54 protein-coding genes (1 of these 54 only partly in view) are annotated in these 56685 nt (G+C 68.3%); 42 read left to right on the top strand and 12 right to left on the bottom strand.

Translation table 11 applies throughout. The features are described from left to right. The 3 genes from AC06FB_RS13140 to AC06FB_RS13130 all read left to right on the top strand — a co-directional run. On the top strand, positions 1-596 hold the 3' portion of the coding sequence (locus AC06FB_RS13140) for a glycosyltransferase family 2 protein (protein ID WP_065174256.1). 127 nt of this gene lie to the left of the window's left edge; 596 of the gene's 723 nt are visible here — the last part of the coding sequence; the start codon falls outside the window, past its left edge; it ends in the stop codon at positions 594-596. Beyond that, complete coding sequence (locus tag AC06FB_RS13135; protein WP_053517717.1) at positions 596-937, top strand: lipid-A-disaccharide synthase N-terminal domain-containing protein; 342 nt, start codon at positions 596-598, stop codon at positions 935-937. Before AC06FB_RS13140 ends, AC06FB_RS13135 begins: the two co-directional genes overlap by 1 nt. A 243-nt stretch (positions 938-1180) precedes the next feature. After that, the gene (locus tag AC06FB_RS13130) at positions 1181-2953 is read left to right on the top strand and encodes a DUF885 domain-containing protein (protein ID WP_263176498.1); all 1773 of its coding nucleotides are present in this window, start codon (positions 1181-1183) and stop codon (positions 2951-2953) included. A 130-nt stretch (positions 2954-3083) separates the two neighbouring features. On the opposite strand, the gene AC06FB_RS13125 is transcribed toward AC06FB_RS13130, so the two are convergent. From AC06FB_RS13125 to AC06FB_RS13100, 6 genes are all read right to left on the bottom strand, one after another. After that, positions 3084-3338: a BPSL0761 family protein gene (locus tag AC06FB_RS13125; RefSeq protein ID WP_128987622.1), complete on the bottom strand. Its 255-nt coding sequence runs from the start codon at positions 3336-3338 to the stop codon at positions 3084-3086. Positions 3339-3398: 60 nt separating this feature from the next. Then, entirely contained in the window at positions 3399-6626 is a 3228-nt protein-coding gene (locus tag AC06FB_RS13120) for an efflux RND transporter permease subunit (protein ID WP_461289265.1), read from the bottom strand. 10 nt (positions 6627-6636) lie between these two features. Further along, the gene (locus tag AC06FB_RS13115; RefSeq protein ID WP_461289266.1) at positions 6637-7842 is read right to left on the bottom strand and encodes an efflux RND transporter periplasmic adaptor subunit; all 1206 of its coding nucleotides are present in this window, start codon (positions 7840-7842) and stop codon (positions 6637-6639) included. Next, entirely contained in the window at positions 7839-9092 is a 1254-nt protein-coding gene (locus tag AC06FB_RS13110) for a TolC family protein (protein WP_053517721.1), read from the bottom strand. The genes AC06FB_RS13115 and AC06FB_RS13110 overlap by 4 nt, the downstream gene beginning before the upstream one ends. A 56-nt stretch (positions 9093-9148) precedes the next feature. Beyond that, a complete protein-coding gene (locus AC06FB_RS13105; protein ID WP_053517722.1) occupies positions 9149-9484 on the bottom strand; it encodes a hypothetical protein in 336 nt (111 codons plus the stop codon). 278 nt (positions 9485-9762) lie between these two features. Then, positions 9763-10152 carry a RidA family protein gene (locus tag AC06FB_RS13100; protein WP_053517723.1) on the bottom strand — a complete coding sequence of 130 codons (390 nt, stop codon included), beginning with the start codon at positions 10150-10152 and terminating at the stop codon, positions 9763-9765. A gap of 107 nt (positions 10153-10259) precedes the next feature. Between AC06FB_RS13100 and AC06FB_RS13095 the strand changes: the two genes are divergently transcribed. From AC06FB_RS13095 to AC06FB_RS13055, 9 genes are all read left to right on the top strand, one after another. After that, a complete protein-coding gene (locus AC06FB_RS13095; protein WP_053517725.1) occupies positions 10260-11153 on the top strand; it encodes a LysR family transcriptional regulator in 894 nt (297 codons plus the stop codon). Between the two features lie 242 nt (positions 11154-11395). Further along, positions 11396-11632, top strand: a complete 237-nt coding sequence (rpmB, locus tag AC06FB_RS13090; RefSeq protein WP_005411638.1) for a 50S ribosomal protein L28 — start codon at positions 11396-11398, stop codon at positions 11630-11632. 10 nt (positions 11633-11642) lie between these two features. Beyond that, positions 11643-11810, top strand: coding sequence for a 50S ribosomal protein L33 (gene rpmG, locus AC06FB_RS13085; RefSeq protein ID WP_169411268.1), 168 nt, complete (start codon positions 11643-11645; stop codon positions 11808-11810). 483 nt (positions 11811-12293) lie between these two features. Beyond that, complete coding sequence (locus AC06FB_RS13080) at positions 12294-12542, top strand: hypothetical protein (RefSeq protein ID WP_263176410.1); 249 nt, start codon at positions 12294-12296, stop codon at positions 12540-12542. 118 nt (positions 12543-12660) lie between these two features. After that, entirely contained in the window at positions 12661-14079 is a 1419-nt protein-coding gene (cls, locus tag AC06FB_RS13075; RefSeq protein ID WP_053519935.1) for a cardiolipin synthase, read from the top strand. Positions 14080-14148: 69 nt separating this feature from the next. After that, positions 14149-15570, top strand: coding sequence for an FAD/NAD(P)-binding protein (locus AC06FB_RS13070; RefSeq protein WP_461289267.1), 1422 nt, complete (start codon positions 14149-14151; stop codon positions 15568-15570). Between the two features lie 9 nt (positions 15571-15579). After that, positions 15580-17772, top strand: coding sequence for a DNA helicase II (gene uvrD, locus AC06FB_RS13065; protein ID WP_074900176.1), 2193 nt, complete (start codon positions 15580-15582; stop codon positions 17770-17772). A 117-nt stretch (positions 17773-17889) separates the two neighbouring features. Next, positions 17890-18444, top strand: a complete 555-nt coding sequence (locus tag AC06FB_RS13060; RefSeq protein WP_049433087.1) for a hypothetical protein — start codon at positions 17890-17892, stop codon at positions 18442-18444. Between the two features lie 162 nt (positions 18445-18606). Continuing rightward, on the top strand, positions 18607-19053 hold the full coding sequence (locus AC06FB_RS13055; RefSeq protein ID WP_049433086.1) for a universal stress protein: 447 nt from the start codon (positions 18607-18609) through the stop codon (positions 19051-19053). Between the two features lie 121 nt (positions 19054-19174). Here AC06FB_RS13055 and AC06FB_RS13050 read toward each other — a convergent pair whose 3' ends face one another. Further along, positions 19175-19459, bottom strand: coding sequence for a DUF2782 domain-containing protein (locus AC06FB_RS13050; protein WP_053519930.1), 285 nt, complete (start codon positions 19457-19459; stop codon positions 19175-19177). 99 nt (positions 19460-19558) lie between these two features. Here AC06FB_RS13050 and polA point away from each other — a divergent pair, with 99 nt between their 5' ends. Both polA and AC06FB_RS13040 read left to right on the top strand, forming a co-directional pair. Continuing rightward, entirely contained in the window at positions 19559-22333 is a 2775-nt protein-coding gene (gene polA, locus AC06FB_RS13045; RefSeq protein ID WP_322523107.1) for a DNA polymerase I, read from the top strand. A 326-nt stretch (positions 22334-22659) separates the two neighbouring features. Further along, positions 22660-23142: a DUF421 domain-containing protein gene (locus tag AC06FB_RS13040; protein WP_253119104.1), complete on the top strand. Its 483-nt coding sequence runs from the start codon at positions 22660-22662 to the stop codon at positions 23140-23142. A gap of 48 nt (positions 23143-23190) precedes the next feature. Here AC06FB_RS13040 and hemF read toward each other — a convergent pair whose 3' ends face one another. From hemF to AC06FB_RS13020, 4 genes are read right to left on the bottom strand one after another with little or no spacing between them, the layout of a single operon-like run. Continuing rightward, positions 23191-24087 carry an oxygen-dependent coproporphyrinogen oxidase gene (hemF, locus tag AC06FB_RS13035; RefSeq protein ID WP_053519927.1) on the bottom strand — a complete coding sequence of 299 codons (897 nt, stop codon included), beginning with the start codon at positions 24085-24087 and terminating at the stop codon, positions 23191-23193. A gap of 49 nt (positions 24088-24136) precedes the next feature. Continuing rightward, the gene (locus AC06FB_RS13030; protein WP_253119106.1) at positions 24137-24697 is read right to left on the bottom strand and encodes a hypothetical protein; all 561 of its coding nucleotides are present in this window, start codon (positions 24695-24697) and stop codon (positions 24137-24139) included. A 27-nt stretch (positions 24698-24724) separates the two neighbouring features. After that, positions 24725-25144 (bottom strand): NUDIX hydrolase, encoded by a 420-nt coding sequence (locus tag AC06FB_RS13025; protein ID WP_111187186.1) that lies wholly within the window; start codon positions 25142-25144, stop codon positions 24725-24727. Then, positions 25141-27507, bottom strand: coding sequence for a S9 family peptidase (locus AC06FB_RS13020; RefSeq protein WP_128987636.1), 2367 nt, complete (start codon positions 27505-27507; stop codon positions 25141-25143). The genes AC06FB_RS13025 and AC06FB_RS13020 overlap by 4 nt, the downstream gene beginning before the upstream one ends. A 167-nt stretch (positions 27508-27674) precedes the next feature. Here AC06FB_RS13020 and AC06FB_RS13015 point away from each other — a divergent pair, with 167 nt between their 5' ends. The 26 genes from AC06FB_RS13015 (at position 27675) to AC06FB_RS12890 (ending at position 52369) form a co-directional block, all read left to right on the top strand. Next, positions 27675-28004 (top strand): hypothetical protein, encoded by a 330-nt coding sequence (locus tag AC06FB_RS13015; RefSeq protein WP_053519923.1) that lies wholly within the window; start codon positions 27675-27677, stop codon positions 28002-28004. A 37-nt stretch (positions 28005-28041) separates the two neighbouring features. Beyond that, a complete protein-coding gene (locus AC06FB_RS13010; protein ID WP_053519922.1) occupies positions 28042-28683 on the top strand; it encodes an RNA polymerase sigma factor in 642 nt (213 codons plus the stop codon). Then, positions 28680-28895 (top strand): hypothetical protein, encoded by a 216-nt coding sequence (locus tag AC06FB_RS13005; protein WP_053519921.1) that lies wholly within the window; start codon positions 28680-28682, stop codon positions 28893-28895. Before AC06FB_RS13010 ends, AC06FB_RS13005 begins: the two co-directional genes overlap by 4 nt. A 216-nt stretch (positions 28896-29111) precedes the next feature. Beyond that, on the top strand, positions 29112-30509 hold the full coding sequence (locus AC06FB_RS13000) for a cytochrome ubiquinol oxidase subunit I (protein WP_053518068.1): 1398 nt from the start codon (positions 29112-29114) through the stop codon (positions 30507-30509). A 1-nt stretch (position 30510) separates the two neighbouring features. Continuing rightward, positions 30511-31524: a cytochrome d ubiquinol oxidase subunit II gene (gene cydB, locus AC06FB_RS12995; RefSeq protein ID WP_065174269.1), complete on the top strand. Its 1014-nt coding sequence runs from the start codon at positions 30511-30513 to the stop codon at positions 31522-31524. A gap of 214 nt (positions 31525-31738) precedes the next feature. Beyond that, on the top strand, positions 31739-32482 hold the full coding sequence (locus tag AC06FB_RS12990) for a beta-ketoacyl synthase chain length factor (RefSeq protein WP_263176394.1): 744 nt from the start codon (positions 31739-31741) through the stop codon (positions 32480-32482). Beyond that, positions 32475-33272, top strand: coding sequence for a lysophospholipid acyltransferase family protein (locus AC06FB_RS12985; protein ID WP_053518128.1), 798 nt, complete (start codon positions 32475-32477; stop codon positions 33270-33272). The genes AC06FB_RS12990 and AC06FB_RS12985 overlap by 8 nt, the downstream gene beginning before the upstream one ends. After that, positions 33259-33516: a phosphopantetheine-binding protein gene (locus AC06FB_RS12980; protein ID WP_053518072.1), complete on the top strand. Its 258-nt coding sequence runs from the start codon at positions 33259-33261 to the stop codon at positions 33514-33516. The genes AC06FB_RS12985 and AC06FB_RS12980 overlap by 14 nt, the downstream gene beginning before the upstream one ends. A gap of 17 nt (positions 33517-33533) precedes the next feature. After that, positions 33534-33791: an acyl carrier protein gene (locus AC06FB_RS12975; RefSeq protein WP_053518073.1), complete on the top strand. Its 258-nt coding sequence runs from the start codon at positions 33534-33536 to the stop codon at positions 33789-33791. A gap of 22 nt (positions 33792-33813) precedes the next feature. Beyond that, positions 33814-34365 (top strand): COG4648 family protein, encoded by a 552-nt coding sequence (locus AC06FB_RS12970; protein WP_053518075.1) that lies wholly within the window; start codon positions 33814-33816, stop codon positions 34363-34365. Continuing rightward, complete coding sequence (locus tag AC06FB_RS12965; RefSeq protein ID WP_478053764.1) at positions 34358-36043, top strand: ApeI family dehydratase; 1686 nt, start codon at positions 34358-34360, stop codon at positions 36041-36043. Before AC06FB_RS12970 ends, AC06FB_RS12965 begins: the two co-directional genes overlap by 8 nt. After that, the gene (locus AC06FB_RS12960) at positions 36033-36803 is read left to right on the top strand and encodes a glycosyltransferase family 2 protein (RefSeq protein ID WP_053518077.1); all 771 of its coding nucleotides are present in this window, start codon (positions 36033-36035) and stop codon (positions 36801-36803) included. The genes AC06FB_RS12965 and AC06FB_RS12960 overlap by 11 nt, the downstream gene beginning before the upstream one ends. Before the next feature lies 1 nt (position 36804). Further along, on the top strand, positions 36805-37746 hold the full coding sequence (locus tag AC06FB_RS12955) for an LpxL/LpxP family acyltransferase (RefSeq protein ID WP_180876472.1): 942 nt from the start codon (positions 36805-36807) through the stop codon (positions 37744-37746). Then, positions 37736-39286: an HAL/PAL/TAL family ammonia-lyase gene (locus tag AC06FB_RS12950; protein ID WP_065181425.1), complete on the top strand. Its 1551-nt coding sequence runs from the start codon at positions 37736-37738 to the stop codon at positions 39284-39286. The genes AC06FB_RS12955 and AC06FB_RS12950 overlap by 11 nt, the downstream gene beginning before the upstream one ends. Continuing rightward, positions 39279-39695 carry an acyl-CoA thioesterase gene (locus AC06FB_RS12945; protein WP_414488004.1) on the top strand — a complete coding sequence of 139 codons (417 nt, stop codon included), beginning with the start codon at positions 39279-39281 and terminating at the stop codon, positions 39693-39695. Before AC06FB_RS12950 ends, AC06FB_RS12945 begins: the two co-directional genes overlap by 8 nt. Then, entirely contained in the window at positions 39692-40321 is a 630-nt protein-coding gene (locus tag AC06FB_RS12940) for an outer membrane lipoprotein carrier protein LolA (protein WP_065174273.1), read from the top strand. The genes AC06FB_RS12945 and AC06FB_RS12940 overlap by 4 nt, the downstream gene beginning before the upstream one ends. After that, positions 40314-42668: an MMPL family transporter gene (locus tag AC06FB_RS12935; RefSeq protein ID WP_128989961.1), complete on the top strand. Its 2355-nt coding sequence runs from the start codon at positions 40314-40316 to the stop codon at positions 42666-42668. The genes AC06FB_RS12940 and AC06FB_RS12935 overlap by 8 nt, the downstream gene beginning before the upstream one ends. Positions 42669-42720: 52 nt before the next feature. Further along, positions 42721-43971 carry an NAD(P)/FAD-dependent oxidoreductase gene (locus AC06FB_RS12930; protein WP_461289270.1) on the top strand — a complete coding sequence of 417 codons (1251 nt, stop codon included), beginning with the start codon at positions 42721-42723 and terminating at the stop codon, positions 43969-43971. Next, complete coding sequence (locus AC06FB_RS12925; RefSeq protein WP_227255475.1) at positions 43971-44516, top strand: DUF3261 domain-containing protein; 546 nt, start codon at positions 43971-43973, stop codon at positions 44514-44516. Before AC06FB_RS12930 ends, AC06FB_RS12925 begins: the two co-directional genes overlap by 1 nt. Further along, a complete protein-coding gene (locus AC06FB_RS12920) occupies positions 44513-45697 on the top strand; it encodes a beta-ketoacyl-[acyl-carrier-protein] synthase family protein (protein WP_277381199.1) in 1185 nt (394 codons plus the stop codon). The genes AC06FB_RS12925 and AC06FB_RS12920 overlap by 4 nt, the downstream gene beginning before the upstream one ends. Continuing rightward, a complete protein-coding gene (locus tag AC06FB_RS12915; protein ID WP_053518092.1) occupies positions 45694-46149 on the top strand; it encodes a hotdog family protein in 456 nt (151 codons plus the stop codon). Before AC06FB_RS12920 ends, AC06FB_RS12915 begins: the two co-directional genes overlap by 4 nt. After that, a complete protein-coding gene (locus AC06FB_RS12910; RefSeq protein WP_053518094.1) occupies positions 46146-46877 on the top strand; it encodes a 3-ketoacyl-ACP reductase FabG2 in 732 nt (243 codons plus the stop codon). Before AC06FB_RS12915 ends, AC06FB_RS12910 begins: the two co-directional genes overlap by 4 nt. Continuing rightward, complete coding sequence (locus AC06FB_RS12905; RefSeq protein WP_065174278.1) at positions 46877-48115, top strand: beta-ketoacyl-ACP synthase; 1239 nt, start codon at positions 46877-46879, stop codon at positions 48113-48115. Before AC06FB_RS12910 ends, AC06FB_RS12905 begins: the two co-directional genes overlap by 1 nt. 55 nt (positions 48116-48170) lie before the next feature. Continuing rightward, a complete protein-coding gene (locus AC06FB_RS12900; RefSeq protein WP_461289271.1) occupies positions 48171-48611 on the top strand; it encodes an excinuclease ATPase subunit in 441 nt (146 codons plus the stop codon). A 160-nt stretch (positions 48612-48771) separates the two neighbouring features. Further along, positions 48772-49032 (top strand): YcgL domain-containing protein, encoded by a 261-nt coding sequence (locus AC06FB_RS12895; protein WP_053518100.1) that lies wholly within the window; start codon positions 48772-48774, stop codon positions 49030-49032. Further along, complete coding sequence (locus AC06FB_RS12890; protein ID WP_461289272.1) at positions 49025-52369, top strand: ankyrin repeat domain-containing protein; 3345 nt, start codon at positions 49025-49027, stop codon at positions 52367-52369. Before AC06FB_RS12895 ends, AC06FB_RS12890 begins: the two co-directional genes overlap by 8 nt. A gap of 87 nt (positions 52370-52456) precedes the next feature. Here the strand turns inward: AC06FB_RS12890 and AC06FB_RS12885 are convergent, their stop codons facing one another. Further along, positions 52457-54244 carry a monovalent cation:proton antiporter-2 (CPA2) family protein gene (locus AC06FB_RS12885; protein ID WP_065181433.1) on the bottom strand — a complete coding sequence of 596 codons (1788 nt, stop codon included), beginning with the start codon at positions 54242-54244 and terminating at the stop codon, positions 52457-52459. A 317-nt stretch (positions 54245-54561) separates the two neighbouring features. Between AC06FB_RS12885 and mgtE the strand changes: the two genes are divergently transcribed. Next, positions 54562-55932: a magnesium transporter gene (gene mgtE, locus AC06FB_RS12880; RefSeq protein WP_053518107.1), complete on the top strand. Its 1371-nt coding sequence runs from the start codon at positions 54562-54564 to the stop codon at positions 55930-55932. Positions 55933-56030: 98 nt separating this feature from the next. Next, on the top strand, positions 56031-56685 hold a 655-nt coding region (locus AC06FB_RS12875; RefSeq protein WP_478053763.1), incomplete at its 3' end, for a CoA-binding protein.

Genomic DNA, 56685 nt, shown 5'->3' with positions numbered 1-56685 from the left:
ATCACTCCCGCGATGACAGCCTGGCGGTGCTGCAGGGCCTGAAAGCCACCACGCCGGAGCTGCGGGTGCTGCACCACGTCGAGCAGAGCGGGCAGAGCACAGCGGTGCGCACCGGTGTCAAGCATGCCCGTGCGCCGTGGATCGCCACCCTGGATGGTGATGGCCAGAACGATCCGGCCGACATCCCCAAGCTGCTGGCGGCCCGCGATGCTGCCGACGGGCAGGTGAAGCTGTTTGCCGGCTGGCGCGTCAACCGCCAGGACAGCGGCAGCAAGCGCTGGGCCAGTCGCTGGGCCAACCGCATCCGGGCGCGCATGCTGCGCGACGATACGCCCGACACCGGCTGCGGCATCAAGCTGTTCGAGCGCGAAGCCTTCCTCGACCTGCCGTATTTCGACCACATGCACCGCTATCTGCCGGCGCTGATGCAGCGTGCCGGTTGGAAGACCACCAGCGTGCCGGTCAACCATCGTCACCGTACCGCTGGCGTCTCCAAGTACAACAACCTCGGCCGTGCGCTGGTCGGCATCCGCGACCTGCGGGGCGTTGCCTGGCTGATCACCCGCAGCAGGCGTACCGCGGTGGAAGAACGATGATGGCGCTGCACTGGCTCGACCAGCCGCTGACCTGGTTGTTCTGGACCGGCCTGCATGTGACGGGCTGGAAGCTGATCGGCTATACCGGCGCACTGATGTTCGGCGGCCGCTGGCTGGTCCAGTTCATCGCCTCCCGGCGTGCCGGCAAGCCGGTCATCCCGCGCCTGTTCTGGTACATGAGCGTGATCGGCAGCCTGATGACGCTGAGCTACTTCCTGTTCTCGGCCAAGCAGGATTCGGTAGGTGTGCTGCAGAACCTGTTCCCGGCGTTCACCGCGCTGTACAGCCTGCACCTGGACATCCGCCATCGCGGCTGGAAGCGGGACAAAGCCAGCCATTGAGGCAGCGCCGGAGAGGTGTCCGTTCTCCGCGCTGCGCGCTCGCGGGGCATGGCCCCGCGCTACCGATCCAACCGTTGAGGCGGCACCTGGGCGGGATCGAACGCCGGTAGCGCCGGGCCATGCCCGGCGGAGGTGTCCGTTCTCCGCGCTACCGGTCCTGCAGCGCAGGCAGGACTTTTGAACCATGCCCCGGCTGTCCGGCGGTGCCATGATCGGCGTCTGCCTTCCCGGGAACCTGTGCTCGTGAAAACCCGTCTTGCCGTTGCCCTGCTCATCGCCCTGTCCGCTCCGGCTGCCGTCGTGGCGGCTCCGCCCGCGCTCGCGGCGTCCGCCCCTGCGACCACCGAATCGGCGGCCGATGCCGCCTTCCGCGCGCTGTACGAAAAGGAATGGAAGTGGCGCCAGGCCGGGGGCGGTGAAGCCAGCGAGGATGGCGACGCGCCGGCCAACGCCACGCGGCTGCCCGATGTGGGCGCGGCCGCGCAGCAGGCGCGCCTGAAGGTCTGGGACCAGACCCTGGCCGAGCTGAAGAAGATCGACCCGAAGACACTCAGCGCCGACAACCAGGTGAACTACGCGATCTACCGCGACCAGGTGTTCAACCTCGCCGAGGAGGTGCGTCTGCGGGCCTACGAGATGCCGTTCAACTCCGATTCCTCGTTCTGGTCCAATCTCTCGTTCATGGCCCGGCGCGAGATGAAGACCGCGCAGGACTTCCGTAACTACATCGCACGCCTGGACGATGTGCCGCGCTATTTCGACCAGCAGACCGAGAACATGCGCGCCGGACTCAAGCGGGGTTTCAGCGTGCCCCGCGCGGTGCTTGACGGGCGCGAGGTCTCCATCGCCACCGTCGCCGAGCTGAAGGACCCCACCGAGTCGCCGCTGTACGCGCCGTTCAAGAAGCTGCCGGCCAGCATTCCGGCGGCCGAGCAGGCGCAGCTGCAGGCGCAGGCCCGTGCGGCGATCAGCGGCAAGGTGGTGCCGGCCTTCCAGCAGCTGCGTACCTTCTTCGTCAATGAGTACGTCCCGCAGGCGCGTACCACCCTGGCGGCCGAAGCGATGCCGGAGGGCAAGGCGTTCTACAGGCAGCAGATCCACGAATACACCACGCTGGACCTGTCGCCGGATGAGATCCATCGCATCGGCCTGGGCGAAGTCGCGCGCATCCAGAAGGAGATGAACGACATCATCCAGCAGGTCGGCTTCAAGGGCAGCTTCGGCGAATTCCTGACCTTCCTGCGCACCGATCCGCAGTTCTACGCCAAGACCCCGAACGAGCTGCTGTATCGGGCGGCGTGGATCTCCAAGCGCATCGATGGTGTCATCGGCAAGTACATGACACTGCCGCGCGCGCGCTTCACCATCGTGCCGGTGCCGCCGGACATCGCGCCATTCTGGACCGCAGGCCGCGGTGGCATGGGCACCTATTGGCTCAACACCTACAACCTGCCGGCGCGGCCGCTGTACAACCTGCCAGCGCTGACCCTGCACGAGTCCGATCCCGGTCATGCCCTGCAGGGCGCGCTCGCCGCCGAACAGGGCGAACAGCCCGAGTTCCGCCGCAACGCCTACATCTCCGCCTACGGCGAAGGCTGGGGCCTGTACAGCGAGAAGCTGGGCGTGGAGATGGGCATCTATGAAACCCCCTACGAGGATTTCGGTCGCCTCACCTACGAGATGTGGCGCGCGGCACGCCTGGTGATCGATACCGGGGTGCACAGCAAGGGCTGGACCCGGGAACAGGCCATCGCCTACCTGCGTGACCATACCGCGCTGAGCGAGCACGAAGTGACCACCGAAGTGGATCGCTACATCTCCTGGCCGGGCCAGGCGTTGAGCTACAAGCTCGGCGAGATCGCCATCGTGCGCCTGCGCGCGCAGGCCGAGAAGGAGCTGGGCGACAAGTTCGACGTCAAGGGTTTCCATGACGCCGTGCTCAAGCAGGGGTCGGTGCCGCTGCCGGTACTGGAACAGCAGATCCAGGCCTATATCGCGCAGCGCAAGCAGGCCTGATCCGAAATGCCGCCGGGCATGGCCCGGCGCTACCGGAATGCGCGGTGGTAGCGCCGGGCCACGCCCGGCGAGCGCGAAGCGCGGCAGACGGGGCCGGGTTTCCTCCAGGAACCCCGGCCCCGCCGCGTCTTCATCGATGCGCACCGCGCGTGTAGCGATCCACCCATTCGCGCTCGAAGGCGTCGGCGATCAACGGCACCTTGAAGATCGCCGTATTGTTCTCCAGCTGCGCCATCATCCGGATCTCGCTGACCGTAGGGTAGTGACGCAGCAGGCGATGCGCTTCGGCCCGGATATCCATCGGCAGCCCGGCGTTGTCGGCCAGTTCGATCAGGAAGGCGCCGGCCTGGACCAGGTGGCGGGTGCGGTCCTGCGGTGTGGTCATGCAACGTCTCCTTGCAGGTGATCGACCCGGCAGGTACATCCCTGCCGGGCCAGAAGGGCCTCAGTGCGACGTGCCGGCCACGTTGGCCGGCCGAGGCCTGGCCACGCGCGCAGCGAAGGTCGGCAGCACCAGCAGGGTCAGCGCGGTCGCCGTGATCAGGCCACCGATCACCACCGTCGCCAGCGGTTTCTGCACCTCCGCACCGGAGCCACTGGCGATCGCCATCGGGATGAAGCCGACAATCGCCACCAGTGCCGTGGTCAGCACCGCGCGGATCCGGCTGGCGGCACCGTTGATTGCCGCCTGCAGGGGCAGGTCACCGGCATCGAGCCGCTCGCGGATGGCCTGCATCAACACCAGGCCGTTCAGCGTGGCCACGCCGGACACGGCGATGAAGCCGACCGCCGCCGATACCGAGAAGGGCATGCCACGCAGCAGCAGGGCGAGAATGCCGCCGACCAGCGCCAGCGGCACGCAGCTGAACACCAGCACGGCTTCCTTGCCACTGCGCAGGGCCATGAACAGCAGGCTGCCGATCAGCAGGAACACGACCGGTACCACCGTTGCCAGGCGCTTTTCCGCGCGCTGCAGGTTCTCGAACTGGCCACCCCAGGTGAGATAGGCGCCCGGCGGCAGCGCCACGTCGGCCACCGCTGCCTGCGCTTCGCCGACGAAGCCGCCCAGGTCGCGGCCGCGCACATTGGCCTGCACCACCACCCGGCGGCTGCCATTGTTGCGGCTGATCTGGTTCGGTCCCTCGCTGACCGTGATGCGGGCCACCGAGGACAGCGGAATGACCAGTCCGGCCGGTGTGGCAATCGGCAGCGATGACAGCTGGTCCGGATCGTTGCGTGCGGCATCGTCCAGCCGCACCACCACGTCGAAGCGTCGGTCGCCCTCGAAGATCTTGCCGGCCGCCGTGCCACCGATGCCGGTGGCCAGTGCATCGCTTACGTCCGCAGCGGTCAGCCCGTACTGCGCGGCGGCGACAGGGTCGATCTTCACGTTCAGGGTCGGCAGGCCGGAAATCTGCTCCACCCGCACGTCAGCCGCACCGTCCACCGCACGCAGCTTCAACGCGACCTGGTCGGCCACCTTCTGCAGCTGGCTGAAGTCATCGCCGAAGATCATCACCGCCAGGTCGGTGCGCACGCCGGAGATCAGCTCGTTGAAGCGCAGCTCGATCGGCTGGCTGAACTCGAAGCTGTTGCCCAGCTGCTGCCCGGCCAGCGCCTCGAAGCGCGCCACCAGCGCCTCCTTGTCCAGCGTCGGATCGGGCCACTCCTTGCGCGGCTTCAGCACGATCACGCTGTCGGAGATGTTGGTTGGCATCGGGTCGATCGCGGCTTCAGCGGTACCGGTGCGCGAAAACACGGTTTCCACTTCCGGTTGCCCGGCAATCGCCTTTTCCAGCGCCAGCTGCATCGCCAGCGACTGCTCCAGCGAGGTCGACGGTACGCGCAACGCCTGCATCGCCACATTGCCCTCATCCAGCGTCGGCATGAATTCGCGGCCCAGCAGCGAGAACGAACCGATGCCCATCACCACCATCATCACCGCGCCGGCCAGCACCGAGCGCGGGTGGTCCACCGCCTTGCGGATCACCGGTTCGATGCGTGCGCGCAGCACGCGGATCAGGCGTGTTTCGTGTTCGCCGTCATCGGCGTGCGCCCCGCTTTCCTTCAGCTTCGGCTCGCGCACCAGCAGCGCAGCCATGGCCGGCACGAAGGTGAAGGAGAACAGGAAGGCACCCACCAGAGCCAGCATGAACGTGGCGGCCATCGGATGAAACGTTTTTCCTTCCACGCCTTCCAGGGTCAGGATCGGCGCAAACACCAGCAGGATGATCAACTGGCCGAACGCCGCTGGACGCGCCATCTTCCGCGCCGACTCCGCCGCCACGCGCAGACGTTCCATCGCGGTCAGCGCACGGCCCAGTTCGGCGCGGCGCTGGCCCAGCATCAGCAGCGTCGACTCGATCACGATCACTGCACCGTCCACCAGGATGCCGAAATCCAGCGCACCCAGGCTCATCAGATTGCCGCTGATGCCGAAGCGGTTCATGCCGATCACGGCGAACAGGAACGACAGCGGAATCACCAGCGCGGTGATGGTTGCCGCGCGCAGGTTGCCCAGCAGCAGGAACAGCACCACCACCACCAGCAGCGCACCTTCGGTGAGGTTCTTTGCCACGGTTCTGATGGTGGAGTTCACCAGCACGCTGCGGTCCAGCACCGGCACGGCCACGATGTCGGCCGGCAACGACCTGTTGACCTGCTCCAGGCGCGCCGCTGCCGCCTGCGCGACGGTGCGGCTGTTGCCACCGGCGATCATCAAGGCGGTACCGAGCACGGCCTCGTGACCATTGCGGCTGGCCGCGCCCAGGCGCGGTGCACGGCTGAGATCGACATCGGCCACGTCGGCCACGCGCACCACCACGCCGTTGCGGGTCGCAACGGGGGCCTGCGCCAGATCATCAGTGGTCAGTGCCAGGCCGTCCGCACGTACCACCAGGCCTTCGCCGGCACGCTGCACGAAACCGGCACCCGCCTGCACGTTGGCGCGCTGCAGTGCCGTGACCAGGTCGGCCAGGCCCAGGCCATGCGCAGCCAGCCTGGCAGTGTCCGGGTGCACGCCGTACTCCTTCACGTACCCGCCGACCGTATCGACGCCAGCCAATCCTGGGCTGGAGCGCATCTGCGGCGCGATGATCCAGTCCTGCACCGTACGCAGGTAGGTGGCGCGTTCTTCCGGCGTGCGCAGCAGGCTGCCCTCCGGCGTCCGGTAGACCTCGCCGGCCTGCCAGCCCGCATCCCCCGGTCTGGCCAGCCGGGCGGGATCGAACGGGGTGAAGTCCACCGTCCACATCAGCACCTCGCCCAGGCCGGTGGTGACCGGCGACAGCAGCGGCGATGCGCCATCGGGCAGATCTTCCGCCGCTTCACGCATGCGCTCGGCCACCTGCTGGCGGGCGAAGTAGATGTCGGTCGCGTCGGTGAAGATCGCGGTGACCTGGGAGAAGCCGTTGCGCGACAGCGAACGGGTGGTGGTCAGGCCGGGAATGCCGGCCAGCGCGGTTTCCAGCGGGTAGGTCACCTGCCGCTCGATCTGTTCCGGTGTCAGCGCAGGTGCCACCGTGTTGATCTGCACCTGGCGGTTGGTGATGTCCGGCACGGCGTCGATCGGCAGCTTGCCCAGCTGGAACAGGCCCCAGGCCGCGATCAGCGCCGCCAGGAACACCACCAGCCAGCGGAAGCGCACCGCTGATTCAATGATGAGCTTGAACATGGTCGCCTCCTCAGTGGCCGTGCTCGGCTTCGCCCTTGGCCAGTTCGGCCTTGAGCAGGAAGGCATTGGTGCCGACGATGCGCTCGTTGCCGCTCAGTCCACCGAGGATCTCGATGCGATCACCGGCACGACGGCCGGCCAGCACCGGCTGTGCCTTGAAACCGCCTTCCACGGCGACGAACACGGCGCTGCTGCCGTCGACGTTCTGCACGGCATCGGCTGGCACGCTCAGTGCACCGTCCCGGCCTTCGGTGACCACCCTGGCCGACACCGGCGAACCGGCCGGCGGCAAGGCCGCCTCCACCGGCGTCGCGCGGATGACCGCCACGCCGCCCTGCTGGCGCACGTCGGCCGCAGAGCCGGTGACCGTGGCGGTGAAGCTGCCGCCCGGCACCGTGACGTCCAGCGTCATTCCCGGGGTGACCTGCGCGGCCAGCGCAGGCGGTGCGGTGAACACCAGTTCGTTCATCGCCGGATCGGCGACATCGGCCACCGCGCTGCCTGCGGCGACCACGCCGCCTGGAGTGACCTGGACGTTGCCGACGATGCCGGTCACCGGGCTGGTGATGCGCACGCGGCCACTGGCATCGGGCGCACCGTTGGCCGCGGCCTGCGCCTGTGCGGCAGTCGCCTGCGCCTGTGCGGCCAGCGAACGGGCGCGCGATGCTTCCAGCTCCTGGCGGGCGACCACGCCCTGTTCGACCAGCGCCTTGTCGCGGCCGTAGGCCAGGCGTGCCGCCTCGGCTTCGGCCGATGCGGCCAGAGCGTTGGCGCGGAACACGGCGGCTTCGCCGCTGACCACGATCACCAGGGCCTGGTTCTGCTTCACCGCTGTGCCTGGTGCCACCAGCACACGTTCGACGCGACCGCTCACGGTGGACGCCACCGAGGCACGTGCGCCCACCGATGGTTCGACACGGCCCGACAGGCGGGTGGAGCCGCCACCACCGCGTCCGACGGCCACCACTTCGATACCGGACGCCTTGATCTGTTCCGGCGTCAGCTGCACCACGCCTTCGTCGGCGTCGGCCGGTGCCTTGGTAGCCTCGGCCTTGGCGTCCGGGCTGTCGGCTGCGTGCCCGTGGCCGTCATCGCTGCCGGCTTTGGCTGCAGTGGCATCGGCTGTTTCCGGTGTCTGTGCGTTGCCGGCGCAGCCGGCGAGGAGAACGGCCAGCACGACGCCGCCAAGCAGGGGAAAGGAACGGGACAGTGTCATGGGGCCTCCATAAAGGGTGCGCGCCCCTCGAGGCGGGCAAGATCGATTTCCGCGGCGACGCGCGACAGGCGTGCATCCACCGCGGTGCCGCGGGCGGCAATGAGCGCGCTGCGCGTGCTGCGCAGTTCCAGCTGCGAGATGCGTCCGGCATCGAAGCCGACGCGGGCCAGCCGATAGGCTTCCTCGGCCGCCACCACGCTTTCATCGGCGGCGCGGGTGCGGCTGCTGGCAGCCTTCAGCCCGGCAATGGCCGACAGCCGTCCGGCCTCGCTGTCGCGGCGTTGCTGGTCCAGGCGGGCTTCGGCCGCGCGCTGGTCGGCACTGGCGGCACGGATGCCGCCCCGGTTGCGGTCGAACAACGGCACGGTCAGGCTGACGCCGAGCGTGTAAGCGCGTTCGCCGCCTTCGCGGAAGCGGGTCTGTCCGGCGGTCAGGCTCAGGTCGGGCAGCGCCCGCTTGCGCTCGACGTCCACCAGCCGGCCGGCCGCATCGGCTTCGGCTTCGGCGATACGCACCGCGAGTGCGGCATCGGTGGCGCCGCGTGGCAGCGGAGGTGCGCGGTCGAGCAGGCTGCTGTCGATCGACTGCACCGGCGAATCCAGCAGCGCCGCGCCGGCCAGGCGCGCCAGCGCGGCGTCGCGGAAGGCCTGCGCCTCGTCCAGCGCGGCGCTGGCATTGGCCACCTCGCTCTGCGCCTGCACCGCACGCAGTTGCGGTTCACGCCCTTGCCTGACCATGGCATTGACGGCCTTGGCATCGTCGCGGGTCAGGGCCAGCGCCTCTTCGGCCAGGGTGTAGCGGCGCAATGCGCTCTCTGCCTGTGCGTAGGCCGCGGCCAGCTGGCCGGCAACATCACTGCGGCTTTGCGCGCCACGCAGATTGGCGGCCTGGGCCTCGGCACGGGCGGCACGTACGCGCGCGCCGCGCTGGCCCCAGACCTCCAGCGGCTGGGACAGGCTGAGCACACTGTCGGCCTTGCCCATGCCGCCGTAGGAGCCGGTGCCCCACGCGTTCTCGGCCGACCAGGAAAGGGAAGGATTGGGCAGCGCACGGGCCTGGTCGGCGCGGGCGTCGGCAGCCTCGGCCAGCGCCGAGCCCACACGGGCGCCGGGCAGCTGGTCCAGTCGTTCAAGCAGGGTGTCGTAGGAAGGAGCAGCTTGCGCCATCACCGATGCCGCCGGGGCCAGGCCCAGCAACACGGCGACGACCAGCCCGGCCGCACGCGGCGACCGTGGTGTCAGGATCGACATAGGGGGATTCCGGTTGTGAGTGAAACGGGAGCCCGCAGCAGCGGGACGCGCTCAGCTCACGCCCGGGGGGGACGCGTCAGTTCATCCTGGGCGACGGCGTAGGCCGTCGCATCGCCGGCCGTCATCCAGCGCGCCGGCAGCGGCGCATCGAAGGCGGCGAAGGTGTTCGCCGGCAGGCTGGAGGTGGAATGGTGGCAGTGGTTATGCGTGCAGGCACCGGTGTGCTTGCTGTCACTGTCGCCTGCGGTGTCATCGGCCGCCGACTCCACATGTGCCACGCTGGCATGCGGTTCCACCGCGCACGCCAGCGCGTCGGCCACCGGCACGACCACGAATGCCGCCATCAGCAGCATCAGCAGGTACGAGCGTAGGTGGCGGGCGATCCGGCGCATGGAGGGGAGGCTAGCAAGCGGTTTTCGCCGGATACAATATCAATGGCCACTTCGGGAATTCGTCGGAATCTCCCGTTCAGCTGGGCGGGCGCGGGGTCGGATCCCTTTCCTCCGGAAAGGGCTCTGACCCAACCCGCCGTTCGGGTGCGTCGCGCACATGTGCTCTGGTAGGTGTCGACCTTGGTCGACACGCTTTTCGCCGCTGGGGTCAGATCCCTTTTCTCTGGAAAGGGCTCTGATCCCATCGCATTGCCGGCCAGCGGCCGGCACTACCCGGGTCACGGCAGTTTCGCGATCACCTTGATCTCGAACTGGAAGCCGTACAGCCAGGTCACGCCGATACCGGTCAGGGTGGGGTGCGGCGCCTCGCCCCAGTACTCGGGCACGATCGCCCAGGCCTTCTCGAAGTTCTTCTCCGGATCGACCAGGAACACGGTCACGTCGATCACGTCATCGAACGTGCAGCCTGCGGCGGCCAGCACCGCATTGAGATTGTCGAAGGCGCGACGGACCTGCGCCTCGAAGTCCGGTTCGGGCGAGCCATCCTCGCGGCTGCCGACCTGCCCGGAGACGAACAGGAAGCCATTGGACCGGATCGCCGGAGAGTAGCGGTTGCGGTCATACAGGGCCTGGCGGCCAACGGGGAAAACGACATCGCGGTGTGACATGGGAAGGGCCTGATGGGAAGAACCGCCATCCTGCTCGCGATTGTTGTCTGGATATACCGCGATGATCGGACTAGATTGATCGCACAACCCAAACAATCGGATCGCCGATGGACCGCTTCGAGGCCATGCGCGCCTTTGCCCGTGTGGTGGAGACCGGCAGCTTCACCCGTGCCGCGACGACCCTGCAGATCAGTCGCACCACGGTGACCCAGCTGGTGCAGCAGCTAGAAGCGCACCTGCGTCTGCGCCTGCTCAACCGCACCACGCGGCGGGTCAGCGTCACCGCCGATGGTGCGGCCTACTACCCCCGCATTGCCCGCCTGCTGGCCGAGCTGGAAGAGGTCGAGGGTGGCCTGGGCGATGCCGCCGTGCAGCCGCGCGGCCGCCTGCGCATCGACGTGCCCGGGCCCTATGCGCGGCTGCGGCTGGTGCCGGCACTGCCGGACTTCCAGGCGCGCTACCCCGAGATCCAGCTGGACATCGGCGTCAGCGACCGCGAGGTCGACGTCATCGCCGACAACGTCGACTGCGTGATCCGTGGCGGCACCCCGGCCGACCCGGCCCTGGTGGCACGGCCGCTGGGCGAGCTGCCGATCGGCTTCCACGCCAGCCCGGACTACGTGCAGCGCTTTGGTCTGCCGGAGCATCCGCGCGCGCTGGAGGGACCGCAGCACCACATGGTTGGGCTGCTCAGCCCACGCAGCGGGCGGGCGCGGGTCTTCGCCGCGCGGCGCGGCGATGAGACCGTCCAGGTGCAGGGCCGCCATACGGTCGGCTTCGATGACGGCAATGCCTATCTCGCCGCCGGCCTGGCCGGGCTGGGCGTGGTCGCCCTGCCCAGCTACATGGCCGAGCCGCACGTGGCACGCGGTGAACTGCTGCCGCTGCTGCAGGCCTGGCAGCTGCCGTCGATGCCGATGCACATCATGTTTGCGCCGAACCGGCACATGAGCCAGCGCCTGCGGGTATTCATCGACTGGGTGGTGGAAGCGCTGGGGTGATGGACCCGCAGGGCCGAGCCCACGCCCGGCCGCTCCTGTGGGTAACTTGCGCAAGGCCTTGATTGCATGCATAATGCGCGGCTCGCTGTGTCCGGTTTCGTGCCGGGCGGCGCCCCCGGGAGCACGTCCCCGGCCGCCCAACGCCAGCGTAACCCTTTGATTCTCTTGACGTGTGGTGGGCAACCACCGAGGCCGCCGTCTCCCGGGCTACGGGCTGACAACAACTACTATCGAGGTGCGCAATGTCCCGCGTATGCCAGGTTTCCGGCAAGCGAGTGCAGACGGGTAACAACGTCTCGCACGCCAACAACAAGACCCGTCGTCGTTTCCTGCCGAATCTGCACGAGCGCCGTTTCTGGGTGGCCAGCGAGAACCGCTGGGTCAAGCTTCGTGTTTCCGCGCATGCACTGCGCACCATCGACAAGAACGGCATCGATTCCGTTCTGGCTGAGCTGCGTGCGCGCGGCGAAAAGGTCTGAGGAGTAAAGCATCATGGCAGGCAAGCGCGATAAGGTCCGTATGATTTCCTCGGCCGGTACCGGCCACTTCTACACCACGGACAAGAACAAGAAGAACACCCCGGGGAAGATGGAATTCCTGAAGTACGATCCGGTCGTGCGCAAGCACGTCCTGTACAAGGAAGGCAAGATCAAGTAATCCGCACGGATTGCTGGTCCCCGCGAAGAAACCCGCCCTTGTGGCGGGTTTTTTCTTGCCTGTCGTCTGGTCTGGTGGGTGTCGGCCCTTGGCCGGCACGGCCGTACTCCCTGCGCAGGCTGTCGCCTATGGCGCAGTGCGCGGAATCATGGGCCGAATGCGATAAGTGATTCTTCCTACCGGTTCCGGCAGTTCGCGCGGTTCAAATCGATTGGAACGACGGGCCCTGCCGCGCCCATGATGGCAAGCCGCTGCGGTTGCAGTGGCCGGGCTTGCAATCCCGTGAAGTCAATCATGAGTAGACTCGCCCGCCGTCGCCGGAGATCCCTCCGGCGACGGTTGGTGACCTATCCGCCTCTATGGCGGACGGTGCGTGGGGGCCTCGCGCCCGCCGGTTCGTTTGCTCATTGATTGCTTCCCGGTATTGCAACCACGCATCGTCCGCCACCTTCACCGGTGGCCAGATCCGTTGAAGGAGGCTGCATGAACACCCCATCACACCGGCAGGACCTGGAACTGGGCTGGCTGCGCCTGCAGCGCATGCTGGAAGGCATCGAGGGCATGGCGCTGCTGCTGTGCGACCACCACCTGGCACTGGCCAACGGCGCACCGCCGACGCTGCCGGAGGCACAGCTGGAGCGGGCGGCGCAGGCCATTGCCTGCATGGCGCTCAACGGCCGCCGCCACGCCGAATCGGTTCGCCAGCTGAGCGAGGTGCCGGTGCGGCATTGAGGCCCGCCCTCCCTTGTAGAGCCGAGCCCGTGCCCGGCTGCGCTGAGGCAGTCGAGCAAGCTCGACTCTACACACCCTGCTGGGCAGAATGGCCCATCACCTGCCGACGGACGACGCGATGCTGGTTGAGTGGTTGCTGGGATCGTATCTGCTGCTGATCGACTGGCTGATCCGGCTGGTCGCGCTGTGCTGGATTCCGACCCGCACCACGCCGGGCGCGGCCCGCAGCTGGCTGCTGCTGGTCGGTTTCGTGCCGCTGCTGGGCCTGCCGCTGTATCTGCTGTTCGGCCACCCGTGGCTGTCGCGCGAGCGCATCCGCCGCCAGGCCGAGGCCTCGCAGGTCATCCGCGAAGAGCAGGCGCTGCAGCGCCGCCTGCGCTGGAAGCCGGAACCGGATACGGCCAGTGCGGAAATCGTGCCGCTGGTGCAGCGACAGGGCGATTTCATGCCGGTGCACGGCAACGCCGTCGATCTGCTCACCGATTACGACGAATCGCTGCACACGCTCATCGCCGACATCGACCAGGCCGAAGACCGCGTGCACCTGCTGTACTACCTGATGTTCGACGATTCGGTGGGCGAGGCCATCGTCGAGGCGCTGCAGCGTGCCGCCGCCCGCGGCGTGCAGTGCAGGGTGCTGCTGGACGCGGTGGGCGCCAAGCGTGGCCTGCGCGCCTACCGCAAGCGCCTGCAGGCGCGCGATATCGAAGTGCGGGCGATGCTGCCCGGCGGGCTGCGCTGGCGCCGCAGCGGCCGCATGGACCTGCGCAACCATCGCAAGATTGCGGTGATCGACAACGAAGTGGGCTACATCGGTTCGCAGAACCTGGCACGGCCGGAGTTCGTGCCAGGCCATCCCAACCGCGAGCTGGTGGCGCGTGTGCGCGGCCCGGCGGTGGCACACCTGGAAGCCGTGTTCGCCAGCGACTGGTACATCGAGACCGGCCAGCGCCTGGACGTCATTGCCGACGTACCCGAGTGCAGCGACGATGTTGCCACCCAACTGCTGCCCAGCGGGCCGGCCTATCCGTACAGCAACGCGCGTGATGCCGTCGCCGCACTGATCCATCTGGCCCGCCGGCGGCTGGTGATGGTCACCCCGTACTTCGTGCCGGACGAAGCGACCCTGAGCGCGCTGCGCATCGCCGCGCTGTCCGGGGTGCAGGTGCAGCTGATCCTGTCGGCCAGCAACAACCAGCGGCTGACCGCCTGGGCGCAGGAGGCCTACTACGACGAGTTGCTGCGCTGTGGCGTGCGCATTGCCCTGTACGAGCCGCAGTTCCTGCACGCCAAGCACATGAGCGTGGATGAAGACATCGCGGTGCTCGGCTCGATCAACATGGATATCCGCTCGTTCGCGCTGAATGCCGAGATCGGCCTGGTCTGCTACGACCGCGTGCTGGTGACGCAGCTGTGTGCCATTGAAGACGATTACCTGCGCCAGTCGCGCCAGCTCGATCTGCAGCAGTGGCGCAAGCGTCCTGCCTGGCGCCGCAGCCGCGAAGGCATCGCACGCCTGGCCGACGCGTTGATGTGAACCGGTGCGCCGGAGCTCGAGCGGTCTCGATCATTGCGCACGCGGCGGCACTCCGGCCCGTCATGGCCGATGGCCTACAATCGGCACATGACTGATTCACCGTGTAATGGCGAACTGGACCTGGCGATCATCGGTGGTGGTGCGGCCGGGGTGCTGGTGGCGATCCAGGTGCTGCGCCAGGCCCGGTCGCCACTGGCGCTGGCCATCTTCGAACCCGCCTCGCAGCTGGCCCAGGGCATCGCCTATGCCACGCCGTGGCCGGAGCACCTGCTGAATGTGCCGGCGGCGAAAATGAGTGCGTTCGCCGAGCAGCCGGCTGACTTCCTCGATTACCTGATGGCCGTCAACGCCTACCCGGGCGAGACGCGCGAGGTGCTGGGCGAGCGTTATGTCGGCCGCCATCATTTCGCCGCGTACCTGCAGCAGCGTCTGCAGGAGGCGGTTGCGGCCAGCCCGGCGCAGCTGCAGGTGATCGCGCAGCCGGTGCGGGGCCTCGCTCCGGATGACTCCGGTTACCGCCTGCAGCTGGGCGATGGCCACACATGGCACGCCGCGCAGGGGGTGCTCGCCACCGGCAACAGCATGCGTCCGCTGCCGGTGGCCGGTGCCGATGGACTGCCTGCCGACACCGTGGTCGAAGCCTGGGACTACGACGGCGTGCGCGCGTTGGCAGGCGCGCACGCGCTGGCCATCGTCGGTTCCGGTCTGAGCATGGCTGATACGGTGCTGGCGCTGGTCGCGGCCGGTCACACCGGCCCGCTGCATGTGATTTCCCGTCACGGCCTGCTGCCGCTGCCGCACGCGCACGCGGGCCTGCCGGATTTCGACCCCGCCCCCCTGCTGCCGATGACGCTGCGCCAGCGCCTGCGCACGCTGCGCCGGCAGGTGCGCCGGGCCGAGGCGGATGGCCTGCCCTGGCAGGGCGTGATGGACCGCCTCCGTCCGCATGGGCAGGCGCTGTGGTGCAGCCTCGACGAGGCCGACCAGCGGCGGTTCCTGCGCCATGTGGTTCGCTACTGGGATGTACATCGCCATCGCATCGCCGAAGAGGTCGATGCACAGTTGCGCGCATTGCAGGCCAGCGGTCAGCTGCGCGTGCATCGCGCACGCCTGGATCGGGTCTGGCGTGAGGGCGATGCGCTGCAGCTGTCGGGCCACGATGTGGCCGGACACCCGCAGCAGTGGACGATCGGGGGTGTGATCAACGCCACCGGTGTGGAGACCCGCGCCACCGCGTTGCGCAATCCGTTGCTGCAGCAGCTTCAGGCCGATGGCCTGGCCCGTCCCGGGCCGCATGGGCTGGGCCTGGACAGCACGGTGCCCGGCGACCGCGTGCGCAGCGCCGGCGGCCAGCCGCAGGCGCGGCTGGGCGTACTTGGCAGCCTGCGCATCGGCAGCCTGTGGGAAAGCCTGGCGGTGCCTGAACTGCGCCAGCAGGCGCAGGCACTGGCCACCCAGGTGGTCGCAGGAGCCGCGACGGCGATGCCGTAAAATGGGGGCATGGATGTCTCCCACCTGCTTGATGGCCTGAACCCGGCCCAGCGCGAAGCCGTCTCCGCTCCCCCCGGCCACCACCTGGTGCTGGCCGGTGCCGGTTCCGGCAAGACCCGCGTACTTACCCACCGCATCGCCTGGCTGCATGAAGTCGAAGGCGTGCCGACCCATGGCATCTTCGCGGTGACCTTCACCAACAAGGCCGCCGGCGAGATGCGCCACCGCATCGACGCACAGCTGCCGCATGGCAGCCGTGGCATGTGGATCGGTACCTTCCACGGCCTGGCCAACCGCCTGCTGCGCCTGCACTGGCAGGACGCGAAGCTGCCCGAAGGTTTCCAGGTGATGGATTCGGACGACCAGCTGCGGCTGGTCAAGCGCGTGGTGCAGGCACTGGAGATCGACGACAGCAAGCATCCGCCCAAGCAGATCGCGTGGTGGATCAACGAACAGAAGGATGAAGGCCGCCGCCCGCAGCACATCCAGCCCGAGCCGCACGATGCGTGGCTGGAAACCATGCGCCAGGCCTACATCGAGTACCAGGCGCGCTGCGACCGTGCCGGCCTGGTCGACTTCGCCGAACTGCTGCTGCGCGCGCATGAGCTGCTGCGTGACAATCCCGGCCTGCTGGCGCACTACCGCGCCCGCTTCCGCGAGATCCTGGTGGACGAGTTCCAGGACACCAATGCCATCCAGTACGCCTTCGTGCGCGTGCTGGCGGGGGAGTCCGGCCATGTGTTCGTGGTCGGCGACGACGACCAGGCCATCTACGGCTGGCGCGGTGCCAAGGTGGAGAACGTGCAGGGCTTCCTGCGTGATTTCCCGGGCGCGCAGACCATCCGCCTGGAACAGAACTACCGCTCCACGGCCAACATCCTCGGTGCTGCCAACGCGGTGATCGCGCACAACCCCGATCGCATCGGCAAGCAGCTGTGGACCGACAGCGGTGACGGCGAGCCGATCGACCTGTACGCGGCGTACAACGAGATGGACGAGGCCCGCTACATCGTCGAACGTGCCCGCCAGTGGGTGCGCGATGGTGGCAGCTACACCGAAGTGGCCGTGCTCTACCGCAGCAATGCGCAGTCGCGTGCGCTGGAAGAAGCCCTGCTGAGCGAGCAGGTGCCGTACCGCGTGTACGGCGGCATGCGCTTCTTCGAACGCGCCGAGATCAAGGACGCGCTGGCCTACCTGCGCCTGCTCTCCAACCGCAACGACGATGCCGCCTTCGAGCGCGCGGTGAACACGCCGACCCGCGGCATCGGTGAACGCACTCTCGACGAAGTGCGGCGCGAAGCACGAGCGCAGGGCATTTCGCTGTGGGAAGCCACCATGCTGGTCACCCAGGGCAATGCGCTGGCCGCGCGTGCGCGCAACGCACTGGCGGGATTCCTGGTGCTGGTCAACGAACTGCAGGCGCAGACCCGGGACATGACCCTGGCCGAGCGCGTGGACCACGTGCTCTCGCGCTCGCAGCTGCGTGAGCACTGGAGCAAGGAAAGCCGCAATTCGCTCGACTCCGAATCGCGCACCGACAACCTCGACGAACTGGTCTCGGTCGCCTCGCGCTTCGTGCGGCGTGCCGATGACATCGAGGAAGTGGGCGAGGACATGGACGAGCTGGTGGCGTTCCTGGCCTACGCTGCGCTGGAGGCCGGCGAGGGCCAGGCGCAGGCCGGCGAGGACGGCGTGCAGCTGATGACCCTGCATTCGGCGAAGGGCCTGGAATTCCCCCTGGTGTTCCTGGCCGGCATGGAGGATGGCCTGTTCCCGAGCGCGCGTTCTCTGGAAGAAAGCGGCCGGCTGGAGGAAGAGCGGCGCCTGGCGTATGTGGGCATCACCCGGGCGCGGCAGAAGCTGGTGCTGTGCTACGCCGAATCACGCCGCATCCATGGCCAGGACAACTACAGCCTGCCTTCGCGATTCCTGCGTGAGATTCCACGCGGGCTGCTGCATGAAGTGCGGCCGAAGGTGCAGGTCTCGCGTCCCGCGTCGCTGGGCAGCAGCCGGGTGATGGGGCATGCCGCCATCGAGCTGCCGCCGATCAAGCTCGGCGCGCTGGTCAGCCATCCCAAGTTCGGCGAAGGCATGGTGACCGATTACGAAGGCAACGGCGCCCACGCCCGCGTGCAGGTCGAGTTCGCCGACGCCGGCAGCAAGTGGCTGGTGATGGCCTACGCCAACCTGACGGTGATCTGATTCCCGTCGGGGGGGCGGAGCCTTCCCGCAGGGAGGGCTCCGACCCCATCACGGGAACACCCAGCCGAGCATGGGCTCGGCTCTACAATAGGCGGCATCTCTTCCAGGAATGCCCCCATGACCGAGCCCACGCTGCATGTCACCGTGACCTTGAACGCCAGGCTGCAGCCTGAGCATCGCCACGAGCTGTTCGAGGATCCGCTCGACGCGCTGCTCCAGGCCGCCGAAGTGGGCGAAATCACCGGCGGCGGGACCGCCCTCTCCGATGACGGCGAGGTCGAGTACGGCGACATCGAGGTGGCGCTTCATGACGCGGCAGGTGTGCCGAAGTTGATCGATCTGCTGGAGCAGCTGGGTGCGCCGAAGGGATCGAAGGTGCAGGGCGCCGGGGACGGCGACCGCGGTTTCGGCGTCACCGAAGGCCTGGGCATCTATCTGGATGGCCAGAACCTGCCGGACGAGGTCTACGAACAATGCGATTCCAACCATGTGTTCGAACAGCTGTCCGAACGCATCGATGGCCTGGGCGAGATCTGCAGCTGGTGGCAGGGCCCGACCGAGACCGCGCTGTACATGTACGGCCAGTCGTTCGAGGCGATGCGTGATGCGATCGCCGGGTTCGTGGCCAGCTACCCGCTGTGCCAGAACGCACGCGTGGTGCAGATCGCCTGAGAGGGCCACCTGTAGAGCCGAGCCCACGCTCGGCTCATCCATCCGGAGCCGAGCATGGGCCCGGCTCTACAGGCGCCGGATTGATCCTGCTCAAAGCGCCACGTGCACATCGGGTGTGCAATGGTGGCGTTCCCATCCGGCGGATTGCCACGGAGCCCTACCATGTACACGCGCATCCTGATCGCCACCGACGGGTCCGAGCTGGCCGACAAGGGCCTGGCCAAGGGCCTGGAGCTGGCGAAGGACCTCAACGCCGAGGTCGACATCGTCACCGTTTCCGAGCCGTGGGCTGTCGGCATGTACGACGCCATGGGCTGGAGCGTGGGCTACATGAACAGCCCCGAGTACAAGGCCGATCGCGAGGAAGGCGCGCAGAAGGTACTGCAGCCTGCACTGGCCAAAGCCGCTGAGCAGGGCATCCAGGCCAACCCGGTGCATGTGCTGGACCGCTACGCGGCCGACGGCATCATCGAGACCGCTGCCGAGCGCAACAGCGACCTGATCGTGATGACCTCGCATGGCCGTCGTGGCGTGACCCGCGTGCTGCTGGGCAGCCAGACCGCCGAGGTGCTGGCACGCAGCACGCTTCCGGTGCTGGTCATCCGCTGAGGCACGTGTTCCCGGGGAGGGGACACCGACGCCGGCCGCAGGATGCGCGCCGGCGTCATCTTTTATGCAGCCGGGCTCGCTGGGGTCGGATCCTGCGGAAAGGGATCCGCCCCCTGTCACATCACCAGCTGTAGAGCTTCCAGTACACCGGCGAGACGCCGTCCTTGTCGGTGTCCATGCGGCCATCGCCGTTCTTGTCGTACATGTAGAACGGGGCACCCCGCGACGGCGTCACCTTGACCATGCGCAGCTGCCCGGCCACGCGGTACTCCTCGATGGTGTCGCCGTTGCTCATGGTGCGGCTGGAGACCTCGGCGCCCTTGACGTCGACCGGGGGCGCCCCGGCGCCACCCATGCTGGCGCAGCCGGCAAGCAGGAGCAGGGAGGCCAGCATCAGAGTCTTCATGGGCGGTGGTCCTTTGCCTGGAAAGAGATTCGATTATGCCCCATCGTCGGGCATGCGCCGTGTCGCCGCTGTGCAGGGACAGGCGCGTAGAATCGCTGCATGAGCAGATTAGTCCTGATCGACGGGTCCAGTTACCTGTACCGCGCGTTCCACGCGCTGCCGCCCCTGTCCAATGCACAGGGCGAGCCCACCGGCGCGCTGTTCGGCGTGGTCAACATGCTGCGCTCGACGCTGAAGGAGCGGCCGGCCTACGTCGCGTTCGTCGTCGATGCGCCCGGCAAGACCTTCCGTGATGACCTGTACGACCAGTACAAGGCCAACCGTCCCCCGATGCCCGACGAGCTGCGCAGCCAGGTCGAGCCGATGTGCCGCATCGTCGAAGCGCTGGGCATCAGCATCCTGCGCGTTCCGGGCGTGGAAGCCGACGATGTGATCGGCACGCTGGCCCTGCAGGGCCAGGCGCAGGACCTGAAGGTGACGATCTCCACCGGCGACAAGGACTTCGCCCAGCTGGTGCGGCCGGGCATCGAGCTGGTCAACACCATGACCGGCAGCCGCATGGATTCGGACGCGGCGGTGATGGAGAAGTTCGGTGTGCGCGCCGACCAGATCGTCGACCTGCTGGCGCTGATGGGCGACAGCGTCGACAACGTGCCGGGCGTGGAGAAGTGCGGGCCGAAGACCGCCGCCAAGTGGCTGGCGGAGTACCAGCACCTGGAGGGCGTGATGGCCGCCGCGCCGGCCATGAAGGGCAAGATCGGCGAGAACCTGCGTGCGGCGCTGGAGCGCCTGCCGCTGAACCGCGAACTGGTGACGATCCGCACCGACGTCGCACTGGAGGCCACCCCGACCACGCTGGCGCTGCGGGAACAGGACGTGCCGGCGCTGACCGAGCTGTACACGCGCTACGGGTTCACCCAGGCCCTGAAGGAACTGGGGGCGCCGCTGCCGGCACCGGCCGTGGCCAGCGAGGCGGCACCGAGCCTGCGTGGCACGGCGGCCGGCTTCGCCCGTGGCAGTGCGGAGGCACCGGCCGAGGGCACGCTGGATCCGGCACTGGCCGCGCCAGGTGAATACGAGACCGTGCTTACCAGCGAACAGCTGCAGGCCTGGGTGGAGCGGCTGCAGCAGGCCGACCTGATCAGCTTCGATACCGAAACCGACGCGCTGGATGCGATGCGCGCGCGCCTGGTCGGTGTCAGCCTGGCGGTCGAGCCGGGCAGGGCGGCCTACATCCCGGTGGGTCATGACTACCCCGGCGCACCGGCGCAGCTGCCGCTGCAGCAGGTGCTGGACGCGTTGCGCCCGGTACTGCAGGACCCGGCAAGGAAGAAGCTGGGCCAGCACGGCAAGTACGACCTGCATGTGCTGCGGCGCCACGGTGTCGAGGTGCAGGGTTACCACGACGACACCATGCTTGAGAGCTTCGTGCTCAATTCCACCGCCACCCGCCACGACATGGATTCGCTGGCCCTGCGTTACCTGGGCTACACCACCATCAAGTTCGAGGACGTGGCCGGCAAGGGCGCCAAGCAGATTCCGTTCTCGCAGGTGGGCATCGACGAGGCCAGCCGCTATGCGGCCGAGGACGCCGACATCACCCTGCGCCTGCACCGCGCGCTGCAACCGCAGCTGCTGGCCGAACCGGCCCTGGACAGCGTGTACCGCGACATCGAGATGCCACTGGTGCCGGTACTGGCCAGCATCGAGGCCAACGGTGTACGCATCGATGCCGACGAGCTGCGCCGGCAGAGCCAGGACCTGTCTTCGCGCATGCTGGCCGCGCAGCAGAAGGCCACCGAGCTGGCCGGGCGCAGTTTCAACCTGGATTCGCCGAAGCAGCTGCAGGCCGTGCTGTTCGACGAGCTGAAGCTGCCGGCGGTGGTGAAGACCCCGAAGGGCCAGCCCAGCACCAATGAAGAGGCGCTGGAGGCGATCGCCGACCAGCATGAGCTGCCGCGGGTGATCCTCGATTACCGTGGCCTGGCCAAGCTGCGCAGCACCTATACCGACAAGCTGCCGGAGATGGTCAACCCGGATACCGGCAGGGTGCACACCAGCTACCACCAGTCCGGCGCTGCCACCGGCCGCCTGTCCTCCTCCGACCCGAACCTGCAGAACATCCCGATCCGCACCGAAGATGGCCGCCGCATCCGCCGCGCCTTCGTCGCACCGGAAGGCTGCCAGCTGCTGGCCGCCGACTATTCACAGATCGAACTGCGGATCATGGCCCACCTGTCCGAAGACCCGGGCCTGGTGCGCGCCTTCGAGCAGGGCGCCGACGTGCACCGCGCCACCGCCGCAGAAGTGTTCGGCCGCACCCTGGACGAGGTGACGCCGAACGAGCGCCGCGCGGCCAAGGCGATCAATTTCGGCCTGATGTACGGCATGAGCGCCTTCGGCCTGGCCCGCAACCTGGGCATCGACCGGGGCCAGGCGCAGGATTATGTGGCGTTGTACTTCAGCCGTTACCCGGGCGTGCGTGACTTCATGGAGCGGATGCGCCAGCAGGCCCGTGACCAGGGCTATGTGGAGACGCTGTTCGGCCGCCGCCTGTATCTGAACGATATCCATGCACGCAACCAGGGCCTGCGTGCCGGTGCTGAACGCGCCGCGATCAACGCGCCGATGCAGGGCACCGCTGCCGACATCATCAAGCGCGCGATGGTGGATGTTGACCGCTGGCTGCGCGACAGCGGGGCCCCGGCGCGGATGATCCTGCAGGTGCACGATGAACTGGTGTTCGAAACCGAGACTGCGTTTGTCGAGGAGCTGCGGGAAAATGTGGTGCAGCGCATGTCGCAATCGGCACAGTTGCGCGTTCCTCTGGTGGTCGACACCGGCGTAGGTAACAACTGGGACGAGGCACACTGAGTCGCTTTCGGGCCTGAAACGACGTGAATTTGTTCATCTGGCCACAGTTTCTGACTCGGCCATGAATACTCGCCCCATTGCGGTTCATTAAATTGGCTCCCTTCACGAACCGTTAGTGTTCGGAGTGGTTCTATAGATCTCGACAGGCGCAATGCCTGTTGTGGATCTCTCCCATCCCCTGGAGCAGATCTCGGAACGGGGACTCCTCCCCAAGTGCCCGTTCCCCGGCCCCGTTGACCTCCCCCTGGTCAGCGGGGCTTTTTATTTGCGCCGCCGGCAGGCTGCCGGCTGCTAGGCTGGGCCACCGCCCAGCAGGGGAGCCCGCAATGCACGATCTGTTCGTACTGGCGATGCCGTGGTGGGAGTTCATCCTGCGCGCGGTGGTGGTCTACACCGTCGTGCTGGGCCTGGTGCGCCTCAGCGGCAAGCGCGCGCTGGGGCAGATCACCCCGTTCGACGTGCTGCTGATCGTGCTGCTGGGCAACGCGGTGCAGAACGCGCTGCTGGGCCAGGACACGTCCCTGGGCGGTGGCCTGCTGCTCGCCGCGACCCTGATCCTGCTCAACTACGGCGTGGGCTGGGTGACCACCCGCAACCGCCGCCTGGAGCGCCTGATCGAGGGGGAACCGGTGGTGATCGCCCGTGACGGCACCCTGTTGCGGGATGTTCTGCGCCGCGAACTGATCAGCCGGGCCGATTTCGATGCCGCCATGCGCCAGCAGGGCTGCCTGCGCATCGATGATGTGCAGGTGGCGCTGCTGGAAACCACCGGCCACATCACGATCATCGCCCGGCACACGGACGCGTAGGGCCGGCGGCATGTGTGCGGGGACGGCCACGCCGCCCCGCGAGATGCCTTAGAGCCAGTCGCGCGGGACCAGGTAATCGGCCAGCCGGGCTTCCGGACTGCCCGCCTCGGGGGTGAAGCCGTATTCCCAGCGCACCCGCGGCGGCAGGCTCATCAGGATGCTTTCGCTGCGGCCGCCGCTCTGCAGGCCGAACAGCGTGCCGCGGTCGTAGACCAGGTTGAATTCCACATATCGGCCCCGCCGGTACAGCTGGAATTCGCGCTCGCGCTCGCCATGGGCGATGTCCTTGCGCTGCTGCACGATCGGCAGATAGGCATCGAGGAAGCCGTCGCCGACCGCCCGCAGGTAGTCGAAGTCGCGTTCGAAATCGCCGTGCAGATCGTCGAAGAACAGGCCGCCGATGCCGCGCGTTTCGTTGCGGTGGCGCAGGAAGAAGTACTCGTCGCACCAGCGCTTGTGCGCGCTGTAGCGCTCTTCACCAAACGGCGCGCACAGGTCGTGGGCGACCTGGTGCCAATGGCGCACGTCCTCGTCGAAGGGATAGAAGGGGGTCAGATCGAAACCACCCCCGAACCAGCTGGCCACCACTTCGCCGTCGCGCTGCGCCTGGAAGAAGCGCACGTTGGCATGGGTGGTGGGCACATAGGGGTTGAGCGGGTGGAACACCAGCGATACGCCGGTGGCGCGCCAGGAGGCGCCGGCCAGCTCCGGGCGGTTGGCCGAGGCCGACGGCGGCAAGCGGCTGCCGGAGACATCCGAGAAGCCGATTCCGGCCTGTTCGAACACCGCGCCGTCGCGCAGCACGCGGGTACGGCCACCCCCGCCTTCAGCGCGCTGCCACAGGTCTTCCTGGAAGCGGGCCTGGCCGTCGGCCGCTTCGATCGCCGCACAGATGCGGTCCTGCAGGTCGGTCAGGTAGGCGCGCACGCGCTCGAATTCGTTCATGACGCGTACTTTACCGCAGTGCCTGCCGCACGCCGCGGGTGAGGGCAGGTCAGTGGAAGCAGGAGCGGATATCCGGCCGCAGCAGGCGCCAGGCCAGCCAGCCCTGCGCGACGAGCAGGGCGAAGGCGCCGCCGAACAAGGTCAGCGACATGAGGATGTGCTGGGTTCGCGCTTCGCGCAGTGTGTCTGGATCGACGATACGCCCGATGACGTCGGCGAGGACGCTGTCCAGCCACCCGGCGACGGCGAAGTTTGCCAGGGCCGAGAGCCACAGCAATGCCACGTAGCTCCACAGCCCCCAGCGACGTCGCCGGGCAAATCCCCAGCTGGAAAGCACGGCGGGGATCGCTGACAGCATCAGCCACAGGGTAGCGTCCACCGGCTTGCGCAGGATCCACAGCACGCTTGGCGGGAACTGCTGTTCAGTGGCCGACAGCAGCATCCACCGCCAGAACGGGCCGCCGGACAGCTGCCAGACCACCAGCGCCTGAATCGCCATGGCCACCACGAACGCTGCGCAGATCAGCAGCGACGCCAGGCCGAGCGGCCGCACGAAATCCTCCGGGTTGAGCGGCGTGGCAGGGCGGTGCCGGGGCGGTTGAAGCGACATCCGATGTCCTTGGCTGCAGTGGCGTCTTCAGCGGGTCGCCACCCGGGTGGCAACGGCCGGCAGGATATGGTGTTCGCTCAAGGGTGCCAAGCGCAGGCCATGGGGCGGGCGCAGCGGCACCCACGCCAGCTCGGCGATTTCCGCGCGTGCCTGCGGCGTGCCCTGTACCTGCACCCACCAGGCCTCGGCCTGTACGCGATGACCAGGCTCGTTCACCGCCCAGTCCTGGAAATGGCCCAGCGCCACGGTCGGGCCGGCGAGCAGGCGCACACCCAGCTCCTCGTCCAGTTCGCGGGCCAGCGTCTGCAGTGGCGTTTCGCCCGGTTCGGGCTTGCCTCCGGGCTGGATGAAGCGGTCGGCGCCGTGCTTGCGTACCACCAGCGCCCGGCCGTGGTCGTCGACGATGACCGCAGCCACGATGTGGATCGTGGCCGCGGCACTGCTCACTTCAGGTTCTGCTCGAACAGCTTGAGGATGCGCTTGTACTGGTCCAGCCAGGAGTCGGCGCGGACGTAGCCGTGGCGTTCCAGCGGGTACGGGGCGATCGACCAGTTGTCCTTGTGCAGCTCGATCAGGCGCTGGGTCAGGTTCACCGAGTCCTGGAAGAACACGTTGTCATCCATCATGCCGTGCGCGATCAGCAGGTTGTCCTGCAGGTTCTGCGCGTACTCGATCGGCGAGGACACCCGGTACGCCTCTGGATCGATGTCCGGCGTGTTGAGGATGTTGCTGGTATAGGCGTGGTTGTAGTTGTGCCAGTCCACCACCGGGCGCAGCGCGGCACCGGCCTTGAAGGTGCCCGGTGCGCGGAACAGCGCCATGAAGGTCATGAAGCCGCCGTAGGAGCCACCGTAGATGCCGGCGTGGTCACGGTCGCCCTGCTGGGTGTCCACCAGCCAGTCCAGGCCGTCCTTGTAGTCTTCCAGTTCCGGGTGGCCCATGTTGCGGTAGACGGCCGTGCGCCAGTCGCGGCCGTAGCCCTCGCTGCCGCGGTAGTCCATGTCCAGCACGATGTAGCCCTTCTGCACCAGCAGGTTGTGGAACATCTGCTCGCGGAAGTAGGCCGGGTAGCGCTGGTGCACGTTCTGCAGGTAGCCGGCACCGTGCACGAACATCACGATCGGGTACTTCCTGCCCGGCTCCTTGTGCTCGGGTTCGTAGTACTTGGCCCAGACCACGCCGGCGCCATGCCTGGACGGTACCGCCACCAGCTTCGGCTGGATCCACTGGCGCGCCTTGAAGTCGGCGCTGCGGGTATCGGTCAGCACGCGGGCCTGGCCGCCCGCGCTGGGCAGCACCGCCAGCTGCGGTGGCAGGTAGGCACCGGAGTAGCGCACCAGCAGCTGCTGGCCATCCGGCGACAGCGAGAAGTCTTCCACGCCGTTGAGGCTGGTCAGCTCGCGGACCTGACGGCTGCCGGTGTCGACCGCGCAGACTTCGTAATCGTGCGGGGCCTGCGGGTTGCACAGGAAGTAGAAGCCCTTGCCGTCGGCCGACAGCACGGGCGCGGAGGTCTCCCACTTGCCGCTGGTCAGCGCCTGCGGCCGGGCAGTGCCGGCCTGGGTGTACAGGTGCGAGAAGCCCGATTCCTCGGACAGCAGCCACAGCGTGCGGCCATCGGCCATCCAGCCGAAATCGTTGAAGCCCCAGTTGATCCACGCGTTGTCGGTCAGCCGGTGGCGGTTCTGCACGCGGCCGTCGCTGCCGATGCTGACGATCCAGCGGTCCTTGTTGTCGTTGGCGCGCAGCATCACCGCCGCCTGCTGGCCATCGGCGCTCCAGCGCATGCCGCCGCCCATGAAGTCGCTCATCACCTGCACGCTGCGTTCGCCCTTCAGCGCCTCCTTGCCGGCCTTGCGGCGCAGGTCGGCCAGCGGGTCGGTGGCGATGCCCGGCAGGCCGGACAGCGACAGCTTCTGCGCCTTGCCGCTGCGCACGTCCACGTACCACAGGGTGTGCGGCTCGTTGCCATTGCGACCGACGCGGGTGCGGGTGTCCTCGGTTTCCTCGTAACCGGATTCGGTCACGTACAGCGGCATCTTGCTGGTGCGGCCCTCGTCGAAGTCCTTCGGCGTGGTCACCACGATCAGGTGGCCCAGGTCCGGCGACAGCACGCTGTCGGCGATCTCCACGTCGGCGCCCAGGTATACCGGGCCCGGCGCGCGGGTCGGGTCGGCCTGGCGCCAGCGCTGGTCCTGGTCCTTCAATGCCTCGCGCTGCTCGCGGTCGCGACGCAGGGTTTCCAGGGTACGCAGCTGCTGGTCGCGCAGCAGGTCGTCCTTGGGCGCGCTGTTGGGGTCCTTGTCGGCCTTCAGGCTGGCAACCTGCTGCACGCCGCCGGCAGCGGTCCAGTGGAACCAGTTCTGGCCCACCCGCCAGATCACGCCGTTGTCGGCAGCGAAGTTCACCCCGCTGGCGCGCTCGTTGCTGCGCGTGAGCTGGGTGAGCGCGCCGCTGCGCAGGTCGCGCACGAACACGTCGCCGTTGCGGACGAAGGCGCTGCGGGTGCGGGTGCGGTCGTAGACCGGATCGGCCACGTCCAGGGTGCCGCGCTGGTCGTCAGCCACCTGGGCCGCAACACCACCGGCCACGGGCTGGCGGAAGGTGTCGCGCACCGGGCTGCCGTTGCGCTTGAGCTGGTACTCGACCTGCTGGCTGTTCCACGACCACCAGGCCTTCTCGACCGGCGGACCGATCCAGTCCGGATCCGCCATGGCCTGTTCGATGGTGATCGGCGTCGGCGCGGCATGGGCGGCCGGTGCGGCCAGCACGGCCGACAGCAGGAGGGACAGGGGCAGCACTCGGGACATGGGCGGACGGCACCAGAAAAGGAAACCGGGCAAGGGTAGCAGCCGTTCGCGCCGCAGGAGGGGGCCACAGGTCATGGCAGCGGGATCGGCAAAGCGGTGCAACCGGTGCCCGCCATCGCGCATCCATTCTCCTGAACCCGCATCATTCACCGCACAGGAGCACGACCATGCAGGAACTCATCCCGATCACCCTCTTCATCTGCATCGCCTACGCCATCCACGCCATCGCCGATGCGCGCGCGCGCAGCAAGCTGGTCGCACCGCACGTGCCCGAGGAGGTGATCCGCTCCCTGGCCGTGCTGGAGGAAGAGCGCCGCCGCCAGGGCGCGCTGCGCTGGGGCATCAGCCTGGTGTGCCTGGCCCTGGCCATGGGCCTGCTGGAAGTCCTGGGCGCCCGCGACCTCACCTTTGGCGCCGCTGCCGCCCTGGTGGGCAGTGCCGGCCTGGGCCAGCTGCTGGCCTGGCACTTCACCCGCCCCGCCGTGCGCAAGAGCTGAGCGCCGGCATGCCACACGCCCCGGGGGAGCGGTGCGCATGAGCCTGCTGGGCGAAGCCCTGTCCGCCCTGCGCGGCCGCCGCCGGCAGGACGCCGCGGCGGCCGCGGTCATCGAAGATGATGCGGCGCTGGTGCGGGCCATCATCGATGGCTCGCAACCGGCGTTCGCGCAGCTGGTGCAGGCCCATCAGCGCACGTGCGCGCATGTGATCGGGCGTATGGTGGGTGACCGCGATCAGGTCGCTGACCTGCTGCAGGAGACCTTCCTGGCGGTGTTCCGGCAACTGCACCGGTTCCGCTTCGAATCCTCGCTGCGGACCTGGATCTCACGGGTGGCCTACACCACCGCATTGCAGCACCTGCGTCGCCGGCGCCTGGAAGCGCAGTGGATGGTGGCGGTGGAGGTACCGGAGGATCTGGGCATCGGTGACGAGGGACCGGGCCCGGCCGAACTCAGCCAAGCGCTGCAGGCCGGCCGCCAGCTGGGTGCGGCGCTGGAGCGGTTGAGCCCGCCGCAGCGCCTGATCGTCGGCCTGCACTACCTGGAGGATTTCGACCTGGCAGAGATCGAGCAGGTGACCGGTCTTGCGCGCGGTACCATCAAGAGCCACCTGCACCGCGCGCGTCTGCTCCTGAAGCAGGAACTGACGCGGCATGCCACCGCCGGAGAACTGCTGTGAATCCACCGACCGATCCCCGCGATGCCGACGAGCGCGCGCTGGCGCAGGCGTTGCGTGAACAGGCACGGCAGGAACAGACCCCGGACGTGAGCGAGGCGTTGCAGACGCGTATTGCCAGTGAGTCGCGCGACAGTGGCGTGGGCTATGTGGTGGTGCAGGTGCTGCTGGTGGGCGCGCTGCTGGCGGCCGGTGCCTGGTACTTCTGGCCTTGAGGCTCTCGCCGGGCATGGCCCGGTGCTACCTGGGGATCAATGGGTAGCGCCGGGCCATGCCCGGCGGATCGGCGCCGGCAGGTCATGGGGCGCGGCCATGCCCGGCGGCTTCCCCTGCGACAGAGTGAAGCAGCGCGTCACCCGGTCGCATCCCGGCGTAACGAAATATTCCTAAAGTGGTCCGGTATCCCACCGGTCGCAGGCAGGAGGCGTCCCTTGGACGCGTTGTTGTTGTCCCGGATCCAGTTCGGATTCGTCATCAGTTTCCATGTGCTGTTCCCGGCCTTCACCATTGGCACGGCCAGCTGGCTGGCCTTCGTCGAATGGCGCTGGCTGCGTACCCGTCTCCCGGTCTGGCGGGAGCTGTACTTCTTCTGGCAGAAGATCTTCGCCGTATCGTTCGGCATGGGCGTGGTCAGCGGCATCGTCATGGCCTTCCAGTTCGGCACCCACTGGCCGCGCCTGAGCGAGGTGGCCGGTACCGTCATCGGCCCGCTGCTGACCTACGAGGTACTGACCGCGTTCTTCCTGGAAGCCAGCTTCCTGGGCGTGATGATGTTCGGCTGGGGCCGGGTTTCGCCGCGCCTGCATTTCCTGTCCACCTGCATGGTGGCGCTGGGCACGCTGTTCTCCACGTTCTGGATCCTGTCGTCCAACAGCTGGCTGCACACCCCGGCCGGCTACGAGATGGTCAATGGCATCGTGCATCCGGTGGACTGGTGGCAGGTGGTGTTCAACCCGTCGTTCCCGTACCGGCTGGCGCACATGGCGCTGGGCTCGTTCATCACCACCTGCTTCGTGATCGGCGGCGTGGGTGCGTGGTACCTGCGCAGGGGAACGCACGTGGAGGCGGGCCGACGCATGCTGATCGCGGCCGTGGCGTTTGCCGCGCTGACCGTGCCGGTGCAGATCTTCGTCGGCGACATGCATGGCCTGAACACCCTCAAGCACCAGCCGATGAAGATCGCGGCGGTGGAAGCGCACTGGCATGAATCCGGCGAAGGCGAGGGCGTGCCGCTGGTGGTATTCGCGCTGCCCAACGAAAAGGAAGAGCGCAACGACTTCGAAGTCGCCATTCCGAAGCTGGGCAGCGTGATCCTGACCCATTCGCTGGACGGCACCTTCGATCCGCTGACTTCGGTACCGGCCAGCGAACGGCCACCGGTGACGCCTGTGTTCTTCGCCTTCCGCATCATGGTTGGACTGGGCACGCTGATGCTGCTGCTGGCATGGGTGTCGGCGTTCCAGCTGTGGCGGAGGAAGCTGCTGGATTCGCCGTGGCTGCTGCGCGGCTGGAACTGGATGTTGCCGAGCGGCTTCATCGCGCTGCTCTCCGGCTGGTTCGTCACCGAGATGGGGCGGCAGCCGTGGGTGGTCTACGGCGTGCTGCGTACTGCCGATGCGGTCGGCCCGCAGAGCGCATGGATGACCGCGCTGTCGCTGGGGGTCTACGTCGTCGGCTACGCCTTCGTCTTCGGCTGGGGCATCTGGTACCTGGTGAAGATCCTGCGCCATGGACCGCAGCCCCACGACCAGGGGCCCTCGCTGGACCACGGCAGCCACACCCCGGCACGGCCGCTGTCCGCCGCCGACGAACCGCTGGAGGAGCGCTGACATGGACCTGGTGACCTGGCTGCCGGTGGCGTGGTTCGCGGTGATCGGCTTCGGCGTACTGATGTACGTGGTGCTGGACGGGTTCGTGCTGGGCATCGGCATCCTTGCGCCGTTCGCCGAGGACGAGGAGCAGCTCGACCTGATGATGAACACGGCTGCGCCCATCTGGGACGGCAACGAGACGTGGCTGGTGCTGGGCGGCGCCGGCCTGCTGGCGGCGTTCCCCAAGGCCTATGCAGTGCTGTTGTCGGCGCTGTATCTGCCGGTGCTGCTGCTGGTGGTGGCACTGGTGTTCCGCGGCGTGGCCTTCGAATTCCGTTTCAAGGCGCATCGCTCGCGGAGGCTGTGGAGCGTGGCGTTCGCGCTCGGCTCGCTGCTGGCCACGTTCGCCCAGGGCGTGATCCTGGGCGCGCTGGTGCAGGGGCTGCCCCTGGTGGACGGGGTCTACCACGGCGGTGCGTTTGCCTGGTTCAGCCCGTTTGCGATGCTCACCGGCGCGGCGCTGGTCGCCGGTTACGCATTGCTGGGCAGCACCTGGCTGATCCTGAAGACGGAAGGGCGCGTGCAGGCGCTGGCGCGGCAGCTGACACGGCCGCTGGTGGTGGCGGTGATCGCAGCGATGGGCCTGGTCAGCAGCTGGCTGCCGTTCCTGGACTCGCGGTTGATGGCGCGCTGGTTCAGTGACGGCAACTTCTGGTGGCTGTCACCGGTGCCGTTGCTGACCCTGGCGGTGGCCGCTGCGCTGTGGCGCAGCGCCACGCATCCACGCCGCGACCTGCCGCCGTTCCTGCTCAGCCTGGCGCTGTTCATTCTCGGCTTCCTGGGCCTGGTGCTGGGCATGTGGCCGTACCTGCTGCCGCCCTCGATGACGTTGTGGCAGGCAGCCGCACCGGCGTCCTCGCTCGGCTTCACCCTGGTCGGGCTGGTCATTCTGCTGCCGGTCATCCTCGGCTATACGGCGTGGTCGTACCGGGTATTCCGCGGCAAAGTGCAGGCCGGAGCCGGTTACCACTGAGCAATGGCGTGCGGGGCCACAGGTGCCGGCCCCGTGTTGTGCAATGTGAAACCTGCACACCCTGCGCAGGACGTGCTAGCGTGCGCTCCTTTCCGGCCGCCAGGGGGGCAGCCGGCGACGTCCTGGACGGACGCACGGCTGCAGGGACGGGGGGCCGCCGCGCGTCGCCATAATGGCTCGTGCCATCGTTCTCCTGATGAAGCACCATCGCTAGATGATCGAATTCTCCATCGTCGACTGGGCTGCCTGGGCACCTGGCCTGAGCGAGCGCAGCCAGTGGCTGAGCTGGGCTGACGCACCCTTCCTGCCACAGGGCGAGGGCACGCCGGCGCTGTCCGAGGTGCCCGCGATGCAGCGCCGCCGCATCGAGCGGCTGGGGCGGATGGCGATCCAGACGGCCTGCTGGTGCGAGGATGGCCAAGGGGCCGACAGCCAGGTACCGCTGGTGTTTGCCAGCCGCCATGGTGATGTGGCGCGCTCGATGGACCTGCTCGGGGCGCTGGTGAACGAGCAGCCCCTGTCGCCCACCGGATTCGGCCTGTCGGTCCATAACGCGATCGCTGCGCTGTACTCGATCGCTCGTGGCCATCGCGGCAACTATCTGGCGCTGGCTGCCGGCCAGGCGACGGTGGAGGCCGCCTGCCTGGAGGCCGCCGGTCTGCTGGCCGATGGCGCCCGCGAAGTGCGGGTGGTGGTCTACGAGTCGCCGTTGCCCGAAGTTTACGCGACGTTCGCCGACGAACCCGATCCGTTCTTCGCTTGGTGCTGGCGTGTGGTGGCGCCGACACAGGCGCTGCCGACGCTGTCGCTGCAGTGGGATGACGCGCCGGCCCCGGTTACCGCCGCGCCCGGCCTGTTGCCGCACGCGTTGGACCTGCACCGCTTCCTGCTCGCGGGCGCGCCGGCGCTGGAACACGTTGCCAATGGCCAGCGCTGGCGCTGGAGCCGCCGTGGCTGAGGCGCTGCGCCGCCTCGATCTTGCCTGGCGGGTGGTGGGCACCGGCCTGAGTTTTGCTGCGTTCGGCATCGGGGGCCTGCTGCTGGGCGCCGTGGTGATGCCGGTCCTGCTGCTGATGCGTGATCCGGTGGCCCGCCGCCGTCGCGCCCGCCGCGTAGTGCAGGTGGCGTTCGCCAGCCACCTGCGGCTGATGCGCGGGCTCGGGGTGATGACCTATGAGATCGAAGGGCGCGAGCGCCTGCAGCGCGACGGCCTGCTGGTCCTGGCCAACCACCCCACCCTGATCGACGTGGTCTGCCTGGTCTCGCTGCTGCCCAATGCCGACTGCGTGGTCAAACGGGCGGTGGCCCGCAACCCGTTCATGCGGGGCCCGGTCCGGGCCGCCGGCTACATTTCCAATGACGACGGGGCCGGCCTGGTCGATGACTGCGTGGCCGCGGTACGGGCCGGCGGCAGCCTGGTCATCTTCCCGGAAGGGACCCGCAGCGTGCCCGGCCAGTCGCCGAGGCTTCAGCGTGGGGCCGCCAATATCGCCGTCCGCGGCCGGCTGGACATCACGCCGGTGCGGATCACCTGTACCCCGCCAACCCTGAGCAAAGGGCAGAAATGGTATCGTGTGCCCTCACGTCGCTTTCACGTTCGGCTGCAGATCGGCGAAGATATCCCGATCGCGCCATTCCTGGCCGAAGACGACGCGCCAAGGGGGGATGCCTTGGCAGCACGCCGCGTCACCGAGCACCTTTCTCGTTATTTCGACCTGTCTGGAGATTCGACCCGTGCAAGCACTTGAGCACGAGATCAAGGAATTGATCATTTCCTCGCTTTCACTGGAGGACATCACGCCGGAGGACATCGATCCGACCGCGCCGCTGTTCGTCGAGGGCCTGGGCCTGGATTCGATCGACGCTCTGGAACTGGGCCTGGCGCTGCAGAAGAAGTACGGTGTGAGCCTGTCGTCCGACTCGGAAGAGACCCGGCGCCATTTCTCCAGCGTGCGCGCGCTCGGCGAGTTCGTCGCCGCCCGCCAGTCGTAACGGCGCCAGGAGCTGCCATGACCAAGAATGAACTGTTCGAACGCATCGTCAACATCCTGACCGACAGCTTCGAGATCGAACCGGCCCGGATCACCCCCGAGGCACGTCTCTATGACGACCTGGACATCGACAGCATCGATGCGGTCGACCTGATCGTGCAGCTCAAGCCGCTGCTCGGCCGCAACCTGCAGCCGGAAGCGTTCAAGGCCGTGCGCACCGTGCAGGACATCGTGGATGTCGTGCACCGGCTGCTGCCGGACCAGGCAGCAGCCTGACCGCAGCGCGGGCGGCTCCGCCTTGGCACGCGCGCGTACGGTCGTGGTGGCGGCGATTTCGCTGGCCTACCCGCTGCTCGTCTACCTGGCGATGGGCCGCTTCGAGCCGCGCTGGCTGGCACTGCTGCTGTTCACCCTGGCATTGCTGCGTGCCCTGAGCACGCGCCAGCCGCTGTGGTGGGCTGCTGCAGCCGGTACCGGACTGCTGGCGGTGCTGGCCACCGTGCTCAACCAGGCGCTGCCGCTGAAGCTGTACCCGGCGCTGGTGAACGTGGTGATGCTGTGCGTGTTCGCCATCAGCCTGCGGTTCGGGCCGCCGCTGGTGGAGCGCCTGGCGCGGCTGCAGGAGCCGGACCTGCCACCGTTCGCGGTGGCCTATACCCGCCGCGTCACCCAGGTGTGGTGCGGCTTCTTCGTTCTCAACGGCAGTCTGGCCCTGCTCACCGCGCTGTACGCATCGGATCGGGTCTGGATGCTCTACAACGGATTGTTGGCGTACGTGATGATGGGCGTATTGTTCGCAGGCGAATGGCTGGTGCGGCGACGGGTGAAGGCGGCGCACGCCCATGGCTGAGTGGATTGCCCTGGACCGGCTGCTGCGGGATGCGCGGCCGCAGCGTGCTGTCTGCATCCGCGATGGCGAAGTGGTCGACCATCAGCAATTCCGCCAGCGCGTAGTGGCCTGGCGTACGGCGTTTGCCGCCACTGACGGCCGTGACTGGGCGCTGTACTTCGATGATGCCGTGTCGTTCGCCGAGGCGCTGTTCGGTGCCTGGCACGCCGGCAAGCGGGTGTTCCTGGCCGCCGACAACCTGCCCGCCACGCTGCAGGCCCTGCAGCCGCAGGTGAGCGGTTTTGCCGGTGACGTTTCCCGTGATTACCGGCCACTGATGATGGCGGCCGCCGGTGCGCAGGTCGAGCTGGATGCGTTGGACGAGCATGCCTGCGAGCTGTGCGTGTTCACGTCGGGCAGCACCGGCGAACCCACTGCGATCGACAAGCGCCTGGACCAGCTGGCGCGCGAGGTCGATGCGTTGCAGGCCGCGTTCGGCGCACAGCTGGAAGGCGCGCAGGTGCATGGCACGGTGTCGCACCAGCACATCTACGGCCTGCTGTTCCGCGTGCTGTGGCCGCTGGCCGCCGGTCGCCTGATCCATCCGCGGCGGTTCTTCCATGAGGATCTGGTCGCTGCGCTGGCGGGCACGCAGACGGTGCTGGTGGCGACCCCGGCGCACCTCAAGCGCCTGCCTGCGCAGCTGGATTGGGCCAGCCTGCAGGGCCACCTGCGCGCTGTGTTCTCCTCTGGCGGCCCGCTGCCGGAAGAGGCAGCGCGGCAGGTGCGGCAATGGATGGCAGTCGCACCGACCGAGGTCTACGGCAGCAGCGAGACCGGCGGCATCGCCTGGCGTCGCTGGGATACCGACCTTCCGCCCTGGCAGCCGCTTCCGGGGGTGCAGTGGAGAATCGAGGGAGGCTGCCTGGCGGTGGCTTCACCCCATCTGCAGAGCCGCGACTGGTGGTGCACGCAGGATCGGGTGGAAGCGCTGGCCGAGGGGTGCTTCCGCCTGCTCGGCCGCGCCGACCGCATCGTCAAGATCGAAGAGCGCCGCGTTTCGCTCGATGCGCTGGAACGTGCGTTGCGCGACGACGCAGACGTCGATGACGTGCGCGTGCTGGTGCTGCCCGGCCAGCGCGAGCAGCTGGCGGCCGTGGTGGTGCCGGCCGATGCGGCACTGCTTGATGCCGATGATGCCGCGCGCCGCGCGCTGGGCCAGCGGCTGGCCGCGCGCCTGGCACAGAGCCATGACGCCGTGACCCGTCCGCGCCGCTGGCGGCTGGTACCCACGCTGCCGGTGAATGCGCAGGGCAAGGTGACCCAGGCCGCGCTGGTGGCCCTGTTCCAGCCGTCGATGCCGGTGCCGGTATGGGATCGGCGCGAGGCGGCCAGCGCTACCCTGCGCATGACACTGGACCCGGCGCTGCGCCCGTTCCAGGGACATTTCCCGCAGGCCGCGATCCTGCCTGGCGTGGCCCAGGTGGACTGGGCGGTGCGCTTTGCCCGGCAGGCGTTTGCGATGCCGGAGGGGTTCGTGCGCATGGATGCGGTGAAGTTCCAGCATGTGGCGCGTCCGGGCGACGAGCTGACGCTGCATCTGGACTGGGATACCGCACGCAACGTGCTGGTCTTCCGCTATGCCTCCGTGCATGGCGTACACGCCAGTGGCAGGATGGTCTTCGCCGATGCGCAGTGATCCGGCCGATGCCGGTGCCGCGTTCGCGCCACTGGTGGTGATTCCCGTCTACGACCACGAACATGCTGTCGCCGCGGTGGTCGATGGCGTGCAGCGCGCTGGCCTGCCCTGCCTGCTTGTGGACGATGGCTCGCATGCATCATGTGCTTCGGTGCTGCAGGCGCTGGCACAGCGTGAAGGGGTCGATCTGCTGCGTCTGCCGGTCAACCAGGGCAAGGGTGGGGCGATGCTGGCGGGCTTCGCCGAGGCCGCAAGGCGGGGCTGCAGCCACGTGCTGCAGATCGATGCCGACGGCCAGCATGACACCGGCGACCTGCCGCGCTTCATCGCGGCCGCGCGTGCGCGGCAGGACGCGGTGATCTGCGGCATTCCCGCCTACGATGCCAGTGTGCCCAAGGCCCGCCTGTACGGTCGCTACGCAACGCATGTCTGGGTCTGGATCAACACGCTGTCGCTGCATCTGCGCGACACCATGTGCGGTTTCCGTGTCTATCCACTGCCTCCGGTGCTGCGCCTGATGGGCGAAGAGACCATCGGCCGGCGCATGGATTTCGATACCGAAGTGATGGTGCGGCTGTACTGGCGGCAGGTGCCGGTGGAACATCTGGCGACGCGGGTGACCTATCCGGCAGACGGTGTCTCGCATTTCGATGTGTGGCGCGACAACGTACGCATCAGCCGCATGCATGCGCGCCTGTTCTTCGGCATGCTCCGGCGCGCACCGCGCCTGCTCTGGCGCCGCCTGCAGGGGCAGGGCTGAGATGGCCGCCCCCCAAGGTGCGCCGCACTGGGCCGACATCGGTGAATCCACATCGGTGGCCGGCGTGTTGTTCCTGTGCTGGGTGCATCGGTGGTTCGGGCGCTGGCCGTTCCGCCTGTGCGTGTGGCCGGTGGTGCTCTGCCACTGGCTGGGCAACCGTGTGGCCCGGCAGGCATCACTGCAGTATCTACAGCGCTTGCAGGCACACAGTGGCGCGCTGGGCCGCGAGCCGACGCGGCGCGACAGCCTGCGCCATTTCTTCGCGTTCGCCGACACCCTGCTGGACAAGATCCTCGGCCTGGGCGGACGCTATCCGCCCGAGCGCATCCAGCTGCGGCGCGATCTGGTGCTGGACAGGATCGCACGCCGCGAAGGCGGGCTGATCCTGACCGCCCACATCGGCTGCCTGGAGTTGTGCCAGGTGCTGGCCGAACAGGTGCCGGGGTTCCGCATCACCGTGCTGGTGCACACCGCGCACGCGCAGCGCTTCAATCGCCTGCTGCAGCGGTTGGACCCGCTGGCAACGGTGGAACTGGTGCAGGTCACCGCGATGGGGCCGGCCACGGCGATGATGCTGTCCGAGCGCGTGGCTGCCGGTGGCTTCGTGGCCATCGTCGGCGACCGCACGCCAGTGCAGGGTGGACGCAGCGTCACCGCGGATTTTCTCGGCCACCGTGCCCCGTTCCCCATCGGTGCCTACGTGCTGGCGGCGGCACTGGGCTGCCCGGTGTACACCATGGCCTGCCTGCATGAAGGCCAGGGGTACCGGGTCGCCTTCGAGCAGTTCGCCGATCGCATCGTGCTGCCGCGTGGCTCGCGGGACGCGGCACTGACAGGGCAGGCGCAGCGTTTCGCGCAGTGGCTCGAACTGCAGGTCATCCAGTCCCCGCTGGACTGGTTCAATTTCTTCCCCTTCTGGGATCAGGCTCCGCATGACGACTGACGCCGTACCCGTGTGCCGCTTTGGCGACGCACCGTTGACCATCGAAGACGTGGTGGCGCTGGCCCATCGCCAGTGCGAGGCCGCACTGAGCGAGGCCCCGGCCTTCCGTGCCCATATCCAGCGCGGTGCCGATTTTCTCGACCGCCTGCTGCGCGAGGACGGGGTGATCTACGGCGTGACGACCGGCTACGGCGATTCGTGCACGGTGAACATCCCGCCGGCGCTGGTGGCCGAGTTGCCGCACCACCTGTACACCTACCATGGCTGCGGACTGGGCCGTTACCTGGACCCGGCCGAGACCCGCGCAGTGCTGGCTGCCCGTCTGGCGTCGCTGGTGCGTGGCATGTCCGGTGTCAGCGTAGCCCTGCTGGAAGGCCTGGCCACACTGTTGCGGCATGACGTGCTGCCGATGATCCCGGCGGAGGGATCGGTCGGCGCCAGCGGTGACCTGACGCCGCTGTCATACGTGGCGGCGGTGCTGTGCGGCGAGCGCGAGGTCCTGCACGATGGCCGCGTGCAACCGGCTGCCGGAGTACTGGCGAGCATCGGCATGGTCCCGCTGAAGCTGCGGCCGAAGGAAGGCCTTGCGATCATGAACGGCACTGCGGTGATGACCGGCCTGGCCTGCCTGGCCTGGCAGCGTGCCGACTACCTGGCGCGCCTGGCCACCCGCCTGACCGCATTCAACGTGCTGGCCAGCGACGGCAACGCGCACCATTTCGACGAGACCCTGTTCGCGGCCAAGCCGCATCCGGGCCAGGCCCGCATCGCCGCACGGCTGCGCCGCGACCTGCACAGCGAACGGCCGCCGCGCAACGAACAGCGCCTGCAGGATCGTTACTCGCTGCGGTGCGCCCCGCACGTGATCGGCGTGCTGGAAGACAGCCTGCCCTTCCTGCGGCAGCTGATCGAAACCGAGCTGAACAGCGCCAACGACAACCCGCTGATCGATGCCGACGGCGAGCGCATCCTGCACGGCGGCCACTTCTACGGCGGCCATATCGCACTGGCAATGGACACGCTGAAGAACACCGTGGCCAACCTTGCCGACCTGCTCGACCGGCAGCTGGCGCTGGTGGTGGATGCGCGATACAACCACGGCCTGCCCGCCAATCTGTCGGCGGCTACCGGCCCGCGGGCAGCAATCAACCACGGGCTGAAGGCACTGCAGATCAGCGTCTCGGCGTGGACCGCCGAAGCGTTGAAGCAGACCCTTCCGGCCAGTGTGTTCTCGCGCTCGACCGAATGCCACAACCAGGACAAGGTCAGCATGGGCACCATCGCCGCGCGCGACTGCCTGCGTGTGATCGAACTGACTGAACAGGTGGTGGCGGCGATGCTGATCGCCGCCCGCCAGGGCCTGGCACTGCGCGAGCGGGTTGGCCTGAACGCGCAGCTGCATGGCAGTCTGGCCGACATGTATGTGGACCTGGGGCAGCGCATCGCGCTGGTCGAGGAAGACCGCGCGCTGGATCGCGAACTGCGGGAACTGCTGGTGGAGATCCGCGCGCAACGTTGGGAACTGTATTCCGGTGAATGACCTGGTCTGTGAAATCGAGCTGCGCCCCGCCTTCCACGACTGCGATCCGATGAACGTGGTCTGGCATGGCAACTACTTCAAGTATCTGGAGATTGCCCGGTGTGCGCTGCTGCAGCGCCACGACTACGACTACCCGCAGATGCTCGCATCGGGCTACCTGTGGCCGGTGGTCGACGCGCGCGTGAAATACGTGCGGCCGCTGCTGTTCAACCAGCGGCTGCTGGTGCGTGCACGCATCGTCGAATGGGAGAACCGGCTGAAGATCGACTACGAGATCCTGGATGCGGAGAGCGGCCAGGTGGCCACCCGGGCCATGACCATCCAGGTCGCGGTGGATGCCGCCAGCAAGGAGATGCTGTACCAATGCCCGCCGGTACTGTGGGAACGTCTGGGAGTGCCCGCGCCATGAACATGCTCGCCCGTCTTCCAGGCGTGCTGCTGTGCGCGCTGCTGCTGGTGGCCGCACCGCGTGTACAGGCGGCCGATCCTGCCGTCGACGCGATCACCCAGGCGGTGGCGCGTCCGGAGGTGCTGCGTGGCCAGTTCAGCCAGGAAAAGCAGGTCAGTGGCTTCAGGAATCCGCTGCGCTCGCACGGCCGGTTCGTGGTCGCGCGCCAGCACGGCGTGATCTGGACCACGCTCACGCCGTTCCCCTCCGAGGTGGTGGTCACCGCCGACCGCATCCTCAGCCGCCAGCGCGATGGCAGCACCCGCGTTGAACTCGATGCACGGCAGCAGCCGGCGATGCGCTCGGTGAATGCGATCATGTTCGCGCTGATGAGTGGCGACGTGCAGGCACTCTCCGGCCAGTTCAACGTGGCGGCCAGCCGTGAAGGGCAGGGCTGGCGCCTGCGTTTGACACCGAAGTCGGCGATGCTGGCCAAGGCCTTCGAGTCGCTGACGCTGCAGGGTGACCGCTATGTGCGCCAGGTCGAGATCGTCGAGGCGAACAAGGACCGCACGCAGATCCAGTTCAGCGCGTTGAGTGAAGCCCCCGCCACGCTGAACCCCGACGAGGCGCGCCGCTTTGAGTGACGCCGTGGCGTTGAACGCACCGGACCGGTTGCGGCGTTGGTGGCATTGGCTGGGCATCGCCTGGCTGGTGTTGCTGCTGGTACTGGGCGTGCAGCAGTGGCGCCTGTGGAGCCAGGAACCGCGGATCGATACCGACATCCTCGCGCTGTTGCCGCAGGATGCACATGACCGCCTGTTGAGCGATGTCACCCGGCGCATCGCCGATGGCAGTTCGCGGCAGGTGGTGGTGCTGCTCGGCAGCCAGGATGGCGCCGCCGCCAAGCGGGCGCAGGCCGCGTTCGCTGCGGCCATGGCTGGAGATGCCGAGAGCGCTTTGCTGGTGCCCAGTGGGTCCATTGAAGGCTGGTTCGACGAGGCGCGTGCGTTCTACGCGCCGTATCGCGACCGCCTGCTGACCCCGGCCCAGCGTGACCAGCTGCAGAGCACGGAAACCGGTGCGCTGGCCGAACAGGCACTCGCCGCGCTGTACGGGCCGATGGGTGCGCCGCGGCTCACCGAATGGCGGCAGGATCCGCTGTCATTGTGGCCGCAGTGGTGGCAACAGCAGGCGCAGGGTTCGGGCTTGCGGCTGGGTGATGATGGCCTGCTTGAAGCCGAGGGCAAGCATTGGGCGGCGCTGCAGTTCGATACGCCGGGTTCGGCGTTCCAGCTCGATGGCGAGCGCCATCTTGATGGCCTGCTGGAGCGGGCCGGGAAGGCGGCCAGGGCCGCAGCGCCCGAGCTGGAAATCCTGCATGCCGGCGTGCCGCTGCACGCCGAAGCCGCTGCGGTGCAGGCCAACCGCGAGATCAACACGATCGGTTGGGGCTCACTGGCCGCGGTACTGCTGCTGGTGTGGCTGGCGTTCCGTTCGCTGCGGCCGATCCTGCTGGTGGCCGCGTCGCTGCTGATCGGTTGCGGCGTGGCGCTGGCGGTGACCGTGCTGGTGTTCGGCAAAGTGCACGTGCTGACCCTGGTGTTCGGTGCATCGCTGGTGGGTGTAGCGGAGGACTACGGCATCCACTGGTTTGCGTCGCGCCAGGCCGAACCGGCCGACCGTCGCTGGAAGCAGCTGCGGCATCTGCTGCCCGGCCTGTGGCTGGCGCTGTTGACCAGTGCGCTGGCCTACCTCGCGTTGGGCCTGGCCCCGTTCCCGGGCCTTCGCCAGATGGCGCTGTTCTCGGTGGTGGGCCTGGCAGCAGCGTTCCTCACGGTGATCTTCTGGTTCCCGTGGCTCGACGGTGGCGAGATCCGCCAGACCCGCTTCTCGCACTGGCTGGGCAATACGCTGGAACGTTTCCCGCGCCTGCACGGCCGGCGCCCGGTGGCGATCTTCGTGGTGGCCGCGCTGGCGTTGTCCGCGGTGGGCATCGCGCGCCTGCAGAGCAACGACGACCTGCGCAGCCTGCAGTCGTCTCCACCGGCGCTGATGGCCCAGCAGATCCGCCTGAGCCAGCTGCTGGGCATGCCCAGCCCGGCACAGTTCTACCTGGTGCAGGGCAGCGATGCCGCCCAGCTGTTGCAGCGCGAAGAGGCGTTGACCGAACGCTTGCGCGTACTGGCCGATGACAAGCGCATTGGTGGCTACCGCGCGATCAGTGACTGGCTGCCATCACCGGCCCGGCAGCAGGCCGATGCTGCGCTGACCGCGAAGGTGGAGCCCGGCGTGCTGTCGGCTGTGTCCGAAGCCGTGGGCGAGCCGCTGCAGCGACCGCAGTTTGCCGCAGCGCCGCTCACCGCCGACGCCTTCCTGGCCTCGCCGGCCTCGCAGCCGTTCCGCCACCTGTGGGTGGGTAAGGTCGGTGGGCAGATGATCAGCGTGGTGATGGTCGATGACCTGTCGCGTGCCGATGCTCTGGCCACGCTGGAACGTGCCGCCGAAGGCCTGCCCGGCGTGCGCTGGGTAGACCGAACCTCCGATTTCTCCACGCTGCTGGGCCACTACCGCAAGCTGATGGGCGGGCTGCTGCTGGTCGGCATCGCATTGGTGTTCGGCGCGCTGTGGCTGCGCTATCGCCGCCAGGCCTGGCGCGTGTTCGCCCCGACCCTGATCGCCGGTGCGCTGACCCTGGGCCTGCTGGGCCTGTTCGGCCAGCCGCTGCAGCTGTTCAACGTGCTGGCGCTGATGCTGCTGCTGGGCATGGGCATCGACTATGGCATCTTCCTGATCGAGCATCGTGGCGACGCCAGTGCATGGCTGGCGGTGTGCGTGGGTGCGGCCAGTACCTGGCTGTCGTTCGGCCTGCTGGGCCTGTCGCAGACTCCGGCGCTGCGCGCGTTCGGCCTGACCCTGCTGTTCGGTATCGGGCTGGTCTGGCTGATCTCGCCGCTGTTCCGGCCGCCGCCGCATGATCTGCCGGCGGCCTGAGTCCGCCTTCGGCTCTTCTTCTCTCCCTCTATCGAGCAACAAGGACGCCCCGATGAGTACTGCTGTGGATGCTGTGGAACGCACCGAAATCCTGATCATCGGCGCCGGACCGGCCGGTTCCGTTGCTGCTGCGATGCTGCGCCGGCAGGGTCGCCAGGTGTTGATGATCGAACGCCAGCAGTTCCCGCGTTTCTCGATCGGTGAAAGCCTGCTGCCGCAGAGCATGGAGTACATCGAAGCGGCAGGCCTGTTGCAGGATGTGGTCGAAGCCGGCTTCCAGCACAAAAATGGCGCGGCCTTCGTGCATGGCCAGGCGCGTACCGCATTCGACTTCAGGAAGAAGTTCTCGCCCGGCTGGGGCACCACCTACCAGGTGCAGCGCGCCGACTTCGACAACGTACTGGCGCGGGGCGCCGAGCGGATGGGTACCACGCTGCGTTTCGGCGACGAGGTGCTGTCGGTCGAGCCGGGCGAGCAGCCTGCCGTCAACGTGCGCCGTCCCGATGGCAGTGAGTACCGCATCGAGGCCGATTTCATCCTCGACGCCTCCGGCTTCGCGCGGTTGCTGCCACGCCTGCTGGATCTGGAGTCTCCCTCCAATTTCCCGGTGCGTGGCGCGATCTTCTGCCACGTGCGTGACAACATTCCGGCCGAAGCGGACTTCGACCGCAACAAGATCCTCATCACGACCCACCCCGAGCACATCGACGTCTGGTACTGGACGATCCCGTTCTCCAACGGCTGCTGCTCGCTGGGCGTGGTGGCCGAGCCCTCGTTCTTTGATCGCTACGAAGGCGACGACCTGCAGAAGCTGCAGGCCATCGTCGGCGAGGATCCGAACCTGACCCGCCTGCTGGCCAATGCCGAATGGGCGGTGCTGCCGGTACGCCGCATCACGGGCTATTCGGCCAATGTCCGTTCGCTGTGGGGCCCGGGCTATGCGCTGCTTGGCAACGCTGGCGAGTTCCTCGACCCGGTGTTCTCCTCGGGCGTGACCATTGCCTTCAAATCGGCGCAGCTGGCCAGTGAGTGCCTGGCGCGCCGTTATGCCGGGCAGGCTGTGGACTGGGAGGCCGATTTCTCCGTTCCGCTGCGTGCCGGCGTGAAAACCTTCCGTCGTTTCGTCGAAAGCTGGTACCAGGGCGGCTTCCAGAAGATCATCTACCACCCCGACCCGCAGCCGGACGTGCGCGACATGATCAGTTCCATCCTGGCCGGATACGCCTGGGACACCAACAACCCCTACGTGGCCGACCCCAGCGGCCGTCGCATGCGCGTGCTGGAGGAACTGTGCGGCGCCTGATGGCCCTTTCCGCTGCAGTGCTGCTGTGCCTGCTGCTGGTCGCCTGTGCCGGGCGCATGCCACGCCCGCAGGTGCAGCTGCCACCGCTGCGACTGTCGCCGGCCAGCCTGCCAGCGCCGCTGGCACTGCAGCAGCAGCTGCATTTCCGGTTCGGCAGCCATGAGCGCGATCTCGATGCGCTGCTCGAAGCCGACGCACAGCAGGTGCGGCTGGCGGTGCAGGCCATGGGCCAGACCGGCGTGCGCCTGCAGTGGGATGGCCGGCAACTGACCCAGCAGCGTGCGCCGTGGCTGCCTCCGCAGGTGCGTGCCGAACGCGTACTGGATGACCTGCAGTTCGCGTTGTGGCCGACCGCGGCGATCGCTGCGGCATTGCCGGCGGGCTGGGAGGTCAGCGATGACGGCCGCCAGCGCAGCCTGTCCCGCAGCGGTACGGTCTGGCTGCAGCTGCGGCGCCTGGACGATGGCAGCGTCCAGCTGGAGAACCGTGCCGAGGGTTACGCCCTGCGCATCGAATCGATCGACATGGCCGGGCAGGCGCGATGAATACACCGATCTACCTGAACGACCTCGGCCTGGTCTGCGCGCTGGGCGAAGGCCGCGGCGCCGTGGCATCGGCGATGTTCGCCGATGCTCCGGGCGGCCTGAGCGACAACGACCGCCTGCTGCCGGGGCGTACCCTGGCGCTGGGTGAAGTGCGCACGCCACTGCCGACGCTGGAAGACCTGCCGGTATCCCTGCGCGGGCGCAACAATGCATTGCTGGAGGTCGCGCTGGCGCAGATCGCGCCTGCGGTGAGCGCGGCCATTGCACGCCATGGCGCTGATCGGGTGGCGGTGGTGCTGGGCACCAGCACCTCCGGCATCGGCGAATCGGAGCAGGCACTGCGGACCCATGCGGAGCAGGGCTGCTGGCCTGAAGGTTTCGATTACGCACAGCAGGAAATGGGCACCACCGCGCAGTTCGTGCGTCAGCGCAGCGGCGCGCAGGGCCCGGCGTGGACCCTGTCCACCGCCTGTTCGTCCAGTGCCAAGGCGCTGATGTCGGCCGCGCGAATGCTGCGTGCCGGCACCGTCGATGCGGTCATCGCCGGGGGTGCCGACTCGCTGTGCCGCTTCACCGTGGCAGGCTTCAATGCGCTCGAATCGGTCTCGGCAGTGCGCTGCAATCCCTTCTCGCAGCATCGTGCCGGCATCAACATCGGCGAGGGCGCTGCGCTGTTCCTGCTGACCCGCGAACCTGGCCCGGTATGCCTGGCCGGATGGGGCGAGTCCGCCGATGCGCATCACATGTCGGCGCCGGATCCGCAGGCCCTTGGCGCCATCGACGCCCTGCAGCAGGCGCTGCATCGTGCCGGCTGGTCGCCCGCCGATGTCGACTACGTGAACCTGCACGGCACTGCCACCGGCCACAACGATGCGATGGAAAGCCTGGCGGTGGCGCAGGTACTGGGCAATGACGTTCCCTGCAGTTCCACCAAGCCACTCACCGGCCACACCCTGGGTGCGTCGGGGGCGATCGAGGCGGCGCTGTGCTGGATCGTGCTTGCCGAGAACTGCCGGCAGCAGCTGCCACCGCACTGGTGGGATGGCATCGCTGATCCGGCTCTGCCGCCGCTGCCGCTGGTGGCGCCGGCCACCTGCCTGGCGCAGCCGCCCCGGCGCGTGCTGAGCAACTCGTTCGCCTTCGGCGGCAGCAACGCCGTGCTGGCACTGGAGCGCGGATGAATACGGTGTATGCCATTGAAGACGTGGTGCCGCACCGGCAGGACATGTGCCTTCTGGAGCGCATCATGCACTGGGACGAGGACGGCATCGAGGCCGAGCTGGTCGTGCCGGCGAGCGGGCTGTTCGTCGAGGATGGGCAGGTGCCGGCCTGGATCGGCATCGAATACATGGCGCAGGCCATCGCGGCCTGGGCCGGCTGCCGTGCACGCGCTGCCGGCAACCGGCCGCAGCTCGGATTCCTGCTGGGCAGTCGCCGTTATGGCAGCCAGCGCAGCGGTTTTCCGGTGGGCAGCCGCCTTCGCGTACAGGCGCGCTGCGAGCTGTTGGGCGACAATGGACTGGGGATGTTCGCCTGCCGGATCCTGGCAGGCGACGAAGAATGGGCGACCGCCAACGTGTCGGTGTACGAACCTGCCGACGCGATGGCCTATCTGGAGAGTGGACAGGCATGACAGGGAATCGGAGCGTGCTGGTCACCGGCGCCAGCCGGGGCATCGGCCGGGCCATCGCGCTGCGCGTCGCGCGCGATGGGTTCGATGTAGCCGTGCACTGCCGCAGCCGCGTGGACGAGGCGCAGGCAGTGGTGGACGAAATCCAGGCACTGGGCCGGCAGGCCCGCGTGCTGGCGTTCGATGTGGCCGACCGGGATGCAGCACGCGGCGCATTGGAGGCCGATGTCGAGGCGCACGGCGCGTACTACGGCGTGGTGTGCAATGCCGGCATCGCCCGCGACGGCGCATTTCCTGCGTTGTCGTCCGAAGACTGGGACCAGGTCATCCACACCAACCTGGACGGCTTCTACAACGTGCTGCATCCGCTCATCATGCCGATGGTGCGGCGGCGCCGGCCCGGTCGCATCGTCACCCTGTCGTCGGTGTCCGGGCTGGCCGGCAACCGCGGCCAGGTCAACTACAGCGCGGCCAAGGCCGGCATCATCGGTGCCACCAAGGCGCTGGCGCTGGAGCTGGCGAGCCGGCAGATCACCGTCAACTGCGTGGCCCCGGGCCTGATCGAGACCGAAATGCTCAACGATGAAGTGGTCGAACACGCCCTGAAGCTGATTCCGGCCGGCCGCGTCGGGCATCCCGATGAGGTGGCCGCAACGGTCGCGTTCCTGCTGTCCGAGCCGGCCGGCTACATCACCCGGCAGGTGATCTCGGTCAACGGGGGCATGCTCTGATGGCCGCTGATCGTCGCGTGGTGGTGACCGGTGCCGCTGCCATCAGTCCGCTTGGCCACGACTGGCCCACCATCCACGCGCACCTGCGCAGCTGCCGCAACGCAGTGCGCACCATGCCGGAATGGGACGTCTACGCGGGCCTGAACACCAAGCTGGCCGCGCCCGCGCAGGACTTCACGCTGCCGCCGAACTACAACCGCAAGACCACCCGCTCGATGGGCAAGGTCGCGATCATGTCGGTGCGCGCCACCGAGATGGCCCTGCGCGAGGCCGGCCTGCATGAGCATCCGGTGCTGCGCAGCGGCCGCACCGGCGTGGCCTACGGTTCGTCCTCCGGCAGCCACGAAGCGACCGGCGAGTTCGGCCGCATGCTCAACGAGTTCACCACCGATGGCATCAGTGCCACCACGTACCTGAAAATGATGAGCCATACCGCGCCGGTCAACATCGGCGTGTTCTTCGGCCTGTCCGGGCGTGTCTACACCACCTCCAGCGCCTGCACGTCAGGCAGCCAGGGCGTCGGAGCGGCGTATGAAGCCATCCGCAGCGGCAAGCAGACGGTGATGGTGGCCGGCGGTGCCGAGCAGCTCGACGCCACCGCTGCAGCGGTGTTCGACACCCTGTTCGCCACCAGCGTGCGCAACGATGCGCCGCAGTCGACGCCGCGGCCCTTCGATGCAGGCCGCGACGGCCTGGTACTGGGCGAGGGCGCCTGCACGCTGATCCTGGAGGACATGGAGCACGCCCTCGCACGCGGTGCGTCCATCCTTGCCGAGGTGGTCGGCTACGGAACCAACAGCGACGGCCAGCACGTCACCCAGCCCAGCGCCGACACCATGGCCCAGGCCATGCGCCTGGCCCTGGAGGACGCCGGGCTCGACGCGGCGCGGATCGACTACGTCAACGCCCACGGCACCGCCACCGATCACGGCGACATCGCCGAGACACAGGCCACCGCGCAGGTGTTCGGCAGCCGCGTGCCGATCAGCTCGCTGAAGAGCTACGTCGGGCACATGCTCGGCGCGTGCGGAGCGTTCGAAGCCTGGCTGAGCATCGAGATGATGCGTGCCGGCTGGTTCGCGCCGACCCTCAACCTGGCCGAGGTCGATCCGCGCTGCGGCCAGCTGGACTTCATCACCGGGCACGGCCGCGATCTGCAGGCCGAGTACGTGATGAGCAACAACTTCGCCTTCGGCGGCATCAATACCTCGCTGGTATTCCGCCGCTGGAGCGAATGACCCCCGCACCCCATCCGCACCACCCCCAACGCACCCCGGACAAGGAGATGTTTCGATGCGCCGCAACCTGATGATCGCCAGTGCCACCCTTCTGCTGGCTGTGACCGCCACGGCCTCCGCCCGTGACACCCGAGTGGAGCAGTCCCTGCAGGAACTTGTCAGCTCGCAGGCCGCCCGCGATGCCGGCATCGATGGCAGCGTGCGCTTCTATCTGGCCGGGCAGCCGGTCAGCGTGCAGCAGCGTCTGGGTGAAGACGTCACCAACCGGAAGACCAACGCCGCCAACAAGAGCGATGCCGAAGCCTGCCGCTGGGTGGCGCTGTCGGCGCTGCGCGCACTGCAGGACGGCGCCCGCTCGCGTGGCGCCAATGCGGTGGTCGACATCGTCAGCTACTACAAGAAGAACGAGTTCAGGAGCGCGAGCAACTACGAGTGCTGGGCGGGCACGTTCGTGGCCGGCGTCGCCCTGAAGGGCACCTACGCCAAGGTCAAGTAAGCATCCGTGTGGCGGCGGCCGAGGCTGAACGCCGCCGCCACATTGCTGAACCCCGCCGGGGAAACGCCGTCGATCCTGCCGGCATCGTCGGCCGACGGCTTTCCCCGGTGTCGGCTTTCCGACACAATCAGGGCTCTTCCCGGGTTATCGTCCCGTGGACATGCACGCCTACGTCTATAAAAGCCAACTCAAGCCGGACACCTTCGTCTACGTTCCCCGACGCGATGACTTCAGCGCGCTGCCTGCGCCGCTGGTGGCGTCGCTGGGCACGCTCACCTTCGTCCTGGACGTGGCCCTGGAGCCGCAGCGCCGCCTCGCCCAGGCCGATCCGGCCAAGGTGCGCAGCGAAATGAGCGAACGCGGGTTCTACCTGCAGGTGCCGCCGTCGGTGACCAGCATGATGCCGCGCCACAATGACTGAGCTTTCCCGTCCGCGCGCCCTGTCGATCGCCTTCGTCCTGGGTGCCCTGCTGGCGCTGGGTGCCGCCGTCGGCGGCCTGCCGGGGGCGGTGCTTGCTGCGCTGGCGCAGCCGGCGTATGCCCTGGGCGTTTCGTGGTGGCGGCGCAGCCGTGCGGTACTGCCGCCGAAGTTGATCGCGCAGCAGGACCTGCCGGCCCTGCTGGCGCTGTGGACCGCCGCGCCGGTACTGCTGGCCCTGCTGCTGGCCTGGCCGCTGGCGGCACTGCGCGACAGCGGCAGCCTCGCGGCGGTGCTCGGGCTGAGCGTGCTGGTCAGTGCCGGTTTGCTGGCGGCCTGGCGTACGTGGCCGCTGTGGAATGATGTCGAGCGGCTGGATGGCAGCCTGGTGCAGCACTGGCAGGCGTTGGCCGGCCGTGACCTCACCGCCTGGCGTGGCCTTGTCGTGGCCGCGCTGGTGATCGCGCTGGCCGCACTGGTGGTGTTGCCGGCATGGCCAGGGCTGCTGCCGGAAAGCGCGCGCTGGCCCGCCACGTTGACCGTGCTGCTGGGGTCGCCGTTGCTGCATCTGCTGCTGCAGCGGGTCGCACCGGCGCCACTGGTGTCGCTGCGCGTGAACCCGGGCCCGCTGGCCGATGCCGGTGCGGCGCACGCGCCGCTGTTCCCCGCTGCCAGCGAGACCACGCCGCTGGAGGCGATGGCCCCGCAGGAACTGACGCCTGCGCTGCATGAAGCGGCGCGCCACGGTCGCATCGACCGGGCGCTGCAGCTGCTGCAGGCCGGCGCGGACCCGCACGCGTTGCCGGACCCGAACTGGCGTGATCAGCGCAGCCTGGCGGTGCTGGCGGCGGTGTTGCCGGACCTGCGCCTGCTGCGTGAACTGATTGCCCGCGGGGTCGATGTGAACGCGCCGCACCGGGGCATGACGCCGCTGCTGGCCGCCACCCGCGACAGCTGGCATGGTCGCCCCGAAGCCGTGATGACCCTGCTGGCCAATGGCGCCGATTCTCGCGCTACCGACAGCGAGGGCAACACGCCGTTGCACCACGCGGCTCGAAGCTCCGACCCCGGCGTTGCCGCGCTGCTGCGCGATGCCGCGGCCGAAGTGGATGCACTCAACCACGAGGGCTGGTCCCCGCTGGCCGTGGCCTGCCAGGTAGGCAACTGGCGCCTGGCCCGCTTCCTGCTCGAACGCGGTGCCCGCACCGAGCCGGCGGACGGCACGCCGGTCCTGCTCGCCGCAGCCGCCACCGAAGACGATGATCCGGCCGGCGTGCAGCTGCTGCTCAAGCACAAGGCGCGTGCGGATGCGCGCGACCGCCAGCGTCGCAGCGCACTGCACGAAGCGGCCCTGGCCGGCCACGTTGAAATCATCGGCGTGCTGCTCGCTGCCGGTGCAAACCTGGAAGCACGCGACGCGCTCGGTCGCACGCCGTGGCTGGAGGCCGCGCGTGCCGGTCGCGCCGCCGTCATCGAACACCTCCTGCCGCACAAGCCTGACCTGGTGGCTGTCGATGGCGAGGGCCGCAACGCGGTGCAGCTGGCGGCCATGGCCGATACGGTTTCGCCCCTGCTGGTCAAGCGCCTGGTCGAACTGGGCATCACCGCCGATGCGGCCGATCCGGTCGGTCGGCGTGCGGTCGACTACGCGGCCGAAGCCGGTCGCTGGGCCATCGTCGCGCTGCTTGATCCGTCCTATCCGCTGCCTGCGGCGGTCAGCGATGGCCTGGCCGAGCGCGGTGAGGCCGCCAGCGCCAGTGGCCTGCTGCCTGATCGGCCGCCGCTGACCCTGCTGCGTGAAGCACTGGGCTTCGGCAACACCGATGGCATGGCCGCCCTGGCCAGGCTGTGCCAGCCGCAGGAGCTGGGCAGCCTGCTGCTGGATCCGGAGCTGGCGCTGGAGCCGCGTGCCGTGGATTGGCTGCTGGCCCATGGTGCCGACCCCTATGTGCGTGATGCCTGCGCCGACACGCCGATGTTCGCGCTGCTGTCGCGCGGCGTCGATGCGGTGCCGGCGCTGCAGGTCATGCTGCAGCACGGCCTGTCGCCGGCCGGCCGCGGCGGTCTGGCCCGTTTCCTGGCCGCCTGCGCACAGCACGATCAGGCGGCCCGCGGACTGGAACAGCTGGCGCTGGAACTGCTGGAGCGGGGTGCTGATCCGTTCGCCGCATCGCCGGCAGGCGATCCGCCGCTGTCGTTGGCGGTGCGCCTGGGCTGGCTGCGCCTGCAGCAGGCCCTGCTCAAGACCGGTGTCGACCGTGAGGCGCGCGACAGCCATGGCATGACCGCCCTGCACCTGGCGACCGCGCTGGCCCGGGAAGGTGCGCTGAAGCTGCTCGTACAGCACGGCGCCTCGCCGGAGGCACGCGCCGCCGATGGCCAGACCCCCCTGGGTGTGGCGCTGTCGAGTGGTCGTCGTGATCTGGCCGACTGGCTGGACTGGCGGGTATGGCCACTGCCACGCCGTACCCTGCGCGATGCCGACCTGCCCTCTGCGGCGATGGCCGGTGATGTCGATGCGGTGCGTCGCCTGATCGATCTGGGGTTCGCCGTTGATGCCGTGGATGCGCAGGGCTGCACGGCGCTGCTGCGTGCCGCCGGCGGCGGCCATCTGGCGGTGACCGACCTGCTGCTGGCACGGGGCGCCGATCCGCAGCACGCAGCGGCCAGCGGCGCAACGCCGTTGTCGGCCGCGGTCAGCATGCGCCAGGTCGAGATCGTGTCGGCCCTGCTCGATGCCGGTGCCAAGCTCGAACACCGGCTGCCGGGGGGAGTGACCGTGCTGATGCTGGCCTCCGCGCTGGGCCTGCCGGACATCGTCGCGCGCCTGCTGACCGCAGGTGCCGATGTACACGCCGGAGACGCGCAGCAACTGGGCCCGCTGCACTGCGCGGCCCTGTACGGCTTCAGCGCACGTGACCGCCCGCGGTTGCTGGCGTTGCTGGACACGCTGCTGCTGGCCGGTGCCGAACCGGACCAGGCCGCCGCCGGTTCGGTCACACCGCTGCTGCTGCTGCTGGGGGCGCGCGCCGAGCCGGGTACGGCCTGCGACGAGCAGGTGGTGATGGCCGCGGTGGAGCGTCTGCTGGAAGAGGATGTCAGCCTGGACGTGCGCGATCCGCGTGGTTTCGGCCCGCTGCACCTGGCGGCGCTGCACGGCCTGCCGCTGCTGGTACAGCGCCTGCTGCGTGCCGGCGCCGACCCAGACGTGCGGGACAGCCTGAACCGCAGTCCGCGCGAGATCGCCGTGATGCGTGGCTTCATCGACGTTGCCGGCGAGTTCGAGCCGCGCGTACCGGGCGTGTCCTCGATGGCCCGGTTCCTGCGCGACAACGGCTGAGAATCGGGGGTCAGAACCCTTTCCGTTGGAAAGGGCTCTGACCCCGATCATGCGGAATGCCGACGATGCTCGGCAGCCCTTTCGCCGTCAGCGCTGCGTGTCGCCGTCGCTTTCCGCGTCGGCCTCGAACAGATGCATCAGGTCGTTGCGGGCATCGCGCGAGGTCTGGATCACGGCCGCCTCGTCGTCGTACACCAGGTACTGGTCGCGCAGCAGCTGTTCGTCGTGTTCGCGGAAGCGCTGCACATGGCGTTGGGCAACATCGGGTGCCACCCCCAGCGCGGTCAGCACACGACCGCTCATTTCCAGGCTGGTAGCGAACACTTCGCGGAACGGCTCGGCCGACATGTCCATCAGTCGCCATGCGTGCTGGCGGTTGCGCGCACGTGCCAGCACCTTCGCCTCCGGATACAGGCGCCGTACCATCCGTACCGCACGCAGATTGGTCTCCGGGTCGTCCACGGTGATCACGAACACATCGATATGTTCACCACCGGCGGCGCGCAGCATCTCCGGGCGCGTCGGATCGCCATAGTAGAGCTGGTTGCCGAAGCGACGCAGGTCGGCCACCGTGTCCGGGTTCGCTTCCAGTGCCACGAACGGCACCTTCTGTGCGGTCAGCAGGCGCGCGATCACCTGGCCGACGCGGCCCATGCCGGCAATCAGGACTTTCGGCCGGTTGTCCGGCGCGACCTTGTCGGCGTCGGCCGCGGCGCGCGGGGCCACCTTCTCCTGCCCGAGCAGCCGCATCAGGGCAATCATCAGCAGCGGCGTGATCGCCATCGACAGGCCGACAATGGCCACCAGCCGGTCGTGGTTGGCGTTGCCCAGCAGATGCGCGCGCTGCGCCTCGTTGAACACCACGAAGGCGAACTCGCCGCCCAGCCACAGCACGCTGCCCAGCAGCAGCGATTGCCGCGAACCCAGCCGGGCGATGCGGCCGATGGCATACAGCAGACTGAACTTGACCACCAGCAGGATGGCCACGCCTGCGGCGATCAGCCACGGCTCGGCGGCGATGCGGTCGAGATCGATGCCCATGCCGACGGCGATGAAGAACAGGCCCAGCAGCAGGCCCTTGAACGGCTCGATCTGCGCTTCCAGCTCGTGCCGGAACTCGGAATCGGACAGCAGCACGCCGGCCAGGAACGCACCCAGGCTGGGGCTCAGGCCGGCCTCCTGCATGAACCACGCCGTGCCCAGCACGACCAGCAGGGCGGTGGCGGTGAATACCTCCGGGCTGCGGGTACGGGCGATGACACCGAACAGCCGGCGCAGGACCGGCCGTCCGCACAGGATCACCACGGCCAGCGCGCCCAGCGCCACTGCGGCATCCTCCCAACGCAGCGTCTGGTTCTTGACGCCGCCCAGCAGCGGGATGGCCGCCAGCAGCGGGATCGCGATCAGGTCCTGGAACAGCAGGATGGCAAAGCCGAGCCGGCCGTGGTCGCTGTTGATCGCCTTGTGCTCGGACAGCAGCTGCAGGCCCACGGCCGTGGAGGACAGCGCCAGCGCCACGCCCACCACCAGCGCGCTCTTCCACTGGAAGTGATCGAGCAGCAGCAGGCCGCCCAGTACCAGGCCGGACAGCGCCACCTGCGCGGCACCGGCGCCGAACACCGAGCGCCGCATCACCTTCAGGCGGGCCGGCGACAGTTCCAGCCCGATCACGAACAGCAGCATCACCACGCCGATCTCGGCCGCACCGAGGATGCGGTCGGCGTCCTGCACGAAGCCCAGCCCATCCGGCCCCAGCACCACCCCCGCGGCCAGGTAGCCCAGTACCGCGCCGAAGCCGAAGCGCTTGAACACCGGCACCGCGATGACGGCCGCCAGCAGCAGGACCAGGGCCAGTTCCAGACCGCCGCTATGCATGGGAATACCTGGTCATCGCAGAGGCCTGCCGTACGTGGGTGCGGGGAGGAGAGGGGCGGCGGACGCCGCTGCGACATTATGCGCGCCGCATCGTGCACGCGCGGCAATGGCCGCTGCGGGTTGACCTGCGCGGCCGGCAGGTCCAGACTGCCCGCCGCTGGCGGCCTGCCGCCGGCACACGCATCCCGGAGTTCCCAACCCATGTCCAGCGACAGTAGAAGTCGACCTCGTTCGACGCCAGCGATGGCCACCGCCTGACATCGGGACGGTTCGCCTGCGTTGGCGTTGCGCGAGGTCGCACCCCACAAGGCAAACCGATGAACCAGAAGCAATTGCTGCGTCCAGTGGCCGATGCCGCTGCATTGGCGGCACCGCTGGCGGACTACAACACCGCCGACGCGGTGGAGTTCCTCAACACGCTGGAGCTGCAGCGCGCTGCCGACACGCTGGCGGCGCTGCCGCTGCCGCGTGCAGTGAAGATGCTGGAAGCCCCCGAACTGCATCGCAGCGGCGAGCTGGTGGCCGCGCTGCCACCGGCGCGGGCCGCTGCGCTGCTCGGGCTGATGGCCGACGACCGCGCCACCGACATCGTTCACGAACTGGATGAGGACGAGCGCGCGCGGCTGATCCCGTTGCTGGGCGCCGATGCCCGCCAGGCCATCCAGACGCTGCTCGGCTACCCGCCGAACACGGCCGGTGCGCTGATGACCACCGAGTACGTCGCCGTGCCGGCCAGCTGGACGGTGGCGCAGACGCTGCAGCACATCCGCCAGGTCGAGCGCACGCGCGAGACGGTGTACGCGATCTACGTCCTGGACCCGGCCAGCCAGCGTCTGCAGCAGGTGGTGACCATGCGCCGCCTGATCACCGGCCTGCCCGAGGAGTCGATCCTCGAGGTGGCCCAGGTCAATCCGCCAGTAACCGTGGACGCGTTGATGGACCAGGAAGAGGTGGCGCGGCTGATCCGTCGCCACGACCTGCTGGCCATTCCGGTGGTCGATGCCAGCCAGCGGATGCTGGGCATCGTCACCGTGGACGACGTGCTTGATGCGCTGATCGAGGAATCCACCGAAGACGCGCACAAGTTCGGCGGCATGGAAGCGCTGGACAAGCCGTACATGCAGATCGGCTTCCTGGAGATGCTGCGCAAGCGCGCCGGCTGGCTGAGCGTGCTGTTCCTGGGCGAGATGCTGACGGCCAGCGCCATGCAGCACTACGAGGACGAACTGGCACGCGCGGTGGTGCTGACGTTGTTCATCCCGTTGATCATGAGTTCCGGCGGCAATTCCGGCTCGCAGGCCACCTCGCTGCTGATCCGCAGCCTGGCGCTGCGCGAGCTGCGCCTGCGCGACTGGTGGAAGGTGGCCCTGCGCGAGATTCCGACCGGCATGGTGCTGGGTGCCATTCTCGGTGCCCTGGCGATCGTCCGCATCGTCATCTGGCAGCTGGGTGGCCTGCACGACTACGGCGAGCACTGGGTGCTGCTGGCGATCACGATCGGTGCGGCGCTGGTGGGCATCGTCACCTTCGGGTCATTGTCGGGTTCGATGCTGCCGTTCGTGCTCAAGCGGCTGGGATTCGACCCGGCCAGCGCATCCGCCCCGTTCGTGGCCACGCTGGTCGACGTGACCGGGCTGGTGATCTATTTCAGCATCGCCGCGATGATCCTGCGCGGCACGCTGCTGTAGGGCCCTGTCGCCCCGCATGCGGCGGGGCGCCGCATCCCCCGCCTGCTTTGTTGCGCTGGATCATGCGCCTGTTGCGCGGGTGCGTGTACCGTAGGCGCATGAGTACCTACCACCTGCAGTCAGTGTTCCGCCCGCAGTCGGTCGCAGTGATCGGCGGCAGTCCGCGCGAGCGCTCGGCCGGCCGCGCGGTGATGCGCAACCTGCGCGGTACGGGCTTCCCCGGCAAGGTGGCGTGGATCAACCCGCGCCACGCCGAAATCGATGGCATCCGCACGGTGAAGCGGCTGAAGGATCTGGACTGGGTGCCGGATCTCGTGGTGATCACCGCGCCGGCCGCCATCGTGCCGCAGGTGGTGCGTACCGCGGCCGAGCGGGGTGTGCAGGCGGCGATCATCCTCACCGCGCATCTGGGGGATGGCCCGGGTTCACTGTCGGCGCAGGTGGAGGCCGTGGCCCGCCGGCACGGTCTGCGCATCCTGGGCCCGCATTGCCTGGGTGTGATCGCGCCGCATGCACGGCTCAACGCCAGCATCGCCGCACACTTCCCGCAGGCTGGCGATCTTGCGTTGATCTCCGAGTCCTCGGCGATCGCCGCGGCGCTGGTGGAATGGGGCGTGGCGCGTTCGGTGGGATTCTCCGCCGTGGTCTCGCTGGGCGATACGCTGGACGTCGACTTCGGCGATCTGCTGGACTATTTCGCCACCGATTACCGCACGCGCGCCATCCTGCTCTACGTCGAACAGATCAAGGACG

The sequence above is a fragment of the Stenotrophomonas sp. Steno-C15 genome, from assembly GCF_056393265.1.
The sequence above is the reverse complement of the archived record's forward strand: the minus strand, read 5'-3'. Positions and strand labels throughout refer to the sequence as shown.

Bases quoted from the DNA above. Each gene is read 5' to 3' on its own strand.
- AC06FB_RS12955 (WP_180876472.1), top strand. From the start codon at position 36,805: ATGGCCGCCCCCCAAGGTGCGCCGCACTGGGCCGACATCGGTGAATCC.
- AC06FB_RS12925 (WP_227255475.1), top strand. From the start codon at position 43,971: ATGGCCCTTTCCGCTGCAGTGCTGCTGTGCCTGCTGCTGGTCGCCTGT.
- AC06FB_RS13105 (WP_053517722.1), bottom strand. From the start codon at position 9,484: ATGCGCCGGATCGCCCGCCACCTACGCTCGTACCTGCTGATGCTGCTG.
- AC06FB_RS13080 (WP_263176410.1), top strand. From the start codon at position 12,294: ATGAACACCCCATCACACCGGCAGGACCTGGAACTGGGCTGGCTGCGC.
- AC06FB_RS13070 (WP_461289267.1), top strand. From the start codon at position 14,149: ATGGCCTACAATCGGCACATGACTGATTCACCGTGTAATGGCGAACTG.
- AC06FB_RS12920 (WP_277381199.1), top strand. From the start codon at position 44,513: ATGAATACACCGATCTACCTGAACGACCTCGGCCTGGTCTGCGCGCTG.
- hemF (WP_053519927.1), bottom strand. From the start codon at position 24,087: ATGAACGAATTCGAGCGCGTGCGCGCCTACCTGACCGACCTGCAGGAC.
- AC06FB_RS12930 (WP_461289270.1), top strand. From the start codon at position 42,721: ATGAGTACTGCTGTGGATGCTGTGGAACGCACCGAAATCCTGATCATC.
- AC06FB_RS13115 (WP_461289266.1), bottom strand. From the start codon at position 7,842: ATGACACTGTCCCGTTCCTTTCCCCTGCTTGGCGGCGTCGTGCTGGCC.
- polA (WP_322523107.1), top strand. From the start codon at position 19,559: ATGAGCAGATTAGTCCTGATCGACGGGTCCAGTTACCTGTACCGCGCG.
- AC06FB_RS13060 (WP_049433087.1), top strand. From the start codon at position 17,890: ATGACCGAGCCCACGCTGCATGTCACCGTGACCTTGAACGCCAGGCTG.
- AC06FB_RS12965 (WP_478053764.1), top strand. From the start codon at position 34,358: ATGGCTGAGTGGATTGCCCTGGACCGGCTGCTGCGGGATGCGCGGCCG.
- AC06FB_RS12900 (WP_461289271.1), top strand. From the start codon at position 48,171: ATGCGCCGCAACCTGATGATCGCCAGTGCCACCCTTCTGCTGGCTGTG.
- AC06FB_RS13135 (WP_053517717.1), top strand. From the start codon at position 596: ATGGCGCTGCACTGGCTCGACCAGCCGCTGACCTGGTTGTTCTGGACC.
- AC06FB_RS13100 (WP_053517723.1), bottom strand. From the start codon at position 10,152: ATGTCACACCGCGATGTCGTTTTCCCCGTTGGCCGCCAGGCCCTGTAT.
- AC06FB_RS13040 (WP_253119104.1), top strand. From the start codon at position 22,660: ATGCACGATCTGTTCGTACTGGCGATGCCGTGGTGGGAGTTCATCCTG.
- AC06FB_RS13120 (WP_461289265.1), bottom strand. From the start codon at position 6,626: ATGTTCAAGCTCATCATTGAATCAGCGGTGCGCTTCCGCTGGCTGGTG.
- AC06FB_RS13030 (WP_253119106.1), bottom strand. From the start codon at position 24,697: ATGTCGCTTCAACCGCCCCGGCACCGCCCTGCCACGCCGCTCAACCCG.
- AC06FB_RS12885 (WP_065181433.1), bottom strand. From the start codon at position 54,244: ATGCATAGCGGCGGTCTGGAACTGGCCCTGGTCCTGCTGCTGGCGGCC.
- AC06FB_RS12915 (WP_053518092.1), top strand. From the start codon at position 45,694: ATGAATACGGTGTATGCCATTGAAGACGTGGTGCCGCACCGGCAGGAC.
- AC06FB_RS12990 (WP_263176394.1), top strand. From the start codon at position 31,739: ATGATCGAATTCTCCATCGTCGACTGGGCTGCCTGGGCACCTGGCCTG.
- rpmB (WP_005411638.1), top strand. From the start codon at position 11,396: ATGTCCCGCGTATGCCAGGTTTCCGGCAAGCGAGTGCAGACGGGTAAC.
- AC06FB_RS12950 (WP_065181425.1), top strand. From the start codon at position 37,736: ATGACGACTGACGCCGTACCCGTGTGCCGCTTTGGCGACGCACCGTTG.
- AC06FB_RS13055 (WP_049433086.1), top strand. From the start codon at position 18,607: ATGTACACGCGCATCCTGATCGCCACCGACGGGTCCGAGCTGGCCGAC.
- uvrD (WP_074900176.1), top strand. From the start codon at position 15,580: ATGGATGTCTCCCACCTGCTTGATGGCCTGAACCCGGCCCAGCGCGAA.
- AC06FB_RS12905 (WP_065174278.1), top strand. From the start codon at position 46,877: ATGGCCGCTGATCGTCGCGTGGTGGTGACCGGTGCCGCTGCCATCAGT.
- AC06FB_RS13015 (WP_053519923.1), top strand. From the start codon at position 27,675: ATGCAGGAACTCATCCCGATCACCCTCTTCATCTGCATCGCCTACGCC.
- AC06FB_RS12910 (WP_053518094.1), top strand. From the start codon at position 46,146: ATGACAGGGAATCGGAGCGTGCTGGTCACCGGCGCCAGCCGGGGCATC.
- AC06FB_RS12940 (WP_065174273.1), top strand. From the start codon at position 39,692: ATGAACATGCTCGCCCGTCTTCCAGGCGTGCTGCTGTGCGCGCTGCTG.
- AC06FB_RS13020 (WP_128987636.1), bottom strand. From the start codon at position 27,507: ATGTCCCGAGTGCTGCCCCTGTCCCTCCTGCTGTCGGCCGTGCTGGCC.
- AC06FB_RS13010 (WP_053519922.1), top strand. From the start codon at position 28,042: ATGAGCCTGCTGGGCGAAGCCCTGTCCGCCCTGCGCGGCCGCCGCCGG.
- AC06FB_RS13110 (WP_053517721.1), bottom strand. From the start codon at position 9,092: ATGTCGATCCTGACACCACGGTCGCCGCGTGCGGCCGGGCTGGTCGTC.
- AC06FB_RS12895 (WP_053518100.1), top strand. From the start codon at position 48,772: ATGCACGCCTACGTCTATAAAAGCCAACTCAAGCCGGACACCTTCGTC.
- AC06FB_RS12960 (WP_053518077.1), top strand. From the start codon at position 36,033: ATGCGCAGTGATCCGGCCGATGCCGGTGCCGCGTTCGCGCCACTGGTG.
- AC06FB_RS12975 (WP_053518073.1), top strand. From the start codon at position 33,534: ATGACCAAGAATGAACTGTTCGAACGCATCGTCAACATCCTGACCGAC.
- AC06FB_RS12890 (WP_461289272.1), top strand. From the start codon at position 49,025: ATGACTGAGCTTTCCCGTCCGCGCGCCCTGTCGATCGCCTTCGTCCTG.
- mgtE (WP_053518107.1), top strand. From the start codon at position 54,562: ATGAACCAGAAGCAATTGCTGCGTCCAGTGGCCGATGCCGCTGCATTG.
- cydB (WP_065174269.1), top strand. From the start codon at position 30,511: ATGGACCTGGTGACCTGGCTGCCGGTGGCGTGGTTCGCGGTGATCGGC.
- AC06FB_RS13050 (WP_053519930.1), bottom strand. From the start codon at position 19,459: ATGAAGACTCTGATGCTGGCCTCCCTGCTCCTGCTTGCCGGCTGCGCC.
- AC06FB_RS13125 (WP_128987622.1), bottom strand. From the start codon at position 3,338: ATGACCACACCGCAGGACCGCACCCGCCACCTGGTCCAGGCCGGCGCC.
- cls (WP_053519935.1), top strand. From the start codon at position 12,661: ATGCTGGTTGAGTGGTTGCTGGGATCGTATCTGCTGCTGATCGACTGG.
- AC06FB_RS13095 (WP_053517725.1), top strand. From the start codon at position 10,260: ATGGACCGCTTCGAGGCCATGCGCGCCTTTGCCCGTGTGGTGGAGACC.